Origin of the sequence: Thermotomaculum hydrothermale (assembly GCF_016592575.1) — a bacterium.
Taxonomy (GTDB): domain Bacteria; phylum Acidobacteriota; class Holophagae; order Thermotomaculales; family Thermotomaculaceae; genus Thermotomaculum; species Thermotomaculum hydrothermale.
Genome location: NZ_AP017470.1, coordinates 519,043 through 576,713, shown reverse-complemented (window position 1 = coordinate 576,713; position 57,671 = coordinate 519,043). Strand labels below are relative to the sequence as shown.

Sequence of the window (57,671 nt, the reverse complement as noted above, 5' to 3'; positions counted from 1 at the left end):
TACAACAGGGCTTCTTATGGAAAACTTAACCTTCAAGGTGATGTTTTAGGATGGTATCAGGCACCTTACAATAGAGACCAGATTCAAAAAAATAATACAGGAAGGGAGAACTTTATAAAAGAAGTTTTCCAGTATTATGATGAGCAGGGTGTTGACTTTTCAAAGTATGACAATGACGGAGATGGGAAAATAGACTACTTTGCAATAATCTGGGCAGGACCCCATGAAGGCTGGTCTGATTTCTGGTGGGGATATATGACTACCTTTCAGGATACAGATTTCAAAGTTGACGGGGTTAGTTTAGGCGGATATTCCTGGCAGTGGGAAAACTATTATTACCCTGATCCTTACGACCCTAACGCTACAGATATTGAGTATACTCCACATGTTTTAATTCATGAAACAGGCCATGCTTTAGGATTGCCAGATTATTATGATTACGATGACTCTGTTGGTCCAAAAGGTGGTGTTGGCGGGCTCGATATGATGGATCACAACTGGGGAGACCACAACTGTTTCTCAAAGTATGTGCTTGACTGGATTGAGCCAACAATCATTGTTGAAGGCGACCAGGAGATCACCTTAAATCCATCAGAAGAAAACCCGGATGTTGTCCTTGTTATGCCAAATTATTCTGAAAACTCTCCCTTTGGCGAGTTTTATATGATTCAATACAGGAAAAGAATAGAAAACGATGTAACCTATCCAAATGACGGGTTGTTAATCTGGCATGTGGACGCAAGGTTAAACCAATATGGTTATGACTACCTCTACGACAACTCATACACCGAGCACAAACTTTTAAGACTAATGGAAGCTGATGGACTGGAACAAATTGAACAGAATATGAGTGCTGATGCCGGCGATTATTACACTCAGGGAGATATTTTTTCTCCTACAAGCAGCCCAAATAGCAATGCTTACAATGGGGATAGAACAGGCATCACAGTCTCAGAAATAGGGGAAGCGAAAGATACAATAAAATTTACCCTTGCAATTAAGGGCAATGTTTCCTACCTTGCACACTACGATATAAGAAATGGATTGTGGGAATCAAGGTTAACTCTTGGATGCGGAGGAGAAATAGGAGAAAAAGTTCAACTTGCAGTTTACGATAACAACGGCAGTTATTATGGAACAAAAGAGTTTGTCTTGCCTTCAATGGGCGGTATCTCAAAAATGGTGCCGGATATATTCGATTTTTCAATTCCTGACCAGGGATTTATTGAAATTGAATCTAAAACTGAAAATGTAAAGGGAATAATCACCTTTAAATATATTCCAACCGGTGGAGAAACAAGCCTTCCTTTAAAATACCAGACATCAAAACTGCTTATCTTTCCTTTAATTGAACACATTGACAGAAAATCAACTGGAATTGCAATTATTAACACATCAGACAGAACAAATACAGTTACTTTTGAACTATACGATTACTATGGTTTTAAAAAGGCAACAAGAACAGTGGAATTAAGTGGAAAACAAAAATATGTGGATATGCTTGAAAACCTTTTTGGTTCATCCCTTCAACCAAGGGGATTTTTAAAGGTTTCAGCTGAAAGAGATATTACAGGTTTTGCTTTAACCTTTACAGAAGGGAACACAAATATAATAGCAATACCTTCAAACGAGGTAACTACTCAATAAAAATATTTTAAATTTAAAAATAGGCGGCCTAATTTTTAAGGCCGCTTTTTTTATTTATAGGGTATAATTTCTTAAAAGAGTCAAAAGGAGTCATTAATGAAAAAATTCGGTATTATTTTGTTTTTATTTACAGCAATTAACCTTTATTCCCAATGGTATGCAGGGATTACAAACCCCCATGTCTATAAAAGGATAACCCATCCTCCTGAACTTGGATTGCATTTAAAAAGAGTAGCTGTAATACCGGAGGGATACTATACCTCAAATGAACTTGCAGATTACTTAACAACATACTTTGTAAACACAGGATACATTGAAGTTGTTGATAGAGAGCACCTTTATCAAATCCTTAAAGAGCAAAACTTATCTTTAAGCGGTAGGATTGACAAAGCAAACGCAGTAAAACTTGGAAAACTTTTAGGTGCAACTGCTTTGATTACGGTAAATGTTTATACAGAAGAATATAAAAAGGAAATGAAAAAGGAAGAATATAAAACTAAAAAAGGGATTAGAACAAAGTTTATAGCAAGGATTGATGGATACTTAAAGTTCTCAATAAAAACAATTGATTTACAAACAGGGAAGATTTTTTCTGCAAAGATTTACGAGATAAGAGATTACATTGAAAATTCCAGTTATCACGAAAAACCAGAGTACCCTGATTACCACATTTTAAAAACAAGAATGTACAAAAAAGCCATGGATGGGCTTACAAAACTCTTTTTCCCCTGGGAGCAGTCCCTTTCATTTGTGTTTTACAATAACGACAAATGCGGAATGAAACAGGCGTATTATTACATAAAGGCAAAAGATTATAAAAATGCACTTGAAAAATCACTCAATGTTCTTGAATGCATGAAAAATGCAAACTCTTCCTCAAAATACATATCCAGAGCATACTATAATGTTGGAGTTTGTTATTACCTTTTAGGGGACTATCAAAAAGCAATAGATTATTTTGAAAAAGCATACACTATAAAAGATTACTCAACCTATAAAGATGCAATAAATAAGGTTAAATTGACAGAACAAACTGAAAGGGATTATCTGATTTATTTAAAGGAAAGCGAATCTGTTGAGGAAAACCAGAATCAAATCTCTGAACAAATTAACACTCAGAGCAATACTCAAAACAGCAATCAAAATGATGATGAAATAATTGAAAAATTGAGAAAACTAAAGAAACTATACCAGGAAGGTTTAATTACTGAAGAAGAATACAAGCAGAAGAAAAAAGAGATTTTAGAAAAGCTTTAATTATAAAAATCTTACTTGAAATAATTTTAAATCTCAAAAATCTTTACAAAAAAGTATAAATTTCCCTTGTAAAAAATAATTTTTACTTTAAAATAAAGATTATCTAAGGAGGTAATAATGGCCAGACAAAAAGGAATGGTAGTTATTGATACTGAAAATTGCAAAGGTTGCGGGCTATGCATTGCAAATTGCCCAACAAATACTCTTGGATTTTCAAAAGAGATAAATTCAAGCGGTTTCCACTATTCTGAAATGAAACAGGATACATGCACTGCCTGCCAGAGTTGTGCAATGGTTTGCCCTGATGTGGTAATAACCGTTTACAGAATGAAAAAAGAAAAAACAGGTTAGGAGCAAATATGAGCGATTATCAATTGATGAAGGGAAACTATGCCCTTGCAGAAGCGGCAATAAGGGCAAATTGCGAGGGATACTTTGCCTACCCTATCACTCCCCAATCAGAAGTGGGAGAGTATATGTCAATTCACATGAGAAAAAAGGGAAGGGTATTTCTTCAGGCTGAAAGCGAGGTTGCAGCAATAAATATGCTTTACGGCGCCGCAGGGGCAGGATTTAAGGTGATGACTTCATCATCTTCACCGGGAATATCCTTAATGACGGAAGGTATTTCATACATTGCAGGCGCTGAATTACCCTGCGTAATTGTTAATGTTAATAGAGGGGGGCCAGGGCTTGGCACAATTCAGCCATCTCAGGGGGACTACTTTCAGGCAACAAAGGGAGGGGGACACGGCGATTACAGGCTAATTGTTCTTGCACCTTCATCAGTGCAGGAAATAGCAGACCTAACCTATCTTGCATTTGATTTAGCGTGGAAGTATAGAAACCCGTCAATGATTTTAATGGATGGGGCATTAGGGCAGATGATGGAAAAGGTAAAATTTAACCCTTATACTGAACCAGAAAGGGATATATCATGGGCAACAAGGGGTAAAACCCCGGACAGGGATACAAACTTTATTACATCACTCTGGATTAAACCTGAAGAAATGGAGCAGGTAAATTTAAGATTACAGGCAAAGTACAGAGAAATTGAAGAAAACGAAGTAAGATACGACGCTTACAACATAGAAGACGCTGAATTAATCCTCGTTGCTTACGGCTTATCTGCAAGGATAGCTACAAAATCTATGCAACTTTTAAGAAAAAAAGGCTACAAGGTGGGACTAATCAAACCTATCACCCTCTGGCCTTACCCATACAAAATTTTAAGTGAATTAGCATCAAATGATAGAGTTAAAGGCTTCTTTGTAACCGAGTTAAATTCAGGCCAGATGGTTGAAGATGTGAAATTGGGAGTAAACGGTAAAAAAGAGGTTGGATTTTACGGCAGAATGGGAGGAATGATATATTCACCTGAAGAAATAGTTGAAAACATATTGCCATTCTGCGAAAAAATCGGGATAAAGGGAGACTAAAATGGGAATAAATGTATCAACTGAAAATATGGAAAAGGTATTTGAGAGAACCGAAGGGCTTAAAAAGGTTAAAACCCATTACTGCCCTGGTTGTGGGCACGGAGTCGTTCACAGGCTAACAATGGAGACTGTAATGGAATTGGGAATTCAGGACAAAACAATAGGGATTGCACCTGTTGGATGCTCTGTTTTTGCATACTATTACATGAATGTTGACATGCAGCAGGCTGCACACGGAAGGGCATGCGCTGTTGCAACAGGGATAAAGAGAATGCTTCCCAACCACTATGTGTTTACCTATCAGGGAGACGGAGATTTGGCCGCAATAGGCACTGCGGAAACAATACACGCTTGCAGCAGAGGGGAAAACATAACCATAATCTTTATAAACAATGCAATTTACGGAATGACAGGTGGGCAGATGGCACCAACAACAATTGAAGGCCAGAAAACCTCAACCTCACCTGAGGGAAGAGACTATTCAATGGATGGAATGCCAATAAATATGAGTGAGATAGTTGCACTGCTTCCCGGCACTGTTTATGTTGAAAGGCTTGCAGTAAACAACCCGGGAAGAGTGAGAAAAACAAAAAAGGCAATAATGAAGGCATTTAAAGCCCAGGAGTTGAAAAAGGGCACATCATTTATTGAAGTTGTCTCAAACTGCAATACAAACTGGAAGATGACCCCTGTTGAGGCAAACAAATGGATTGACGATGTTTTATTAAAACAGTATCCATTAGGCGTCTTCAAAGATGAAACAGGTATAAAGTAAGGAGAAATTATGACTGAAGAAATAGTATTTGCAGGCTTCGGCGGACAGGGAGTTTTATCCTTGGGGCAAATCATAGCATACTCAGGAATGCTTGAAGGGAAAGAGGTATGCTGGATGCCATCCTATGGCCCTGAAATGAGAGGCGGCACTGCAAACTGCATTGTCTCTGTTTCAGATGAGCCTATATCATCCCCAATTCTTGCAAAATTTGACACAGCAATTGTTTTAAACAGGCCTTCCTTTGAAAAATTTGAGCCAAAGGTAAAAGAGGGGGGAATTTTAATTTACGACTCAACAACAATAAACATAAAGTCAGATAGAAAAGACATTAAAGTAATTGGAATAAAGGCATTTGACGAAGCGATTAAACTTAAAAACAACAAGGTAATGGGAATGATACTTTTAGGCACATATCTAAAACACAAACCAATAGTTAAAACTGATACTGTTGAAAAGGCGCTTGAAAAGGTTTTACCGGAAAGGCATCACCATTTAATTCCATTGAATATTGAAGCAATAAAAACAGGGATGAATCTCGCATAAAAAGTCAAAAAAAATTCGTCTTTAAAAGGGAAACGGGAAAAAGCGTTTCCCTTTTTTATGTTATAATCTGTTGCGAGGTGAATATGAGAAAAATTCTTTTAATTTTGATAGTTATACTCTTACCTGTTTCAGGCTTCACATCGGATACCCCCCGTCTAATACTAAATAAAATGTTCAAATCTGTTGCAAAAAACTGGTTTCCTAATAACTACTACAAATTTAAATCACTTGAACTTTCAGGGGAAATGTCAATAACAGTGCCCTATTCAAGCGTTTCAAGAAGGTTAAAGTATGTGCAGGGGGATTTATCCTTTGCATTTAACTTTGACGGAGTGCTTCAACCATCTGGAGTTTGCAAATTCAACCTTCAGGGAGACTTTGGCAATGTTGTTTACTGTGTTACCCCAACAAAAACAATAACCTACTCTGAAGACTTTAACGCATATTCAATCTCAGATTCAAACACAAGCAATTTGAACAACTTTAAGTCGTACTTTATAAAAAAAATAAACCTATTGAAGGACAACTTCTCCTCTGGCAGGTGGAATTTTCAAATGCAAAGCAACATTGTTTTAGGTGGAGATAAGTGTTACAAAGTAACTGCATTTACCCCGCCTCCAAAAGAGGGTGCAAGGAGAAACAAAAGGTCTAATGTAATAAAATTAAAAGAGTTATTAACCTTTTACAAAAAAGGAAAGGTTGTGTTTTTTATCAGGGCAAAAGACTATCTGCCTTTAAGGATTGAATACTCAAACGATGAGCAAAATATAGACTCAACAATAACTTTCTTTTACGGAAATGGAAAACAACCTGCATCAATGTATGTGGAAGGCACTGCGGCAAATGTAAGCGGCAGGGGAGACGCATCAATAGGATACGGCAACGGAATTTTATCTTACATTCAATTAAGCTTTTCAAATGCATTAAACCAGTCTTACACCTTCAACGCTAACTTTAACTTTAAGCCTTCTGTTGATAAGAGCGAGTTTTTATTCCTTCCCCCGTCAGACGCACAGCTAATGGGAAGGGAAAACTTAAAATTACTCATATTAAGCAATGTTGCAGGAACGCTTTTAAGAATGCAACAGGCGGGAATTAACATAAAAACACTGAAGTTTTAACTATGAAAATAAGCGGTGTAATTATCACGAGAAACGAAGAAAAGCACATATTTGACGCAGTAAAAAACCTTTTTGAGGTTTGCGATGAGGTTGTTGTCGTTGACTCAGGAAGCACAGATAAAACAGAAGAATTGGCAAAAAAGGCAGGGGCAAAGTTTATTTTTAATGAATGGCCTGGCTATGTTGAGCAGAGAAACTTCTGCCACAAAGTTACAGAAAACAACTGGCTTCTTGTTTTAGATGCTGACGAAAGGCTTTCAAAACCGCTGATAAAAGAGATAAAAAAACTAAAAGAAAATGGATTTGATGAAAACATAAGGGGATTTGAATTCTTAAGAAACCTTTACTTTTTAGGAAAACCGTTTAAAAACAACAGGTTTAACTGCGAAAAAAAGATAAGGCTATACCACAAAGATTACGGCAAGTGGGAAGGCGGGAGAGTTCACGAAAACATAAAAATTAATGGCAAGGTTAAAAGGATAAATAAATTCATAGACCATTACCCCTATCCTTCAATTGAATTTGCAGTTGAAAAACTGAATAACTATGCTTACCTTAAAGCCTATGATAAATTTGATAGAGGCAAAAAAACAAACCTTTTAGATTTAAACTTAAAAATATTCTTCACATTTTTGAAAAAATACATACTTGACGGAAAGTTTTTAAAGGGAAGTGCGGGGTTTATTCTTGCAAAGATAGAAACCAATTACACATTTTTAAAGTATGCAAAACTTTACGAATTAAATAAAAACAAGGAGAAGAAAAATGAGTGAATTACACTGGGATACTGAGATTACAAAGATTGAACCTAACAAAATTCAGTTAAGGGGCTATCCAATTGACTATTTAATGGGGAAATACTCCTACCCTGCTGTTGTTTATCTTGCAATCAAAGGGGAATTGCCAGACGAAAAGGTTGCAAAACTTATGGAAACAATGCTTGTATCATCAGTTGACCACGGGGCAACCCCACCCTCCACCCTTGCCGCAAGAACAGTTGCATCAACAGGCGCACCGCTAAATGCAGCAATAGCAGCGGGAATTTTAGCAATAAACAAATTTCACGGCGGAGCAATTGAAAACTGTATGATTTACTTAAAAGAGGTTAAAAAGTACGCAGAAGAAAAAGGAATAAAAATAGAAGATGCGGTAAAAGAAATTGTAAAAGAGAAAAAGGAGAAAAAACAAAAGATTTTTGGATTTGGCCACAGAGTTCACACAAATGACCCGAGAACAAAAAAATTGCTTGAAGAGGCGGAAAAGGCAGAGGTTGCAGGGGATTACATAAAAATCTTAAAAGAAACAGAAAAGGCAATGGAACAAACCCTTGGCAAACACCTCCCAATAAATGTTGACGGTGCAATTGCCGGAATACTCTGCGAATTAGACTTCCCCCATCAACTTGCAAACGCATTCTTTATAATGGCAAGGATACCAGGCCTTGTTGCACACATATACGAAGAACAGACAAAGATGAAACCAATGCGCAAAATCCACCCAACCGACCACGGTTACACAGGCCCCACCGACAGACACCTGAAATAATTTTATTTCCCATAAATTTATTTTCCCCCTTTTCAAAGGGGGATTTTTTTTACAAAAATTTTTCCACAAAAAAAATCCAGCGAACACCACCATTCGTTTACAGGATTTATACTCTAAAACTAAAAGCTATAACTTGTTACAATATACATGGCACATGAAATAAAAAAATATTTATTAAGGAGGATAGATGGATAAAGAAAAGGTTTTAGTGTTACACGGATTTGCGTCCATAGGTAAGCCATTTTACAATGACACAGGAATAGATTATATAACTCCAACATTTGATTATACAGATCTTGAAGGAACTTTGAAAAGAATGAAAGAAATTATTGAGGAAAATAAAATTGATGTGATTGTTGGCAAATCAACAGGCGGTTGGTATGCAATGAAATACTATGACCTTTATAAAAAAGCAGAAGCAATCTTTCTAATAAACCCTCTTTTAACCCCTGAAATTCATTTCAAACCGGGAGTTTACGAAAACTATTACACACAAGAAAAAATCAATATGACAGAAGAAGTAATCAAAGATTATGAAAGATTCAAAATCAATTATCCATTTAATTTTAAAGGAGTTGTTTTTTTAGGGAAAAAAGATGAGGTTTTAGACCATAGAAAAGCCCTTGAAAACTTAAAACCAGAATCTGGATTTGAAATCTTTGAAGACGAAGGCCACAGGTTTTCTAAAAAGGCAGTTGAAAAGGTAAATACCAAAATAAGGGAATATTTGTTTGAATAACCATTGTTTTATGGTTAACCAATATGATTATGACTAAAAAAATTCTAACCCTCAAGAAACACAACAAAAAATGAAACCATATATATTTGCATTGACAAAAAATGAAAAATTTATATTATGAATTTGCTAAAAAAACGGTAAGAAGGAGATTTTATGAGAGAGGAGTTGAAAAAGCTTTTTCCAGAGATTGAAGAAATAAAGGATAGTGATTTAAAAGAAAAGACCTATAAATGCTTTGAAGAGGCAATGAAGTTGGGAGGATGGGAGATAAAGGATTTGTATGAAATGCCATTTACCCTTTTAATTCCAGATTGCCCTGTAAAAATGGTTGACCACATAAAAGGTGTTTTAAAGACTTCCATTGCAATGGCAAAGGCAATGAGCGAGGTTTATGGAGATAAAATGCCAATAAATATGGATTTGCTTATTTCAGGGGCATTTTTGCACGATGTTGGAAAACTCCTTGAATATGAAAGAATTGACGGAAAGTTTGTAAAAAGCAGAAATGGCAAATTGTTAAGGCATCCATTTTCAGGCGCAATTTTGGCAGGAAAGATTGGGCTTCCTGATGAGGTGCTTCACATGATTGCAGTTCACTCTAAAGAGGGAGACCACGGAAAGAGGATTACCGAGGCAATTATAGTTAACAAGGCAGATTTTGCAAACTTTGAGCCTTTACACTAATTTAAATGGGGGGGGATTTATCCCCCCTTCTATGATAAAATTTGAATATGGAAGTTTTTCTTGTTAAAGTAATTATTCTTTTGTTCTTTTCATTTCTCTTTTCAGGAACAGAACCTGCTTTCTTCTCCCTTACACCCTGGAAAATTTTAAAATTAAATGAAGAACAAGACCTCTCTTCAAAACTTATAGTAAAACTTTATAACTATAAAAACCTTATACTTGCCACAATTTTAATTGGCAATGAAACTGTGAATATATTAACTTCTTCACTTTTCGCTAAACTTAAATACTCTCTTTTTCCTCAACCTAATCCAATAATTTCAACAGCATTTGTGTTAAGCGCAACAATAATACTGCTTTTAGGGGGAGAGATTACCCCCAAAATGATTGCCCTGAAAAAACCTGTCTCATTTTTAAAAAAATCTGTTTTTGTGGTCTATCCACTTTCAACCCTTTTAATCCCTCTAAAAAGGTTTTTTAAAAATAATGGTGAAGAACAAATACTTTTCCTGAATGTAATACACATAGCAAGAAAAGAAAAGGCAATTGACGACACTGAGGCATTTTTCTATGAAAATATATTTAAAGCAGCCTCAACCCCATGCCTTTTTGCAGCAACCCCCATAAATAAAATTAATGACAAATCATTGTTAAAAGGCCACCCTTTACCTGAAATAATACCCCTTTCAAGGGCTATTGAAATTATGCAAAAGGAAAAAACAAATATTCTAACAATTGATGAGTCAGGAAGCATATCAGGAGTAATTACAAGAAAAAATTTAATCAATTACTTTACATATACAGGGATAAAAAACTATCTGTATGAAGAAAATACTATAAACGGTGAAATGCCTGTTTCACTTTTTGAATACCACTTTGACACAAGGCTAAATCAAAACAGGTTTAAAACAATAAACGGCTATGTTTTTAACCTTTTTGGAAGGTTGCCAGAAGAAGGGGAAGAGATTTCAGATAATAAGTTCAGATTTAAGGTGCTGGAAATAAAAAACAATTTTATACACAAATTAAAGGTGGAAAAACTCCATGACTGAGTTAATAATTTTCGTAATAGCCATTATTTTTGAAGGCTTTTTCTCAGGAAGCGAGATTGCAATAGTCTCCTCAGACAATGGAAAACTTTTAAACCTTGCATTAAGTGGCAACAAAAGTGCAAAATTGGTACTAAAATTGAAAGAAAACCCAATAAATTTTCTAACAGTGTGCCTTATTGGAACAAACCTTTCTGCCGCAACAGCATCCTTTTCAGGCACTATGTTTATTTTGCAACATATACCAGAGTATAAAAACACAGGTATTTTCTTCATAATACCAATAATGCTAACTTTCGGAGAAATTATCCCTAAAACATTGTACTCAAAGTTTGCAACCCCAATTTCCCTTGCAATATCAAGGATTATAAAATTCTTATCAGTTTTATTAAAACCCGCTGTATTTCTTCTTAATAAATGGAGTGAATTTATATCTTCTTTTTTTAAAAGGGAAGAAAACTTAATAACAAGAGAAGAGTTTTACCACATGCTTAATAGGGAAAAGGATTGCCTGCCTGAGCATTTGCAGGTTATAATTAATAGGTTCAAGGGAAAAAAAGATATTGAATTTGCATTATTTGGAGATAAAAAATGATAAACGAATTTCTAAAAAAAATTGAAGACAAAAGTTTAAAAATAGGAGTTATAGGGTTGGGTTATGTTGGGCTTCCCCTTGCCCTTGCCTTCTTGAAAAAAGGCTTTAAGGTTTACGGGATTGACATAAGTGAAGTTAAGGTTGAAATGCTTAACGACGGTATATCTTATGTGCAGGATGTTTCATCTGATGACATAAAAAAATACATTTCAAACGGGCAATTCAAGGTTTCAACCAATTACTCTGCAATCTCCAAACTTGATGCGGTAAGCATAACTGTACCCACGCCTCTTTCTAAATCAAAAAACCCAGATTTATCATACATTAAGCATGCAGTTGAAAATATATTGAAAAACTTAAAACAAAAGCCATTTTTAATTGTGCTTGAATCAACAACCTATCCAGGCACAACAAGGGAATTTATAGTTGAAGAATTGACAAAAAAGGGGATGAAGGCAGGGGAAGAGATATTTGTTGCATTTTCCCCAGAAAGGGTTGACCCTGGAAACAAACACTATTCAATAGAAAACACCCCAAAGATTTTAGGGGGATACTCTGAAAACTGCCTTAAAGCTGCCTCAACTCTTTACCAGAAAATAATTGAAAAAATTGTAAAGGTTGACACACTTGAAGAGGCAGAGATGGCCAAATTGCTTGAAAACACATTCAGGGCTGTGAACATTGCCCTTGTAAACGAATTAACCTTAATGTGCGACAGAATGGGAATAAATATATGGAATGTAATAAAGGCTGCATCAACAAAACCCTATGGTTTTATGCCGTTTTACCCTGGCCCGGGGATTGGTGGCCATTGCATACCATTAGACCCTGAATACCTATTATGGAAGGGGAAAACAGTCGGCTTTTACAACAGGTTTATTGAACTCGCTGCAGACATAAACGCAAATATGCCAAGGTTTGTGGTTGAGAAAACAATAAGGATACTGAACAATTTCGGTAAACCATTAAACAGGGCAAAAATCCTTATTTTAGGGGTAACATACAAAAAAGATGTAAGCGATTTAAGAGAATCTCCGGCATTTGACATAATAAAACTTTTAAACTCGTACAATGCAATAGTAAATTATTCAGACCCATTCCACTCAAAACTATACTTTGAAGGGGAAATGTACTCTTCAGTTGAGTTAAAGCCTGAAAACCTTGAATTGTTTGACCTTGCTATTATGATAACCAACCACTCTGCATTTAATTTAAAGGAAATTGCGGAAAATTCCAAGGCTATCCTTGACACAAGAAACGCCTTTGACGGAATAAACAAAGAAAACATCTTCAAACTATAGGGAGAAAAAATGAGAAAACTTATAGATTTGCACATGCACTCAACCGCATCAGACGGGACTTTTAAACCTGATGAACTTGTTAAACTTGCAAAAGAAAAAGGATTATCTGCAATAGCATTAACAGACCACGACACAGCAGAAGGCATTGAGGAATTTTTAAAAGAAGGAGAAAAACAGGGAATAGAAACAATTGCAGGAATTGAAATAAGTTCTCTCTTTGAAGGTTACCCTGAAATCCATGTATTAGGATACTTTATAGACCCTGAAAACAGAGAGGTTATGGATAAATTAGCCTATCTCCAGGATGCAAGAAAGGTTAGAAATATAAAATTAATTGCAAAGCTTAAAGAATTGGGAATTGAGTTAAGTTTAGAAGAGCTTGAAAAAGAGGCTAACGGGCAACTAATAGGAAGGCCACACTTTGCAGCTTTAATGGTTAAAAAGGGATTTGTTAAAGATACAAATGAGGCTTTTTCAAAGTATATTGGAAATGACGGCCTTGCATTTGTGCCAAAAGAAAAACTAACAACCCCTGAAGCAGTACAATTCCTTTTTGAAAACGGCATTGTGCCTGTTTTAGCCCACCCAACAAAAATAGGAATGAACACAAATGATTTAATTGATTTTATAATCCTTTTAAAAAAGCACGGTTTGCAGGGGATAGAGGTTATACACTCAGAAATATCAGAAAAGGAAAGCAAAAAACTACTTGAACTTGCATACAGGTTTAACCTGGTGCCAACAGGAGGCTCTGACTTTCACGGAGAGAACAAGCCCTTTGTAAAAATGGGAGTACCAGAAGTGCCTTACGAATTCTTCATAAAACTTAAAGAGAGAAAAAACGATATGTTCTCCATAATGGAAACAAGAAAACTTTAAATTACCTGCACCTTGGTTTTCCTTTATAGCAAAATGTAATACCGTTTATCTTAAAGCAATTATCTTTCATTGCGTAATACTTAACAGTATTGCAGTCTTTCCCCTTATAGCAAAAGGTAATTGTACCGCTTTGTTTATTTCCTCTAATTGCCCATCTTCCGTTTCCTGAATCGGCACTTCCGCTCCCCCAGGCACCTGTCTGATTACCCCCTGCATCAGACATCGTACCAGAATAAGAGGACTCGCTTGAATCATAAAAAACACCGTTTGGACAAAGCATTAACTTTCTTTCTGTGTTTCCTTGATAAGAGTAGTATTCCCCTGCAATCCAGTTCATCAACTCCTGATTATTTTTCCCCGGATCTTTCCCCTTGGTCTGCTCTTCAATCTCTTTTGCGGCATTATAAACAAACCTGTCTGAATGGTGCATAAGACCGTCGGGAGCGGAAAGGTTGAAATCAAGTTTTATGTTTTTCGTTGAAACACTGACCTCTTTGGTAAATTTACCTACCTTCACCACATAAACACCTACGGGGATATTTTTAAATTTGTACTTTGAAAATATGTTTGTTTTAGTTTTTGCAATTAACCTGCCTGTTTTGCTGTCAAATAGCAATACAGGGAAATTCATAGCCCCCCTCTCAAAATCAGCCCAGACAAAACCGTAAATTTTAAAAGAATTTTTATTTTTCTTGCCCCAAAAGGCATCCCCCTGAAAACAAAACAAAAAAATCACCAACAAAAAACACAGACGATAAAGCAAGCCTTTATATTTCATAACATCTCCTTTAAACATTTATTGAAGATTTTGTCCTTCCTGAAAAATATTATTTTTACTATACCAGAAATAAATCAAACTTCAAACTTAATAAAAAACTATTATCAATTAAACAAACTTACCTGCTTTGTTTTTTATCTAATAAGGTCAGTATGTTTATACCTATTTATGGATTTTTTGAATTTTTATCTTGACCGAAAATAATCAATTTGATATAAATATATCTGCCTTTTGAAAGGCTCTTTGATAATTTAAGCGGGTGTAGCTCAGCTGGCTAGAGCGCAACCTTGCCAAGGTTGAAGTCGTGGGTTCGAATCCCATCACCCGCTCCATTTTCTTTTTTTTTATCCGATTTCAAATGAGGCGACGTGGCCAAGTGGTAAGGCAGAGGCCTGCAAAGCCTTTATTCGCCGGTTCGAATCCGGCCGTCGCCTCCATTTTTTTATCCCTGTAAAATTTCCCTCTAAAGAATTGAAAACCTTTTTCTGTAAATATTTAACACCAAACCTATCATTGAAAAGTAGGTTATAGTGCCAGAACCACCATAGGAAAAAAACGGTAAAGGAATTCCTGTTGTAGGGACTAACCCCACAACCATTCCCATTGAAACAATTCCCTGATAAAAGAATATCGCAGCAACCCCAATTGCCATAATCATTCCCTCTTTGTCTAAAGAAACCCTGGCAATGTTTATCAATCTAACTATCATCAGCATATACAGGGCTAAAACCACTGCAACCCCTGAAAAACCAAATTCTTCAGAAAAAACAGCAAAAATAAAATCTGTATGAGGCTCAGGCAAGTATCTTAATTTACTTTGAGTACCTTTTTTAAACCCCTTTCCAAAAATCATACCTGACCCAACAGCAATTTTTGATTGTATTACCTGATACCCAGAACCTAAAGGATCTCTTTCAGGGTTAATTACAGTTAATATTCTGTTTCTCTGGTAAGGCTTAAAAACATATTTCCAGGCAAAAACACCGCCTAACATTGCCAGAATTATGAGAAAAATTATAACCTTTTTGTCAAGCCCAAGAACAAATAGAACAACTGCAAGAAGCACAATGTAAATAGATGCCGTCCCAAAATCAGGCTGTAAAAGAATAAGAACACATAATAATCCAACGAATAATATAATTTTAAATGCCATTTTAAAGGTTAAATAATCTGTTTTTTCTGTCTTTGCTATATAACCTATGGTTAAAATAGCAACAAGTTTTCCAGGTTCTGACGGCTGAAGCATAAAAAAACCTAAGTTTAACCACGATTTTGATCCATGCACCACCTTTCCAATTATCAGTGTTAAAACAAGTAAGATTAAAGTGGCAACATAAATAAAAGGCACAAAATCAAGGAGTTTTCTGTAATCAATCATATAGAAAAAAAAGGCAAGAACAAAGCCAAACACAAGGAAAACAGACTGTTTTTTCAGTATTATATCCCCCCCTTTAACAGTTATAACAGCAGAAGTTAAGGTAATATACCCCAAAAAAGCTAAAAGTAAAACCTCAATAATTAAAAACCAATCAGTCTCTTTTTTCATTTAAATAACTCCCTGTTTTTAGCGTAAAATTCAAAAACCTTTCCTGCTACAGGAACGGCAATGTCAGTACTATGCCCTCCTTTTTCTGCAATAACTGTCACGCATATCTGGGGATTTTCGTATGGAGCAAAACCTGAAAACCACGAGTTATTCTCTTTTCCTTCACCACCTGAAATAGTTTGAGCAGTACCTGTTTTTCCAGCAACTTTTATTTTTAAAAAGGATAACTTAATTGCTGTACCCTGAGTTACAACCTTTCTCATAGCCTTTTTAAGAATAAGAATATGATTTTTATTTATATTCAAATCCTTTACCTCAAACTTTCTCTCAGGAGAAACGAGAAAATGAGGGGTTATCAACTTCCCTCCATTGGCAACCATTGATACAAATCTTGCCACTTCAATGGGGGTAACAAGAAGATAACCCTGCCCTATAGAAAGGTTAATTGTGTCCCCGGGATACCAGGGCTGGCCAATTTTCATTCTCTTCCATTCAGGAGTTGGTAATAGTCCTTTCTTTTCTCCAGGGATATCTATACCTGTTTTCTCACATAATTCAATCTTAAAGCATGTAGAGTCTATATTTTCAACTCCAACCTTTAACCCTAAATTATAAAAATATACATTACAGGAATGTGCAATCCCTCCTATCATATTCAACTTTCCATGCCCAGGTTCAAACCAGCACTTAAATTCAAGGTCTTTGTACTTAAAATATCCGGGACAGAAAAAAGTAGTTTTAGGAGATATCCCCTTTTCTAAAGCAGAAAGGGCAACTGCGACTTTGAAAATAGAACCTGGAGAATATCTGCCCCTTATTGCCCTGTTTAATAGAGGGTTTCCTTTAGCCTTTTTCAAATTTTTCCATTTTTTTCTTTCAAACCTTGAAGAAAAGACATTCGGATCGAAAGATGGGTTTGAATATAAAGCATAAATCTCACCTGTATTAACATTATTGACAATTACACAACCTTTATATTGCCTTAACTGGGTCTTTATTAGTTCTTGCAATGGAATAATTAAAGAAAGAGTGAGTTTTTTCCCATCGACAGGTTTTGTTACAATTTTTTCCTCTTTTAGCCTGTTTCCTGAATCAACAATAAGCCTTTTTATTCCGTTTTTACCTCTTAAAATCTCGTCATACTCCTTCTCTATTCCAGATTTTCCTATAAAGGTATATTCCCCTATTTTTTTTAACTCTTGAACTGTAGGCTCACCAATATATCCTAAAACATGGGCAACCAAATCCCTGTAAGGGTAAAACCTTAAAGGCTCAACATCCACAAACAACTCCGGGTAATCAGCCTTCCTTGCCTCAAAATAAGAAAGAAATTCAATAGAAACATTTTCTTTAATTGCAACAGATATATAGCGAGGGATATTTGAGTATTTTTTAATTCTTTCTCTTAACTCTTTTTCATCTATTTTCAAAAATTCAGCAATTTTTTTTATATGCTTTTTGTTAAACCTATTTCTATCAAGCATTATATTAAAGGCAGGTTTGTATGTTGCTATCTTTTCACCAGACATTGCATAAATCTCTCCCCTTTTTGCAATTAAAGGTAAAACCCTTAAAGTATTTTCTCTGGATGCTTTGTAATAGTATTCCCCCTTTACAACCTGTAGGTACCAGTATCGTACAAACAATAGGGAAAACACAGTTATCACTGTGATGTAAAAAAAGAGAATTCTAAATTTAATTAAAGGGTGCTTTTCACCGTACATTAAACTTTTTCCCTACAATGCAGGTTATTAAAAATGAGTTGATAAATAGCCATATATAATCAGATAAAATGAAACTCAAATCTGAATAATTTAAAAAAGCAAGAAGCAATTTAGTAAAAATAAAAACCATCACCGAATATGTAGCAATTGTTAAACACAACAACCAGCCTTTTAAAACCATTTTTTTAAAAACCAGAAACAAAATGTAGGCTAAAATCAAAGCAGCAAGGGTTTTTAGCCCAATTATCTTTGCAATTGGAAAAACAATCTCATCAATAAAAACTGCAATAAATAAAAAGGGAAAAGCAATTTTGTACTCAATCCTTAAAATATAAAAAGCTGACACTATTAAAAAGAAATCAATTTCATTAGCCCTTCCTGGCATAATATTTAGAAAAACAAATTGCAAAAAAACAATAACAAAAATTATCAATGCATGAAAGGATATTGTTTTTGCTTTATCAATCAATGAATTACTCATTGTCTTTACTCTCCTGCACCATTACAACCAGATTTCTCAAAGCAGACAAACTTGCTGCAAATCTAACTTTAATTTTTAGAAAAAAATCCTTGTCTTTTGATACTTCCTCAACCTTTCCAACAAAAAGATTAGAAGGATAAATTCCATCTGTGCCAGAAGTAAATACAAGGTCTCCCTTTTTAATCTCAACATCTTTGCTTATATACTTTATTTCCCCATAGTAAAGGTTTCCCGTTCCTGTTAAAACCCCACCAACATCTCTTTCTGGGATTACAACACCAACACCACTTGAATTGTCTGAAATAAGTTGCACCTGGCTTTGATTTGGAAACAACTTCCACACCCTTCCAACAATTCCTTTTTCATCAACAACTGCAGAATTTTCTCTAACTCCAGACCTTTTCCCCTTATCTATTGTAATAATGTTAACCCCTGAAAAAGCCATATTGTCTATAACCTTTGTTCCTATAAATTTAAAATTGTATGTGTATTTTATTAAAAGTAATCCTTTTAATTTTTTATTTTCATTTTCAAGCATTCTGCATAGTTGCTGTTTTGCCTTCAATTTTCTCATTTCATTTATCAATTCATGGTATTTTTTTTGCCCGTTTACATTGGCAATATAGGTGTAAAATGAATCAACAACAAAGCTTGAAGTTTTTTTCCCAAATTCAAGAATAGGAAGGGTAATTGAGGCTATAGCCTTTTCTACAACATAGGTACCCTTCTCATCTCTAATTTGAATTGAAATTATTATTAAATTCAGAATTAGCAATATTAAAAATAGAGTTTTCGGTTTAATGTTAATCTCCTTAATTTTTTTCTCCTTTATTTTACAATAAATTTTCCAATATCTTCTTTAACAATTTATAATTAAAGTCGTAAAAACAAAATGACTAACAAAAAGGGGGAGAAATGGCAGGAAAAGCGAAAAAAACAATATTAATCCTTATTATTATTTTTGTGTTTTTTGTAGGGGTTGTTTACTTTATTGGAAAAACACTTGGAAAATTTTACTCTGGAGTACCTACAATATCAAACAACACCCTTGTAGAAGTAAGATTTAAAAATCCAGTACCTGAAAGGGAACCGTTAATTCCATTCAAAAAAACTATACCCTTCCACAAAATAATCAAAGCTCTTTACACAATCCCTGCTGACAGCAGAGTAAATGGAGTGTTAGTGTTCGGCAATGAGTTGCCCTTGGATATTGCTCAACTTGAAGAATTGCGAACCGCCCTGGAAAACATAGTAAAAAGCGGGAAAAAAGTCTATGTTTACTATGACCAGATAGGTATGAATTACTTTTTAGTGCCCAAAGGCGCTAAAGTGGTTATGCATCCAACCCCTGGAAGTTATGTTTCTTTAAGGGGATATTACAGTGCACAACCATTTTTCAGAACCCTCCTTGAAGAAAAATTGGGAATAAAATTCAACGTAATCCACATAGGTAATTACAAGGGAGCAGGAGAACCCTTTGTAAGGGACTCAATGTCAAAATATTTAAGGCAGGAATTAACAGAGCTTTTTGAATCCTTCTGGAATAATATCTGTTCAATGATTTCAGAGTCAAGGGGATTCAACAAAGAAGAATTTCAGAAAAAACTCTATGACGGAAAATACTTCTCTATCTCAAAAGAAGAGGCAAAAAAAGCAGGTCTGGTTGATATGTTTGAGTATAAACAGAATATTGAAGACAAATACGATTCAGTTATTGAAATAAACAAATACGCAAAATCTATATCAGACGGCTTTGGGACAAAACCAATTGCCCTTATTGTGGCAGAAGGTGAAATTGTAATGGGTGAAGAAGAGCCCTCCCTTTTGGGAAACAACAAAAATGTAATTGCCGCTGATACAATGTGCGACATAATAAGAAGAGCTGCAGATAACGATAATGTAAAGGTAATCGTTTTCAGGGTAAATTCACCAGGTGGCTCAGCGCTGGCTTCTGAGTTAATAAACAGGGAATTAAAGCGGGCTGCAAAGAAAAAACCTGTAATAGTTTCAGTTGGCTATATGGCTGCATCAGGGGGATACTATATATCCTGTGGGGGAGATTACATAATTGCTGACAAAAACTCAATTGTCGGCTCAATTGGAGTTGTAAGCCTTATCCCAGAAATTACAGAATTAAGTAAAAAAATAGGAGTGCACTTTGACGAAATAAAAAAAGGAAAATACTCAGACTTTCTATCACCATTTAAAAAGATAACTCCAGATGAAGAGGAATTGTTAAGAAAAGATATGCTTGATATTTACGGCGTGTTTAAACAAAGGGTGGCAGATGCAAGAAAACTCGACTTAAACTATGTTGAATCAATTGCACAGGGAAGGATTTACTCAGGCACAAGGGGATTACAGATAAAGCTTGTTGACAAAATTGGCACACTTCACGATGCATTGCTTGAAGCAAAAAAGAGGGCAAATTTAAAATCAATAGATTACACAGAATTCAGTGCAAAAAAATCCTTATTTGAACTTTTGCAGGAAGATTTTGGGACAAAAACTTCTATCGAAACAATACTAAACAAAAAAATAAAATCCTTGTTTAAATTATGTAAAAAGCCTATGCTCATTGACCCTGCACTAATAGAAACCCTTTCTATCGAGGAGTAAAAAATGAAGAAAAAGAGCTTGTTTCTAATAATATTTACAATACTTTCAGTTAACCTATACGCCGACAAATTGTTAGACAATGTAATCTCTCATTTAAAAGGCTCAAAACCAAGGATGATGGCGTTCAAATGGTCTCCCTCTTCAAATTACATAGGATTTTTATCCGACAAAGACAACAACTTTATCCTTGATTTATGGATTTACGATTTAAAAACAGGAAAAGAGAGAGAATTAATAAATGCATCAAAATTCAAAATAAAGGAAAGTGAGGCGGAAAAACAGCTAAAGGAAAGGATGAGAATAGGAAATAGCGGGATTATCTTCTTTCACTGGTTTCACAATGGTGACAGAATTTTATTCAACCTTTCAGGTAATATTTATACCGTTGAAGTTAAAAGCGGAAAGATTGAAAAACTCCCAATTAATGTCAAACCTGTTTTATTCCCTATAATCTCAAACAACGATACTAAAATTGCATTTGTATCAAAAGGGAATGTATATGTTTACCTGCTAAATTCTAAAAAGACGATTCAAATCACAAAAGATGCTTCAAAAGATAAATACTACGGTATGGCTGAATTTGCAGCATCAGAGGAATTGGATAGATTTTCAGGCTTGTGGTTTTCCCCCGATGGTAAAAAACTCCTTTACACCTTTGTTGATGAAACGAAAATGGATAAGTACCCTATTGTAATTAACACATCTTTAAAACCCAAATACACTCTTCAAAATTACCCATTTGCAGGCGGAAAAAACGCTGTTGTAAAACTCTTTATTGCTGATTTTAACGGAGAAAAGTTTGAATCTAAAGAAATCAAATTTCCATTAAAAAAGGAATATTACCTTGCAAGGGTTTACTTTTACGGTAATAACCCGTTTATTTACATTATCAACAGAAAACAGAACATATTGTACAAGTACCTGTACAAAAAAGACGAGTTATCCCTTTTATCTAAAGAAACATCAAAAGACTGGATAAACCTTGATTCAAATTACTATTACTGGAAAGAAAAAAACGCAATACTATTTACCTCTGAAAAAACACCATCAGCTTACAGACACCTTTTTATATTCAAAAACAACCGCATTGAACAGTTAACAAAGGGGGAGTGGGAGATAAAATCATTCAAAGGATTTGACGGAGAAAAACTTTACTTTACAGCAAACATAACCCACCCAAACAATGTTGATTTTGCTGTTTACAACTTTAAAACAAAGGGGATAAAGGTTTTAACAAAAAAGAAGGGCTATCACATAATTTCAATGTCCCCTGACTGCAAATACTATATAGACACCTATTCAAACAGAAGCACTCCCTTTGAAAAGTATCTTGTTAACTTAAAAACAGGGGAAAAGAAACTTTTTGAAAAAACAGGTATAGAAAAAATTGAGGGGTTAAAACCCTGCAAGGTTGAGGAAGTATCATTTAAAAACAAAGAGGGAATAAGGTTTTTCGGGGTTTTAATGTACCCTGAAAATATTAAAAAAGGGGGAAAAATCCCACTTATTGTTTACACCTACGGAGGTCCTCACGCACAGGTTTGCACAAACTTTTTTAACCCCTGGGATTATTACTGGTTTAGATACTTTACCACAAAAGGCTATGCTGTTTTTAAAATGGATAACAGAGGCTCTGCTGGAAGGGGTCATAAATTTGAATCCCCTATTTACAGAGATATGGGAGATTTAGAGATAAAAGACCAGATTGAAGGGGTTAAATACATTGTAAACAAATTTCCGTTTATTGATATAAACAGGGTTGGAATATGGGGCTGGAGTTACGGTGGATACATGACATTAACTGCTATGACAAAGTTTGCTCCTTTTTTCAAGGTTGGAGTTGCTGTTGCCCCTGTTTCAGACTGGCACCTTTACGACACAGCATACACAGAAAGGTATATGGACTTACCCCAAAACAACAAGGAAGGGTATGAGAAGTCTTCCCCTTTAAACTATGTTGAAAAATTACAGGGCAAACTCTTAATACTTCACGGTGTTTCAGACGATAATGTGCACTTTCAAAACACTGAATTATTCTTAAAAAAGGCAATTGAAAACGGCAAAAAGGTTGATTTAATGGTATTTCCAGGTAAAAAACACAGCATAAGGGGGAGAAAAACGAGAGAATACCTTTTTAAAAGGATAACAGAATACTTTTTGAATAATCTTTAAATTTCAGGGGGCTAAATGCCCCCTTTTTTAGGTGAAAAATGAATGATACTGTACTTATTGGGGGTAGCTGGACAATTGGGGAATGGCATTGGGGAAAGGTTAAAGAAAAAGACGCAATTGAAACAATAGAAGTTTTTTTAGATAAATATAAATTTATAGATACAGCCCCTATTTACGGCTTTGGAAGAAGTGAAAAACTAATAGGAGAGTCTTTAAAAAACTTTAAAAGACAAAATATCACAATAATGACAAAATTCGGTTTAAACACCGAAGGCGGAGAATTTTTCTTTGAAACTTCTTACAGGGGAAAACCTGTTAGAGTATATAAAAATGCAAATCCCGACACCATTTTTAAAGAATGTGAAAAATCATTAAAAAGGTTAAATACAGATTACATTGATATTTACCTCTTGCACTTTAAACCTGAAAACCCCTCTTTAATTAAAATTGCAGAGACACTTGAATTGTTAAAAGAGAAAAAACTTATTAAAAAATGGGGGGTTTGCAATTTAAACACAGGAGATTTACACTCACTAATTTCAAACAAATTTAAACCTTACTGCCTGCAATTTAAGTACAACCCACTCTTCACAAAACCGGAAAAATCGGTTATTCCCTATTGCAAAAAATACAAGATTAAATTTTTTGGATACTCCCCCTTTGAAAGGGGATTGCTTACAGGAAAGTATTTAGAAAACAAATTTGACAGAGAAGACGAAAGAAGGTTTATAAAAAATGAAAAATTACAAAAATTTTCACAACTTGCCAATACCCTGAAGAAAATATCGGCAAATTACAACCTGACAATCCCGCAATTAATTCTTAACTATTTAAAAACAAAAAACATAAACGGCATAATTGCCGGAGCAAGAACACCCAAACAGGCAAAGGAAAACATTGAAAAATTCAATATTGAACTTAATATTAAAGATATCAAACTACTAAACGAAGTCTTTGAAAGTATTAAAATCTAACAAAAAGCTAATTTTTATTCAAAACCAATATCTTTATTTTTATTGTCTCTTTCCTTTTATTCAACACTATTTTTAAAATAATCACTTGTAACTTTAACAATCACTCCAGAAAGACCCAATAGTCCTATAAGGTTTGGAATTGCCATTAAACCGTTAAAAATATCTGCTAAAGTCCACACAACATCAATCTTTAATATACTCCCAATTAAAACAAGAATAACAAAGGCAACCCTGTATGGCTTTATTGCCTTAACCCCTAAAAGGTATTCAATAGCCTTCTCACCGTAATAAGACCATCCTAAAATTGTTGAGTATGCAAAAAGAATTAAGCCTAAGGCAACAACAAAACTTCCAGCGTGCTTGCCTAAAGCGTTTGAAAAAGCAACTGAGGTTAAGCTTGCCCCGTTTACCCCTTTCAACTTCCAGGAACCTGTTACAAGGATTACAAACCCTGTCATTGAGCAAACAACAATTGTGTCAATAAAGGTTTGAGTCATTGAAACAAGCGCCTGAGTTACAGGGTGTTTTGTCTTTGCAGCAGCAGCGGCAATTGGAGAGCTTCCCAACCCGGATTCGTTTGAAAATATCCCCCTTGCAACACCAAACCTTAAGGCTTCTCTAACAGTAGCCCCTGCAAATCCTCCAACTGCTGCATGGCCAGAAAAAGCCGACTTAATTATCAAATTAAAGATATAAGGGACTTTGTCAATCTCCATAATTATTACAATTATTGCCGCACCCATATAAACCACAATCATAAATGGAACAAGAAAAGAGGTTACCCTTCCAATTGATTTAATCCCACCAAGAATAACAATTGCTGTGGCAACGGCAAGGATTATTCCTGTAATGTAAACAGGCACTCCAAATGAAGATTTAACAGCATCGGCAACAGAGTTTGATTGAACCATATTGCCTATTCCAAAAGCAGCAATACTTGTAAAAAGGGCAAACAAGAATGCAAGAAAAGGGGATTTTAACCCATCTCTTAAGTAATACATAGGGCCACCTGCCATCTGGCCATTTTCATCTGTAACCCTGTAATGCACTGCAAGAACAGCCTCTGAAAACTTTGTTGCCATTCCGAATAACCCTGTAATCCACATCCAGAACAATGCACCAGGCCCTCCTGCAATTATTGCAGTTGCAACACCAGCAATGTTTCCTGTTCCAACAGTTGCTGAAAGGGCTGTCATAAGTGCCTCAAAATGGCTTATGTCCCCCTCTGCATCACCTTTTTCTTTCCTCTTAATAAAGGCAAGGTAAAGTGAATGCAAAAGTTTTGTAAACTGAATCCCCTTTAAGCGAATTGTAAGGTAAATTCCTGTGCCTAAAAGAAGAATAATTAAAGGCAAACCCCATACAAGCGAATCAATCTTTCCCAACAACCCTTCCATACCCACTCCTTAACCGTTAAAGTTGAAAATTGCAGCTTTCAAAACTGTCATATCCTCAATTGCAAACCTTGCCCCCTCTCTTCCAAGACCGCTTCCCTTGTTTCCACCATAAGGCATGTGGTCAACCCTGAATGAAGGAATATCGTTTATCATTACTCCGCCAACATTTATATTTTTAAAAGCGTACATTGCTCTGTTAACATTCTTTGTAAATACCCCTGCCTGCAAACCGTACTCTGAATTATCTGCCCTTTCAACCCCCTCTTCAAATGAATCAACAGGCATAATAACAACAGCGGGAGCAAACAACTCATCTTTCACAATCCGCATTGAATCGTTTGCATTGGTTATAACAGTTGGAAGGTAAATAACCCCGTCTCTCTTACCGCCTGTTAAAATCTCTGCTCCATTTTCCTTTGCTTCATTAATCCACGATTCAACCCTAATTGCTTCAGCCTCTGAAATCATTGGCCCAACATCTGTTTTTTCGTCTAATGGATTGCCTATAACCTGCTTCCTTGTCTCTTCAACAAATTTAACAAGAAAATCTTTAAAAATATCCTTATGCACATAAATCCTCTGCACTGAAATACAAACCTGCCCCTGATTATAGTATGCACCTAACACACACCTTTTTACCGCATAGTCAATATCATAGATTTCATTATCAACAACAACAGCAGAGTTAGAGCCTAACTCCATTGTCACCTTTTTCAACCCTGCCGTTTTAGTGATATGCTCACCAACCTCTCTGCTTCCTGTAAAACTTATTTTTGACACCCTTTTGTCTCTAATTAGCATTTCACCAACAGTTGAACCGCTTCCAGCAAGCACTGAGACGCTTCCCTCAGGCACACTTGCTTCAACAAAAGCCTTTATTAACTCAATACCGCTTAAAGGGGTAAGCCCGGCAGGCTTTAAAATAACAGGGCATCCCGCCGCAATTGCAGGCCCAACTTTATGCGCTGCAAGGTTTAATGGGAAATTAAACGGTGAGATAGCAACAACAACCCCGATAGGGAAGCGCTCAAAAAAACCGTATCTATTTTCTCCAGCCTTTGAAGCATCAACGGGGAAGGTCTCGCCATGAATCCTTTTAGCCTCTTCCCCTGCATAAGTTAAATTTTCAATACACCTATCAACTTCACCTAAAGCATACTTAATCGGTTTCCCCGCTTCCCTTGCTATAAGTTTGCCTATGTATTCTCTTTTTGATTTTATTATGTCAACCGCTTTAAATATAAACTCAGCCCTTTTATGAGCAGGGATTTCAGCAAGAGTTTTCCTTGTTTTATATGCCTTATCAAGCGCCTCTTCAACCTCTTTTTCTCCTGCAATTGAAACACTTGCAATTGCTTCTCTGCTATATTTATCAAAAACAGTTTGCTTCTTTTCTGTAAAAATCTCTCTTCCTGCAACAATTATTGGATAATCCATAACCCCTCCCTATTCAATTACTTCAAAATCGTTGCTTAAATAACTTTTTGTTACCCTTGAATAATTCCCTAAAATACGCTCCATCTCCTTTAAATCACTATCTTTCACTTCCCTAATAACCCTTGCAGGAATCCCCGCAACAACAGAATTAGGGGGGACCTTTGTGTGGGGAATTACAACAGCGCCTGCCGCCACAATAGAATTTTCACCAATTACAACATCATCCATAACAATGGCACCCATACCAATAAGTGCCCTATTTTTAATCTCGCATCCGTGTAAAATACAACCGTGTCCAACAATAACATTGTCCCCAACAATAGTGGGATACTTACCACCTGTAACATGTATAACGGTGTTATCCTGAATTGAAGAGTTTTTCCCAATCCTTATTTTATCAATATCACCCCTTAATACAGCACCAAACCATATAGACGCACCCTCTTCAACAACAACATCTCCAATTATTGTTGCTGTTGGAGCAACAAATGCTTTATCTGATATTTGAGGAATGAAACCTTTATACCTGCAAATCATACTCACCTCGCATCATTTTTTTTAATTATAACTTAAAACAAACTCTTACACAAAAAAAGGCGGCCTTTTTCAGGCCGCCTGAATTATGCAAGTTAATTACTTTACTCTCTTCCAACGAGGGAGAACATAAATGTTCTATCTAAATCTCCACTAACCGATATCGCAATTACTGATGTTGTTGATTTGTAATAGATATAGTCAGTTGATTCAATTTCAACATCTGCAAATAAGTCTTTTACAACTGACTTATACCTTGCCATTGATTGTAATTCAATCTGTTTTGTGTCTTTTACAACACCATCCTTGCTTATTAGACTTATATCAACAGTTGCTGTTTCATTGGATGGATTGGTTATTGCTATCCCGTTCCAGTAATTGTCTCCAGTTATAAGTTCAGGTAAGTACCCTTCTGTTGTTGCAAGGGATGGCAATGCAAAGCCGCATATTCCGTTTGCAACTGTACCATATATTTCCATTCCAATTATGTCTTTGTCTGAACGGATTATTCCCCATTCTGCACTACCATTGGCATCTCCAAATAAATCACTTGCCAATGCTTTAAGTTTTGTCTTTGCCTCAATTGTCATTGGGATTGATGAAACCTTTTCTCCATCTTTGCTGTACAAATCAATAACAATATTTGCAGCTTCATCGTTTGGATTTACTATAGCAAAGCCTGTCCAGAAAATATCTGTTTCCTCAGGTATATGGGGGATAAACAATGTGGTGCTTCCTGACGATTGCAGTTCTATTGCCGCACCATCTGTTTCATTGTGCTGGAATACCTCAAATCCACCTAATGTTTGAACACCGCCAAATGGATTGCTCTGAATAGATTCAACTGTACCCCAGGTTGCTGCCTCATTTACCTCATCTCCCAGCAAGTCTTCAAGGTTTATTAGTTGTGAAAAGAGAGAGATACTATATGTGTTCTCATTGTCTTCAACCTTAACTTTAACATCTGTTGCATCAAGGGATGATATAAACATAGAGGTATCCCAGTAATCTGTCTCTTCAGCAACATGCGGGATAAATAATTTTTCACTTGTCTGTGGCAACAAATAGGATGCCATCTGGCCTGTTGCTGTCATAACCTTTGAATAGGCAATACAGTAGTTATTGCTTTCAATTATAGCCTGGTCAAAGTCAGTTTCTCCGTTAGAGTATGGATTAAAAGAGAATTTCCCACCTGGTGCAACAGTGTAATCAGTGGTTAATACATTATTTCCATTGGCATCAAAGTACTTAACAGTAATGTGAGATTCCTCTTTTGCAAGGTTTACAATACCTGTTATAGCATTCTGGATTACAATACCTTCTGAAGACTTGGTAGATGTTCCCGTAGTTACTATAGGTAATGGTATAACAAGATTAAAGTGATGCGGCCTTACCACAACTATGGTTGCGTCATTGTTAGATAAATCTTTCAGCACAGTCGAAGCCGATTCTCCCTCATCATCAATTACAGTTACAGAAATATGGTAAGTACCGGGCTTTACAAACATATAATTGCAAAATCCATCAAAAGTTACAACTGTGTCTGAAAAATCATCCCCATCAATATGCCAGATATATCTAACGATAGGTCCACCATCGGGATCGTATGCATCACAGGTGAAGGTCACTCTCAATGGTAATTGGCCTGTAACACTTTGAGTTCTTGCACTTGTAATAACTGGTGGCAGTGAATCAGTAAACACAGCATTAATTGTGTGGTCAGAATTTACATTATAGAAAGTATAGGTTTGAACTCTACCAACAGAGTGTCCATCAACTGTTACATCTTCAATAAAATAGCCATTATCAGGTGTAATTGCAAAAGTAATATCATCACCAGGATTTACACTTACGCTGCCGCTTGGGTCTATGCTGCCACCTGTTCCTGCAGATGCTGTTATGGTGAACGTGTCTGCCTCGAATTGCGCTTCTATTGTGTGATCCGATGTTACGTTGTTAAAGGTGTAACTGGATACCGCTCCTACACTTGTTCCATCCACCAACACGTCTTTGATGTGGTAACCAGTGGCTGCACTTATGGTGAACGTCTGGCTACCTCCGTAACTTACACTTACGCTGCCGCTTGGGTCTATGCTGCCACCTGTTCCTGCAGATGCTGTTATGGTGAACGTGTCTGCCTCGAATTGCGCTTCTATTGTGTGATCCGATGTTACGTTGTTAAAGGTGTAACTGGATACCGCTCCTACACTTGTTCCATCCACCAACACGTCTTTGATGTGGTAACCAGTGGCTGCACTTATGGTGAACGTCTGGCTACCTCCGTAACTTACACTTACGCTGCCGCTTGGGTCTATGCTGCCACCTGTTCCTGCAGATGCTGTTATGGTGAACGTGTCTGCCTCGAATTGCGCTTCTATTGTGTGATCCGATGTTACGTTGTTAAAGGTGTAACTGGATACCGCTCCTACACTTGTTCCATCCACCAACACGTCTTTGATGTGGTAACCAGTGGCTGCACTTATGGTGAACGTCTGGCTACCTCCGTAACTTACACTTACGCTGCCGCTTGGGTCTATGCTGCCACCTGTTCCTGCAGATGCTGTTATGGTGAACGTGTCTGCCTCGAATTGCGCTTCTATTGTGTGATCCGATGTTACGTTGTTAAAGGTGTAACTGGATACCGCTCCTACACTTGTTCCATCCACCAACACGTCTTTGATGTGGTAACCAGTGGCTGCACTTATGGTGAACGTCTGGCTACCTCCGTAACTTACACTTACGCTGCCGCTTGGGTCTATGCTGCCACCTGTTCCTGCAGATGCTGTTATGGTGAACGTGTCTGCCTCGAATTGCGCTTCTATTGTGTGATCCGATGTTACGTTGTTAAAGGTGTAACTGGATACCGCTCCTACACTTGTTCCATCCACCAACACGTCTTTGATGTGGTAACCAGTGGCTGCACTTATGGTGAACGTCTGGCTACCTCCGTAACTTACACTTACGCTGCCGCTTGGGTCTATGCTGCCACCTGTTCCTGCAGATGCTGTTATGGTGAACGTGTCTGCCTCGAATTGCGCTTCTATTGTGTGATCCGATGTTACGTTGTTAAAGGTGTAACTGGATACCGCTCCTACACTTGTTCCATCCACCAACACGTCTTTGATGTGGTAACCAGTGGCTGCACTTATGGTGAACGTCTGGCTACCTCCGTAACTTACACTTACGCTGCCGCTTGGGTCTATGCTGCCACCTGTTCCTGCAGATGCTGTTATGGTGAACGTGTCTGCCTCGAATTGCGCTTCTATTGTGTGATCCGATGTTACGTTGTTAAAGGTGTAACTGGATACCGCTCCTACACTTGTTCCATCCACCAACACGTCTTTGATGTGGTAACCAGTGGCTGCACTTATGGTGAACGTCTGGCTACCTCCGTAACTTACACTTACGCTGCCGCTTGGGTCTATGCTGCCACCTGTTCCTGCAGATGCTGTTATGGTGAACGTGTCTGCCTCGAATTGCGCTTCTATTGTGTGATCCGATGTTACGTTGTTAAAGGTGTAACTGGATACCGCTCCTACACTTGTTCCATCCACCAACACGTCTTTGATGTGGTAACCAGTGGCTGCACTTATGGTGAACGTCTGGCTACCTCCGTAACTTACACTTACGCTGCCGCTTGGGTCTATGCTGCCACCTGTTCCTGCAGATGCTGTTATGGTGAACGTGTCTGCCTCGAATTGCGCTTCTATTGTGTGATCCGATGTTACGTTGTTAAAGGTGTAACTGGATACCGCTCCTACACTTGTTCCATCCACCAACACGTCTTTGATGTGGTAACCAGTGGCTGCACTTATGGTGAAGGTTATATCGTCCCCATCATTTACGGTTACGTTTCCACTTGGATTTATTGTGCCACCACTACCAGCAGAAGCAGTAATTGTGTGCGTAGTTGTAACAGGAGTAGGTGATTGAGTTGTACAGGAATTAGCAGTTACCTGGACATCATCTATATACCACCCTTGTGAACTCTGAGAACTATCGCACGCAATTCTAAAGCGAACAATTACATTGTTCCCTACATAAGGAGTAAGATCAACAATTACCTGGGTCATTGCCCCAAGAGTTCCCCCTGTCCAGGCACTTCTTCCAGCAATAGGGGAATTATAACTTGTTGAAATAGTTCCGTTGTAACCTCCCTGAGTTATATTCCCACCAAGGTCTGAAAAATTTGAACCTCCATCTGTGGATATTTCAATTACACAGCCGTCATAACCCTGTTCCATTTGATAGGTATGCCAGAAGGTTAAAGTTGCTGCAGTTGCATTTGTTAAATCAATAGGGACTGTATCAAGATAATCGTCTTTGATATTAGCCTCATCAGGACTAAACCATGAATTGCTCCCTGAATGGGTGTATGAAGAGCTTAACGCCCAATCTGTATTTCCCTGAGCAAGTGTTGTATTCCAGTTCCCCACTCCACTTTCCATATCATCTGAAAAGGGTGTTGAATTGGCAGGGGTATTATTGGTCGCAAATGTGTAAACATCAGATTCGGACATATTTGATGAAGAATCAGTTGAAGAAACTTTAAAATAATAAGTTGTGTTTGCCGACAGGCCTGTAATGGTTATGCTGTGATGAGTAACAAGACTTGAATCACTAACAGTAGTAGATGGAGGATTTGTGGTTCCATAAGTTACTACTGAATCAGATGGCTCATCAGTATCCCATGATACTATGCATTGATCAGATGAAACGCACAATGAGATATTTGATATTACTGGAGGAGTTGTATCATGGTAAACCTGCAGAGTTGATGTGCCATGAGCCACAAGGGCGTAAGGTTGTGGACCTTGGGGGACATTGTAAGCTATAACCTTTATTACATATTCCCCACTTTCAGGGTTTTCAATATCTATGGTTTCAGTATTGTTAAGCCTGTCAGGCTGTGTTTTATGGTTGGGATATAAGACTGTTCCTGAGGGAGAGGTTATCTTTAAGTCAAGGTCGTTCACTAGTTCAACACTTGCAGAAGTGGCTCCTGGATAATCAGTCCATGTTAAGGTCACCCTTATAGGAGCTGAAGTATCTGTTACATTGTACGAATAAGTGTCAACTTCTCCTGTGTTTAATCCAGTCTGTTCGTCAATATAGGAAAACTGAACTGGAGCAGCAGGCATTAAAGTGTTTCCTATGTCTATTCTTCCCCAGCCTTCAACATTGTTTGGCCTTTTTTCAGGAATCTCCTGAGTTGTCCCCGTACCGTATTGCCCAGGATAAATATCATAGGCACCATTCATTAAAGTTGCTTTTATTAAGGCAGCAGATGGTGTTATCCCTTCATGGTCAACAAAAAATTGCCTGGTAACAACTGATGCACCGGAGGTAATGGGAGTAGCCATTGAGGTACCTCCCTCATATATGTACCAATCATCGTATGCACCCCACCCTGTTCCGGCATTGGGATCCTGCGAGCGAACTGAAATTATAAATGTGCCTGGTGCACAAACATCAGGTTTTATCCTTCCATCAGGTGCCGGGCCCCTTGATGAAAAAGCAGCCATTCCGTTCCTATTTTCTCCAATTGTATCACTGTTTATTGGGTCAGCTGGGTAATCACTACTCCAGGCCTGACCATATGTTGTACTTGAAACATTTATGTCACTTTCAGTAGCACCAACTGTTATACAGTTTTTTGCAGTTCCTGGAGCAGTAACTGATTGAAGGTCTACCACACCATTTGAATCTGCGTCTGTTCCATCGTTTCCAGCAGCAAAAAGGATTAAAAAATCCTTATGATTCCACATAAACTGGTCAACCTGCTGTGCCTCACTGTCGTAAACATATCCACCACTTGATAAAGGTAATCCCCAAGAATTTGAATGGACCCTTGCACCGTCATCATAAGCAGGCTGAAACAAATCATTTAAATCAGAAGGTATACCACCAAGACCACCCTGGTTATCCAGCACTGATTGAAAGACAAGCCTTGCTTCATATGCCATACCTTTAAAGTTGCCATTTGAATGGCTTCCATCACCTAAAACAGAGCCTGTTACATGAGTACCATGTCCCTCATCATCTGACCAATCGTTAGTTCTCCCTAAAGCATATGTGCTTACTATTCTTGTGGTTGCTGTCGAAGAATTATCATCATCATCAAAATCTGCGTGAATGTCTGTTAAACTACCCTTATCAAGTCCCGTGTCGCACACTCCTGCAATTTGCCCGTTTCCTGTATATCCCGCACTCCATAGAGGACTAATGTTGATAATATCTGCAGCCTGCTGATTTTTTGTTTGAGAACCCTTTTTCACTTTAAAAGCAACAGAGGGTGTTTTAGAAAATACTACAGGAGTGGTGTACTTTTCAACCCATTTTAAAGCAGGTAAATCTTTTAAAGATGAAAGATATTTTTTGTCAATTGTTATTATTGCCGAGTATTGCCATTTTGTTTCATTCCACTTTTCAATAGTGGCACCTAAATCTTTTAAATAAAAATAACAGAAATTAGAGGGTAAGACAGGATAAAACAAAACCTTTAATTTAATAGAAGAACCCTTCTGAGAGTCTCCCTTTTTTTTAGGAGGAGTAAAAAGAAAAGGTGATACTCTAAAAGAAGGGTGGTAGTATCCTTTCCACCTTAACCCTTTTATTTTCAAAGAGTTAATATTTTTTGCTGTTGAATACACCACATAAGCGTAATCAGGGATATAGTCAACTATTTTTAAACCTCTATTTAACAAAGCAGCTTTTTCTTCCCTTGTAATAGGACCATTAAACTGAACAATAAAAAAATTTTCTGCTGTTTTAGAAATAGATTTGATAGATGTTAGAGAGGTAAATTTGCCTCCACTTTTTAATGGGTCAAAAGAACCGTTTTTAAATTTCAATGTTTGTGAAAACAGGGTTGTACTTAACACTAATAGACAAAGTAGAAAAAAACGCCTCATTATAAACACCCCCCTTTTACTTGTTTAATGCTCATTATTTTAACAAAAAATAAAATTTTTGGCTAAAAAATTTTATTCACAAAAAAAAGGCGGCTATTTAGCCGCCTGAATTATTTAAAAATTTTAGAAAATTTATCTTGTTGTTGACAATGCACTCATTACAGTATTGTTATAATCACCGGAAACTTTCACTCCAATAACAGGTCTATCTGAGGAATAGGTAATTGTATCTCCAGTTTCAACTTCTGTATTTTCAAACATGTCGTTTACAACTGCTTTGTATTTGCCCAATGGGGGTATTATTATAGTTGCTGTTGCTTTTACATTTCCCTGTGAATCTCTTAATTTAAAAGTAACATTTGCTTCCTCAGTATTTACATTAACCATTCCAATTCCAGTCCAGTAGGTACTATCAGATTTAATATCTGGAATTACTCCCCATGTAGTTGGTTTTTCATTCAAAGAATACCCACAAATAGCATCTCCATAGGTACCAAATAGTTCAAGTCCAACAAGTTTTCTATCCGAAATAATTTTTGCCCAACAAACAGTATTAGCAGAATCAGGGATTATGTCTTTAATCAGGGTTTTATATTTAGAACCTGCTTTAAGAGTCAAGTTATACAACCCTTCATAATGTCCTTCAGCATCGTAAAACATGATATTAACATTAGCGTCCTTATTTTCCACATTGTCAAGAACCAATCCTGTCCAGAAGTGGTATGTTTCTTCAGGAATATGAGATAGAAACAGCTCTTTAGATGGAAGATTGTTCATCTCAACTGCCCCACCGTCTTTGCCGTCTTTTACAAAAACTTCAAACCCAGAAAGAACATTTGTTGAGGAGAATGGGTTATCCGTTTGAACACTTATAGTCCCCCAATTTGTCAGAACATCAGTCACAGATGGTGCAAGATTTTCAAAATCAATAATTGTTGATTGAGCATTCCCAAGCTCAAAATCCTGTCCTGCAATTGTTCCTTCAATATTATAAGAATAAGGGTTAGAAATATAACCAAATGTACTCCAGTAATCAACTTCTTCCGCAATATGAGAGATATACAAAGTATCTTTTAAGTTTGTTGAAAGGTAGCTTGTTGTCTCAAAATTTTCGCCTTTTGTTTCAACTACAAGAACAACATACTTATCAGCATAGGCTTTGAGTTTTGTAAAATCTCCATCAAAAATACCAGGGGTAACAACAAAGTTTCCGTATGGCGGGATATTAACCTCTTTTTCCTCTAAAAGAGAACCTTCTGTATCATATGTATCAAAAGTTACGGTAACACTCTCATTAAAGATATTAACTATGGTTGTTGTGACATCAGTAACATCATTTTTATAGGCAGTCAACCCATTCAAGGTAGGCAAAGGTATAAGTACTGCCGCTGGGTTAGATACATTAATTTCTATGGTATCTGAGGTTGTTGATTCTCCTTCATCGTCGTAAACTGTTACGCTGAGATAAAAATCTCCTGCAATAGGCAAGGTATAATTTAAAGTTGGCATTGAAGAAATTATTTGTTCACTTTTCTTACCGCTTATGTTCCACTGATATCTGACAATATTGCCTCCATCAGGGTCATATGCATCAACATTTGCCATTAGTTCAAAAGGAGCATGGCCTGCATGTGAAGGAACTGAGAAGCTGTTAATTACAGGTGGGTGATTTTCAGCAAATGTAACAGAGATTGTGTGGTCAGAAGTTACATTACGGAAAAGATAAAAATGTTTTGCGTTTACCAATGCACCATCTACAGTAACAGTATCCACATGGTAACCTTCATCAGGGATAAATGAAAATCCCTGGTCACTTCCTTCAATCACCTGAATTGTACCTTCAGGTGAAATCCTCCCGTGAGAACCGGATGTTGCTACAATAGTATGATAAATTGCTTCAAATGTAGCACTAACAGAAATATTTCTATTTAAAGTTACTTGAATTGTCTGCTGGTTTGAAACAACATCTCCACTCCACCCTGTAAATGTATATCCCACTGTAGGCTGTGCAGAAACATTAACAACACTGCCATAAAGATAATTATTTGCTCCAGATGGACTAACTGTACCCTGACCGGATGCAATTGATACCGTTAAAGTATAGTAACCAGAACCAGTTCCAATATCGTCAAAGTTGTTTTGAGAATACGCATCCCATTCAATCGATGGGTCAAAGGCATCTGTTGGGTCTGTGTCTCCCTGGTGGATATACGGCTTTCTCCTTAATGTCATGTCCTTAGTTGATGCCCCATTGTTGCTCCATGCTGAACCTGGGTCTTCTCCAACTCTTCCTATTGAATCGATTACCACTCCATGGTCTTTCAAAACTATAGCATCATCCCCGTTAAAGGATAGTTCTGAACTTGTTATGTTGGCATTGTTTACCAAACCTGCATCTGCATTAGGGTCACAGATTACAAAGGTTGAGCCGTCTGCCAAGGTGCCACTTAAATTAATTGTGTGATTAGGAGAGTTTGCACCATTGTTGTATATCTCTATGATGTAATTGCTTAAGTCTATGTCTGCTCCAGTTTCATTGAATATTTCTATTGCCTTGTTCATTCCTGAACCTTCAATATATTCACTGAAGTAGAGATTCTTTCCATTGTTTCCTAACTCTGCAAAGTGTGCGTTTATTGTGTAATCATTGTCCATTACAACAGTTAGCGGGTTATCACTGCTTACTATGTCTCCATCCCAGCCTGAGAATGCATAGCCGCTGTTAGGGGTTGCACTTACCTGCACACCTGTTCCATACTGGTAATCGTTTGTACCGGAGGGTGTTGTTGTTCCATTGCCGTCTGGGGTATTTACCGTTAATGTATACAGGGATGTATGCTGACCAATATCGTCAAAGTTATCCTGCGGATATGCATCCCATTCAATCGATGGATCAAAAGCATCTGTTGGGTCTGTGTCTCCCTGGTGTATGTGCGATTTTCTCCTTAATGTCATGTCTTTAGTTGATACACCGTTATTGTTCCATGAAGAACCTGGGTCTTCTCCAACTCTTCCTATTGAGTCGATTACCACTCCATGGTCTTTCAAAACTACAGCATCATCCCCGTTAAAGGATAGTTCTGAACTTGTTATGTTGGCATTGTTTACCAAACCTGCATCTGCATTAGGGTCACAGATTACAAAGGTTGAGCCGTCTGCCAAGGTGCCACTTAAATTAATTGTGTGATTAGGAGAGTTTGCACCATTGTTGTATATCTCTATGATGTAATTGCTTAAGTCTATGTCTGCTCCAGTTTCGTTGAATATTTCTATTGCCTTGTTCATTCCTGAACCTTCAATATATTCACTGAAGTAGAGATTCTTTCCATTGTTTCCTAACTCTGTAAAGTGTGCGTTTATTGTGTAATCATTGTCCATTACAACAGTTAGCGGGTTATCACTGCTTACTATGTCTCCATCCCAGCCTGAGAATGCATAGCCGCTGTTAGGGGTTGCACTTACCTGCACACCTGTTCCATACTGGTAATCGTTTGTACCGGAGGGTGTTGTTGTTCCATTGCCGTCTGGGGTATTTACCGTTAATGTATACAGGGATGTATGCTGACCAATATCGTCAAAGTTATCCTGCGGATATGCATCCCATTCAATCGATGGATCAAAAGCATCTGTTGGGTCTGTGTCTCCCTGGTGTATGTGCGATTTTCTCCTTAATGTCATGTCTTTAGTTGATACACCGTTATTGTTCCATGAAGATCCCGGATCTTCTCCTATCCTCCCTATTGAGTCAACAACATTGCCATTATGAAGAAGAACTATAGTATCATCCCCATTAAAAGAGAGAGCACCTGTGGTCATATCAGCTGCACTTGTAAGGGTTGAGGATGCACTACTATATGCAATGAAGTAAGTATCTGCGTCTGCAAGTGTTCCAGAGAGGTTAATAGTGTGGTTCGGTGAATTTGCACCATTGTTGTATATCTCAATTGTATATTCACTTAAGTCAACTGAATTACCTGTTTCGTTAAATATTTCAATTGCCTTATTGTTGCTTGAACCTTCTATATACTCACTAAAATATAAGTCTTTTTGACTTGATGAGCCAGCAACAAAAACAGCGTTAACCGTTGTATCTCTCCTTATTGTCACACTTACAGGGTTATCTGTTGAGCTAATATCCCCTTCCCAGTAATCAAAAACATAGCCTGCATCAGGGGTCGCTGAGATTTGAACACCTGTTGCATACTGTTGCTCTGTAACACCTGTTGGATTTGTTGTACCGTTTCCTGAAGCAACGCCAACCGTCAGGTAATATAAGCATGAGTGTTGATTAATATCATCAAAGTTATCCTGAGGATATGCATCCCATTCAACTGACGGGTCAAAGGCATCTGTTGGGTCTGTGTCTCCCTGGTGGATGTGTGGCTTTCTCCTTAATGTCATATCTTTGGTTGATACTCCATTACTGCTCCACGCTGAACCTGGGTCTTCTCCAACTCTGCCTATTGAATCAACAACATTGCCATTGTGAAGAAGAACTATTGCATCGTCTCCATTGAAGGAAAGTTCACCTGTTACAAGGTCTGCTGCATTTGTCAGAGTTGAAGATGCACTATTATAAGCAATAAAATAGGTATCTGCATCTAAAAGTGTTCCAGAAAGATTAATTGTGTGATTAGGCGTATTTGCTCCATTGTTATAAATTTCAATTGTATATTCGCTTAAATCAACTGAATTACCTGTTTCATTAAATATTTCAATAGCTTTATTATTGCTTGAGCCCTCAATATACTCGCTGAAGTATAAATCTTTCTGATTTCCTCCACTATTAGCAACAAAGTGTGCCTGCAATGAAATATCTTCATTCATAACAACCTGAACTGGATTGTCTGTTGAATTTAGATATCCAGTCCATGAATCAAAGGAATAACCGTTATCCGGTGTTGCAGAAACCGTTACTGCTGTATTATACTGGTAATCATTGTCACCAGAAGGATTGGTTGTTCCATTCCCTGATGCAACCTCAACATGAAGGGTGTATAAACAGGTTTGTGAACCTACATCAGAAAAGTCATCCTGATTGTAAGCATCCCATTCGACTGATGGGTCAAAGGCATCATCAATAACTGTGTCACCGTGGTGTATGTGCGGTTTTCTCCTTAATGTCATGTTCTCAGTTGATACTCCATTGTTGCTCCATGCAGACCCCGGGTCTTCACCAACTCTACCTATTGAGTCAACAACATTTCCGTTGTGAACAAGAACTATTGCATCGTCTCCATTAAAAGATAGAGAGCCTGATGTCATCTGACAGAGATTCTGTAATGTAGAAGATGCACTTGAATGGCAGATTGCAAATGTATCACCATCATTCAATGTACCAGAGAGAGTAATTGTTGTAGAAGGAGTGGTATTTCCGTTTACATACATTTGAATTTCATACTCGCTTAAATCAACTGCAGAGCCTGTTTCATTGAATATTTCAAGGGCTTTGTTGTAGCTTGAGCCTTCAATGTATTCTGAAAAGTAAAGATCTTTTCCAGTTGGGGTTCCGCCAGAAGTTATAAAATCCTCCTGAGACCTTGGCATTAATTGATAACCGCTTGTATATGGGGAAGAGCTATCATACTGGCTAATAATACCAATTACGTCAAAATCTCCTGTTGGGGTATCCATTCCGTCAATATCTGTATCCTTGTCAACAAAAATTGTTGCCTGTCCTGTTGAATCTTCAATTGTTAAACTTCCTGAGCTTCCACTTGCAGGGATGGTACCGCTTACAACATGAACATTATTAATTCTTACAAGTTTACCTTCATAATCTTCACCTAATTGAGAGCAGGTAATTACCTGGGGTGCAGGCGGTGTATCGGTACCTAAAACAGTCATTGAACCAGATGAAATATCAAGTTCAAGTTTACCTTTGTATTGAGTAAGTTTTCCGCTAACCTCAACAACATCTCCGATATTTACCTGAGGCTGGTCTGATGTCCCGTTATAAACATTTATTCCGCAACCTGATGAATCCTGAATGTAGATATCTGTTTTTCCTGCACTACCAAAACCACCGACTGTTGGCACTGTAACAATACCCTGTAATGTTACATTCAGGTTGTTGTACTTATTTACACCGTCAGAATCGTTTGCATTATTCCTTAAATTGCATATTGGAATGTACCCAACCTGATATGAATACACTCCCTTTGATGCAGTATCATTATTGTCATCAGTAGCAACAATCATATACTGAACAATTGTATTTGATTGAGCAGGTATATCACCCTGATAGGTATCTCCACCAGTATTTATCATTGAAACACTGTTAAATGTATCTGTATCAAATGTTTTCCACTGTAACTCAACCCCTGTTATTGTTCCATTTGAATCTGTAACATCAACAGTTATTGTAACAGTATCTCCGTTTTGAGGATTTGACGGATTCATAGAAGGGGTGCCAATTGATATACCAGAATTATTCTGAGAACCGCTTGCAAGCCAAACTGTGAGATTTAAAAATACTTCTCTGTCTGTTACTCCAGATTCATTCCATCCATCATACAATGTATCTCCCGGATCTCCTGTGCCGTCATCACAGGGTGAAGAGTCGCCAACAAAGGCAATCCTTCCATTTCCAAAGCGGCTTGTTGCAACAACAACACTGTTGTTTGAATGAGATGAATCAGCCCATATCTGTGCCCTTGCATTTGGGTTTGCATTTGTATCAACAGTCATTGAAGCACCTGAATGGTAAGCAATGCCTGTTACGGTGCCAAATGGCCCGTTAAAAAGTGCATAATCTTCAGGCTCACTTAAATTGGTTCTAACATCAGTATAACTTCCAGACACACTATCTGAGTTAAAGGTCACACCAAATATATTGGAAATACCACGGGGATTGTTATTAAATAAATCATCCCAAACATCCTGGGCATCCATCCCATCATTATTTCTATCTGCACCAGTGTGGTCTGCAACAGCAAATAAACCACCACCGTTTTCAACAAAAGCAATTATTGCCTCTTTTTCAGAATCAGTAAATTGAACATTTGGTTCAACACTTATAAAAACATCAAAGTTGGATAAATCAAGAGGATTGGAAGAGTCTCCATAGGTAATTGTTGAACCGGCAGGAAGCTGCACTATTTCATAATTTCCAGTTTGCCATAACTCAAATCCCCATGAGGATATTGCTCCCAACCAATCACTTTCAGAAGTTGGATTGGCAGGGTCAGGATAAGGTTCATTATCGTCAATCTTCCAGTCTGCATTCCCTGCAGTTTGAGCTTTAGAGTTGTCAAAGAGAATTCTATAGGTTTGGGAGAATGACAACCCTGCAAAGAGAAAAATAGAAATTAATAAAAATGTGCGCACAAAAATCCTTACTCTTGTTTTCATCAAATGCCCTCCAAAATAATTGTTTTATTTATTGGTAATATCCAGTCATTAAATCTTTTTCACCCTCACCGCTATTAAATTTCTATAATTATGTAAAAAAATATTAAATTTTTAAAGGGAAAATTTAACCAATATTAAAAAAAAATTCTAATTATTTGAAACAAAGGAAGAAAAAAATTATTGTTTCGGAAGGATAATTGAAACCCTATCCCCTGTTTTGAGTTTAAGTTTCTTAATCGTTCCCGCATTCAATTCAATAACAAACCTTGCTTTCATAATAGGCTCATAAACCGGGCAGGGCTCCTGTTTACATGGAGGTGCATTTTCAACAAAATAAACAATCCTTCCTTTAGAATCAAGCCAGATTATATCAAGCGGTATAAAGCAGTTTTTCATCCATATAGCAAAGTAATCGTCTTTAGGGTACACAAAAAGCATCCCGCTATTTTGAGGAAGGCTTTTCCTGAACATTAAGCCCCTTACCCATTGTTCAGGGGTTTTTGCAATTTCCAGGGAAAAAACATACCCTTTAGGGAAAATCACAGTTGCAAACTCCACTCTGGGTAAATTATCATTTTTAGAAAAACAAAGAATAGATATTGATACAAAAACAAACAAAATTCTAATTAAATATTTCATCGCTTTTCTCTATCTGCTCCCTTGTCCCCATTACAAGAAGAACATCGTGTTTTTCAAAAATATAGTCTGAATCCGGATTAAAATACACCTTCCCATCTGGCTTTTTTATTGCAACAATCAATAAGCCTGTCCTTCTTTTTAAGTTTATTTCTGATATGCTCTTCCCTATTATGTGCGAATTTTTTGATATGTCTATCTCTGCGATTTCAAGATAAACATCTCCCTCTGAAAAAATATCAACCATATTTACAAAATGGGGAGAAATAATAAGATTGGCTATTCTCCTTGCTGAAATATCAAACAGGTAAACTACCTCATCAATACCAACAAGTTTCATCTTTTTTACAGAACTTTCTTCCTTTGCCTTTGCAATAACTTTTATTTTTTTATTCAAAGCCTTAGCTGTAATTGAAACAAAAATATTGTCAGCATCAGATGGCAGAGCAGCAACTAAAACAGAAGCTTCCCTAATCCCTGCGGCTTCTAAAATATTATCATCAGTCGCATCTCCAACAATGTGATAGTAATTATCCATTTCATTAATATACTTTGAATCCACAACGACAACATTTCTCTTACTTTTTTTCAGAAGTTCTGCTATTTTTGAGCCATTCTCACCAAAGCCACAGATAATAATGTGATTTTTTAATTTTTTTATAGCTTTTTCCATCTTTCTTCCCTTCATAAACTCTGTTAAACCGCCTTCAACAAAAAAAGCGGAAAAAGATGAGATAGTATATCCTATCAATCCAACGCCCATTAATATCAAAAAAATTGTAAATATCTTGCCTTTTGTATCTAATTCAATAACCTCTCTAAACCCAACAGTTGTTAGTGTTATCACCGTCATATAAAGCGAATCTAAAAAATTAGCTTTTTCAAGCAGAATATAACCAACAGTTCCAACAGTCAGGATTATAAAAAGAACAGTTAAAGGTAGATAAAGAACTGAAAAAAAATTTCTTTTAAAAGTCATAAATTGGCATACTCGCTGAAGGTCTCATGACAAAAATCTTTTTTGTAAAAAGAAAGTCTATTTCAACTTCGTATTCAGCAGAAATTTCTACCTCTCCTCTTCTTATTTTAATTCTAATATCCTGTCTTCTTAAAGGTATTTGTAATTCCCTTGCTTTTTTCAAAATCATATTATACAAAACCTCAGGCCTGTCTTTAAGTTGATAGTAGCTCCTTGCGGCAATATCCAGCTGATCTCTCAACTCTTCTTTGTTGTAAAAAACAGGTGCAACCTGAATCAATAGATAACCAATATACGCAAAAATAACCAGATAAATTAAACATCCTATTTTACTTTCCCCTCTTTTATTCAACATACTCTGCCTCCCCCTTTTCTATTAAAGGCTTACCAATAATCTCCCTTAAATTCATTAAAACTCTATCTCTATCTTCAAGAGTGTAATTATCAGTTTTTACAGGGGGGTGAATTATAACCTCAATTGTTTTTCCAGGGTTGATTAAAACTGCTCCCTTTGGTTGGACATGGTCAGGCCCTATTAATGTTACAGGCAAAATAGGAATTTTATGCTGAATAGCCGTAACAACAGGCCCTTTTTTGAGTTTTACCTTAAAAAAGTCCCTGTTTCTTATCCTTGTACCTGTAATTGCCATAATATACGGATGTCTGTTAAAGTATCTTGCCACATTTTTCAAAGTTTTTTTAGCATTATGAATGTTTTTTCTGTCGATTGGGAATGAATCGTACAATAACAACACCACTCCAAACAAGGGAATATACATAATTTCCTTTTTCATTACCGCTCTAAAAACAGGGTCAATCGCCTGAGCCATTGCATAGATGTCAAAATTGCTGAGATGGTTAAAAGCAATTATAAAAGGAGGGCCATCAGGAAGATTTTCCTTCCCGATAACCACTAACTTGGTTCCTGAAACTTTAAGTAAAGTCCAGCTCCAGATTTTTGCAATAATATTGAAAATTCTATTTCTTGTCTTTGAGGGTAAAAACACTATTAGCAATAGTAAAAGCAAAAAAAACAAAGTCAGGAAAATTAAAACAAAATTAAAAACTATGCTATAAACCAATTTCTTTAAAAACACAAACATACTCATATTTTAGCCTAAGAAATTAAAAAATTCAATTTTATTAAAGAGTTACGACATGAACAAAAATATAATACAAAACAGCCGACAGAATCCCTGTAAAGGGCAAGGTTACCAGCCATGAATAAACTATATCTCTAATTATTTTCACATTTAAACCTGCGATACCTCTTGCAAATCCAACACCTATAACTGCTCCAACAAGGGTGTGCGTGGTTGATATAGGAAGACCTAATTTGGAACAAATCAAAATAGTTGTGGCAGCAGAAAATTCAGCTGAAAACCCCCTTGAAGGAGATATATCTGTAATCTTCTTTCCCACTGTTTCAATAACCTTATATCCATAAGTAGCAACACCAATTGCTATTCCTGCTCCACCTAAAGCTAAAACCCAATCGTAAACAACTGCATGCTGTTTTACAGCACCCTCCTTTAAAACATTCACTATTGCACTTAACGGTCCCACAGCGTTGGCAACATCGTTTGAACCATGGGCAAATGCAACATAACAGGCTGTAATCACCTGCATAAAAGCAAATATCTTTTCCACTCTATTAAGCTTTTGGGGATAATCATACTCAGTATGAGATTTTGCCATTCTTAACAACATATATGAAATAATTGCAATAATTAAAAATACAATAAAGGAAATTTCAATCGCCCTATCTAAAGATATTGACTTAAGTTTAAGCCCTTTATAAATTACACTCATCGTTAAAACAAAACCTAACATACCAATCAAAAAAGGCCCTTTTTTCTTTAATTCTTCAACAGGATTTTCCTTTTGAAGAATTTTTTTACTTACAAACATAAAGATTATGTATGCAAAAATGCCTCCTGCAATAGGGGAAATAATCCAGCTTAATACAATCTTTCCTACCCCTGCCCATTTAACAGCTCTTGTTCCCCCAGCAACAAGCCCAAACCCTATTACAGCACCGACAATTGAGTGGGTGGTTGACACAGGCAACCCATAGTATGTGGCAAGGTGAAGCCAGATAGCAGTTGCAATTAAAGCAGCAAGCATACCTAATACAAAATGAGACGGGATAGAGGAAAAAATTGAAATATCAACCATCCCCTTCCTTATAGTTTGGGTAACATGGGAACCAACAAGGTAAGCCCCTGAAAACTCAAATATTGCTGCAATTAGTACAGCCTGTTTTAAAGTAATAGCCTTTGAGCCAACAGATGTACCCATTGCATTTGCAACATCGTTTGCCCCTACATTCCAGGCCATATAAAAACCAAAAATAATTGCAAGGATATAGATAATTGTATTAAAATCCATCCCTTCCCCCGTATTATTTACTTATCATCATTCTTATTCTGTTACCTACCTTTTCACTTAAATTTGCTATATCCCCAAATTTGTTGAATATTTTAGGCCACAAGAAAATTTCGGAACATTTAAGTTTGTCCTCTATCTCAAACACCTTTTTAGCAAGTTTTCTTTGAACAATATCGCATTCATGTTCTTTTTCTCCTAATTTATCAATCATCTCAAAAATATGCTTAACCTCCGGACCGCCAAACGCACTTTCAAAAGCCACGTCCATTTCACAGACAATATTGTAAAGTTGCTCAAAAGTCTCAATAACCTTGGCCTTAAATTCCGCAAGTAAAGGCTTGAACTCTTCTGGAATTTTTAACTCTTTCAATGTTAAAAGACCTGCAAAATCCTCAGCTGTATCCGCTATTGAATCCTGGCTTGCCAGCACAGTCAAAATAGTTTGCTTGTTAAAGGGAAGGAATACTGTGGTACTTATACCGTTTCTCAATTCATTTTTAATAATATCAACTTCGTGTTCAAGCTTGGAAACTTCTTTAGCATACTCTTCAAGGGTTGAATACTCCGCCCCTGCAATCAACAAATCAACCATTTCAGCAGCTTTGGTTACACATTCCTTAATCTTTTCAATCTGTTGCTTTAAAGGTGAAAAAGGAGATTTACTAAAAATCTCAAAAATAGATACGCTCATTTATCCCTCCTTAAAATATTAACCAAAAAAAAGCCCCTCAAAAAATGAGGGGCAAAATATTAATCAAGTAAGTGAACAATTAAACCACTTCTCAGTTTTGGTTCAAACCAGGTTGATTTTGGTGGCATAACCTGTCCAGCATCCGCAATATTCATTAACTGCTCAACAGTTGTTGGATACATAGAGAATGCCACAGCATAATCTCCTGAATTTACTAATTTTTCAAGCTCTTCTGTTCCTCTAATTCCACCAACAAAGGTAATCCTTTCAGATTTTCTTGGATTCTCTATTCCTAAAATAGGGGCAAGAAGATACTCCTGAAGTATATAAACATCAAGAGATTTAACAGGGTCGTCATCGTTTAAAATATGGCTTTTAGGAGTTATAGTGTACCATTCCCCGTCTAAATACATTGAAATTTCATGTACCTTTGAGGGGCTTTTAACACCTGTTTTTTCAATATTAAAATTCTCTTCAACTTTTTTCAAAAAATTTTCTTTTGATAATCCATTTAAGTCTTTGACAGCCCTGTTGTAAGGCAAAATTTGCAGTTGATTGTGCGGGAAGTAAACAGCCAAAAAGTAATTGTATTCCTCTTCACCTGTGTGATTTGGATTTTCTTTCTTTTTCCATTCCCTTACCTTTGCCCCTGATGCTGAACGGTGATGGCCATCTGCAATGTACACATGTGGAATTTGTTCAAACTTTGACTTTAACTCGTCAATAATCTTTTTATCTCTAATCACCCAGAAAGTATGAATTACACCGTCATCTGAAGTAAAGTGATACTCGGGAGCTTCCTTTGTCACTTCTTCAATAATACTATCAACATCCTGCTGTGCTTTATAGGTAAGGAAAACAGGCCCTGTGTTTGCATTAGTTGTGTAAACATGTTTAATCCTGTCTTTTTCTTTGTCTTCCCTGGTAAATTCGTGCTTTTTTATTCTGTCTTCAAAGTAATCGTCAGCCCACGCACAGGCAACAAGCCCGGTTTGAATGTGATTACCCATTTGCTGTCTGTAAACATAGAGGTATTCTTCCCCATCCTGCACAAGGTAACCCTCTTTAATAAGCTTTTCAAGGTTTTCTTTAGCCTTTTGATAAACCCTTTCATCATAAATGTGAACAGAAGGGTCTAAATCTATTTCAGGTCTTACCACATGCAAAAATGAGAGGGGATTATCCTTAGCTAATTCCCTTGCCTCCTCTGTGTTAACCACATCATAAGGTGGAGAAGCTATTTTATCCACATACTCTTTTTGAGGCCTTACTCCTCTAAACGGCTTTATTCTAACCATCTATGCCTCCGATTTTATTTTATTCTATCTTTAAGCAATTCTTCCAGAGTAGGCATTCCTATTTCCTGAAGTTCATAGTAAACCCTTGTTGAAGGCTTGTTAATGTTTATTACCCTTCTTAAATCAATAGGAGTACCTATTACAACTGCATCGCAATCAGAAGCATTAATTGTCTCTTCTAAATCTTTAATCTGCTGCTCGCTGTATCCCATTGCAGGGAGAAGAATACCGATATCAGGGTATTTTTCAAAAGTTGCTTCAATTTTACCAACTGCCCATGGTCTTGGATCAACAAGTTCAGCTGCACCGAATTTTTCCGCTGCAACTGTCCCTGCACCGTACTCCATTCCGCCATGTGTTAAGGTTGGGCCATCCTCTACAACAAGCACCCTCTTGCCTTCAATCACAGATGGGTCTTCAACAAAAATTGGAGACGCTGCCTCAACAATCCTTGCATCAGGATTCAGCATTCTTATATTCTGCCTAACTTCGTCAATATCAAAGTAATCTGCTGTGTCAACCTTGTTAATTACAACAATATCTGCAAGGTGAACATTTGCCTCGCCTGGATAGTATTCAAGCTCGTGTCCTGGCCTGTGTGGGTCTGCAACTGTAATCATAACATCAGGTTTGTAAAAAGGCATATCGTTGTTTCCACCATCCCATACAATAACATCAGCCTCTTTTTCAGCTTCCCTTAAAATAGCCTCGTAATCAACTCCTGCATAAACAACAATTCCCTTTGCTATGTGTGGTTCATACTCTTCCATTTCTTCAATTGTGCATTTGTGTTTGTGCAAATCTTCTATTGTTTCAAACCTCTGAACCTTCTGTGCTTCCAAATCTCCGTAAGGCATCGGGTGTCTAATAGCAACAACCTTTTTTACCCATCTTCTGTAATATGTCGCATACCCTTCTTGTTGTCTGACTCTTTCCGCAACCTGTTCTAACAGCGCAAACAGCAACAACAGGCTTGCTGGATTTAAGCATTGTCCTGTGTCCGCCCATTACCATGAAATCTGCCCCTGCTGCATTTGCAATAGCGCTTCTGTGCATTACATACTGGTAAGGAACATCTGAGTATGAAAAAACAACAAGTTCAACATTGTATTTTTTTATAAGCTTAGGTAACTCTTCTTCAGCATATATTGGAATTCCATCAGGGTAAAGTTTACCTGCCAATGACGCCGGATAAACCCTGCCCTCAATATCAGGAATCTGGGTTGCTGTAAAAGCTACAACATTATATTCTTCATTATCCCTAAAAAAGCAGTTAAAGTTGTGAAAATCCCTTCCCGCAGCGCCCATAATAATAACATTGGTCTTTTTCATTACTCCTCCTCCTTTGAAAAAATGTTTACCAGAATAGACTGGGAAACATACATTAAATTCTTTGTATATTCGTTAATAACAAGTCTATCTCTAACATCTGAACAAATTTCTTCCCCTATTCGCAAAGGCATAGGATGAAAAATTAAAACATCCTCTTTCCCTGTCTTTTTTACTAACTCAGAGTTTACTGTATAACCTTTAAAATCTTTACGCCTCTTTTCCTTTTCATCTTCCATTCCTATTGAAACCCAGACATCTGTCACAATAACATCTGCCCCCTCAACAGCATTCAAATCGTTTGTTACCTTTAAATTTGCCCCTGATTTTTTACAAAATTCCTTGCAGTTTTCTACAACTTCAGGGTTTGGCTCATAATCCTTTGGTGTGATAACAGTAAGATTAATCCCAATTAATGAGCAAAAAAGCATTAATGAGTGGCAGGTATTATATCCATCTCCAACATAAACAAAGTTTAAATTATCCAGCTCTCCTTTTAATTTTCTAACTGTGTATCCTATATTTAAGGCTACAATTGGAATATACATTCCACTCATACTGTTGATAACAGGGATTGAACCAAAATTTGCAAAATCCTCAACATCCTGATGGGATAATGCCCTTATTACAAGTGCATCAAGATAACAGGATAAAGCCTTTGCTGTATGGAAAATAGATTCGCCACGGGAAAGCTGCAATTCAGATGTTTTAAAATAGATAGCATTTCCACCTAACCTATAGATTCCGCTTTCAAAAGCAAAGCGGCTTCTTGTTGAAACCTTTTGAAAGTATAAGCCAATAACTTTGTTTTTTAAAAAATCTGCGTACTCACCTGAATTTTCAACTAATTTATCAGCAGTATTGTAAATATCAAAGATTTCTTCTCTTTTAACATCTTTAAGGGTTAAAAGATGCTTCACGGCACAATCCTTGTCCCGACTTTTGAAATATCGTCTGTTTTTTCTATTGCTTCAGCTGAGGTGATTAAAACTTCCTTCCCACCGTGTTTAATATATTCAATGGCTGCTTCAATTTTAGGCTTCATACTTCCCGGGGGAAACTGCTCCTCTGCAAGCATCTTTTCAGCCTCTTTCACAGTTATTCTATCCAGTTCTTTTTGAGTAGGTTTACCAAAGTCTTTGTAAACCTTGTCCACCCCTGTAAGGATTATGAATAAATCAGCTTTTAAACTCCTTGCAAGTAAACTTGATGTATAGTCTTTATCAATTACAGCTTCAACACCTAAAAGATAACCAGATAAATCTTTTTTTACAGGGATACCGCCTCCACCACCGGCAATTACTGTATAGCCTGAATCAAGCAAAACCTTAATTGCGTCCAACTGAACAACCTCAAGTGGTTTTGGGGAAGGCACAACCTTTCTCCATCCTCTTCCTGCATCCTCTTTCATATGCCATTTTTTTGTTCTCATTAACTCCTCAGCCCTGAATTCAGGGTAAAAAGGGCCAACAGGTTTTGTAGGATTTTTAAAAGCAGGGTCTTTATCGTCAACAACAACTTCAGTAATAACAGTTGCAACCTTTGGCTCTTCTTTAGCAGCAACAAGCCTGTTTATTAGGGTTCTTTCAATCATGTACCCCATGCTCCCCTCAGTCATTGCTCCGCAAATATCAAGGGTGTAAGGGGGTATTTCACTTATTGCCCTCTCCTGCTGAATAAGAATATTGCCCACCTGAGGACCATTTCCGTGGACAATTAAAAGCTTATATCCGCTTTTTATTACATGAAACATCATCTCTGCTGCTTTTTTTGCATTTTCAAGCTGCTCAGCCTGGGTTCCTTTCTGCCCTGCTTGAATTAGAGCATTTCCACCAAAAGCAATTACCGCTGTTTTTTTCATTATTTAACCTCTTATTTTACCCTGTAACCAGGTTTTGCTCCCTCTTCCGGGGCTAAAAGAAAAGGCTCCCCATCCTCTCCTGATGCAGCAAGAAGCATCCCGTTTGACTCAACTCCCATCAACTTTGCAGGTTTAAGGTTTGCAACAACAACAATCATTCTGCCAACTAAATCCTCAGGTTTGTATTTTTTGCCTATACCTGCAACAATCTGCCTTTTTTCATCTCCTAAATCTATCTGAAGCTTTACAAGTTTGTTTGATTTTTCAATCTTTTCAGCCTCAATTATTTTTGCAACCTTTAATTGAACCTTTGCAAAATCCTCAATTGAAATTCTGTTATCATTTTCCACTTTTTTCTCCTCCTTTTTAGCTTCTTCTTTTGTATCCTTAAAGTATTCCTCAATATCAATCCTCGGGAAAAGGTGTTCTTTTATTGCCTTAACCTTTGTCCCACTTTCAAGCACCCCAAATTTAAGGAAGGAAAGAGGGCTTTCCTCTATATTTCTTTCAAAGCCAAGCCTATCCCATATCTCCTGTGCTTTCTTAGGCATAACAGGGGAAACATAAAGTGCAACAAGCCTTAAAGATTCCGCAAGCAAATACAATACGGTATCAAGCTTTGTTTTCGCCGCCTCATCTTTTACAAGCTTCCAGGGCTCAACAGTAACAATAAATTTGTTCAATTTATTCAGGAAAATCCATACTTCTGCCAATGCTTTATGAAACTGGTATGTGTCAAAGTAGCTTTCCCAGTTCACACCGCAGGTTTTAGTTAGTGATTCAATTTCTTTGTACTCTTCTAATTCTCTATCAGGTTCAGGGATTATTCCACCTCTATATTTGGAAATCATTGAAAGTGTTCTTGAAACAAGGTTTCCCAAATCATTTGCAAGGTCTGAATTAAGTCTGCTCAAAAATGCCTCATCAGAAAAGTTGCAATCATTTCCAAAAACCATTTCCCTCAACAAAAAGTACCTTAGTGCATCTGCCCCAAACTGGTCTAAAAGGTATTGAGGCCTGACTATGTTACCTACAGATTTAGACATCTTACCAGAATCCTTCAACCACCAACCGTGGGCAAAAACAGTTTTCGGTAATGGAAGCCCTGCTGACATTAAAAAGGCAGGCCAGTAAACTGCGTGAAACCTTAATATATCCTTTCCAACAAGGTGTAAATCAGCAGGCCAGAATTTTTTATACAATTCAGTTTCTTCTGGATAGCCTAATGCGGTAATATAGTTTGACAATGCGTCAAGCCAGACATACATTACATGCTTTTCGTCTCCTGGAATTGGAATTCCCCACTTAAAGCTTGTCCTTGAAATTGATAAATCCTTTAATCCACTCTTTACAAATGAAATCACTTCATTTCTTCTATTTTCCGGCTGAATAAAATCAGGATTTTCTTCATAAAATTCAAGTAGTTTTTTTTGATATTTTGAAAGTTTAAAAAAGTAGGATTCTTCCTCAACATCTTCCACAGGCCTTCCGCAATCGGGACATTTGTTGTTTTTTGCCTGAAATTCGGTTAAAACAGCTTCGCAGGATACACAGTATTTACCTTTGTATTTATCAAGGTATATATCCCCGTTTCCCTTCATTTTTTCAAAAAGGGCTATTGCTCCCTTTATGTGCCTCTCCTGTGTCGTCCTTATAAAATCATTGTTTTTAATGTATAATTTAGGCCATAATTTCTTGTAATTTTCAACAACGGAATCGGCAAGTTCAATAGGGGTCATACCCTTTTCTTTTGCTGCTTTTTCAACTTTGAGGCCATGTTCGTCTGTACCTGTTAAAAAATAAACATCATACCCCATTAACTTTTTATACCTTGCCACAACATCAGCCACAACTGTAGTATAAACATGCCCTATATGTGGAAGGTCATTTACATAATATATCGGCGTTGTCACATAAAACTTTTTTGTTTCCATACCCTCTCCTTTATTTTTCTTTCATATGAATTCTAATTTATAAAAACTTTACTTTCAACAAATTTTAATACTTATATCACAAAGTTTTAAATTTAATTTGTAATAAAAAGCAATGAAAAGTAAAATATATTATCATGAAGGTAAGGAAAATAAACAAGTACGAAATTGTAGATGTTATAGGTCAGGGCTCAATGGGGGTGGTTTACAAGTGCATAGATACTGTATTAAACAGGTATGTTGCACTAAAAACTTTAAACCTTCAACTTGCAAACAACCCGGAGATAAAGGAAAGGTTTTATAGAGAAGCAAAGATTTTAGCAAATCTCAATCACACCAACATTGTCCAGGTTTATGAATTAAAAGAGTTTGAAAATTTCTGTTACATTGTTATGGAATACCTTGAAGGTGAAAGTTTGAAAAGCATTATAGACAACAAGAAACCCCTATCAAACCTGTCAAAACTTGAAATTGCAAGGCAGATTGCAAGCGGAATAGCCTATGCCCACTCTAAGGGAGTTATTCACAGGGATTTAAAACCAGCCAACATTTTTCTTAGGGAAGACGGAGTTGTTAAGATACTTGATTTTGGGGTTGCTAAACTTGCCAGCTCACACATGACTCAAAAGGGTATGATATTAGGAACAATTTCATACATGGCACCAGAACAATTAAGAGGAATAGAGATTGATGAGAGGTCAGATATATTTTCAATAGGCGCTATTATGTACGAAATGTTTTCCTATCACAAACCATTTCATGCAACAAGTGTGACTGAAGTAATGAGCAAAATTGTAAACAAAACTCCCGATTATATTCCAAGAGCACCAAAAGATATTAATGAAATCATTTTTAAATGCCTGGCAAAAAATCCTGCTGAAAGGTATTCAAGTGCTGAACAGCTAAGGGAAGCCATAGAGAATATAATTACAAAGCAAAAACAGAAAAAACAAAAAACAAAGAGTTTTATTGACCACACAATTACCTCACAAATTTTAAATGTCAAAGAGCAGATTAAAAAACTTAAAGAAATGAGGAACAAAATAGATGAACATATAGAGAAAGCAAAACAAAATTTAAAAGAAGACAAACTGGAAGATGCAATTTATGAAGCAAAAAAAGTCCTTGAACTTGATAATGCAAATCAGGAAGCAGAAAAAATTATTGAAAAAGCGAAAAGGTTTTTAGAACTAAAAAAAGAGCAGGAAAAACTGAAAGCTAAATGGATTAAAGAAAAGCTTTTTGAAGCAAATGAAGAACATGATAAGGGACATTTAATAAAAGCATGTGAGATATGTGAGAGTATTTTAAAAATTGACCCTACAAATCATGATGCAAAGGTGATAAAATCTCTTTGTATAAAAAAGATTAAGGAATTTCTTGAAAGAATTGAATAAATTAGCAATATTTGATTTAGACGGCACACTGGTTGATTCGTTAGATGACCTTGTTTTATCTGCAAATGAAACCAGAAAACTTTATAAATTACCCCCCCTATCCAAAGATACAATTTCATCATTTGTAGGAGACGGCCTTGTTTTATTTGTAGAAAGGCTTTTTCAAGATTCTAAAGTTGACATTGAGGATGCTATTTCTAATTTTAAAAAGAAGTATTTCATTCATCTAACCGATAATACAAGGTTTTATGAGGGAACAATAGAATGTATAAAAAAACTAAAAGATGCAAACTTTGTCGTTGGTATTCTTTCAAATAAAACAGAAAGATTATCAAAACTCGTAGTTGAACAATTAGGACAAAAAGAATTATTTGACTTTATTTATGGGGGAGATAGTTTTCCCGAAAAAAAGCCTTCTCCATTACCTATTCTAAAAATTCTAAAAAAATTCAATGGTGATAAAGAATCAAGTTTTATGATTGGTGATAGCTGCAATGATATTTTAAGCGGTCAAAAAGCCGGGATAAAAACAATTGCTGTTACCTACGGGTTTAATGGAGTTAAACATTTAAAAAAATGCACAGCAGATTTTGTTGCCCACAATCCAGAAAAAATATGTAACCTAATTTTAAATAAAGAATAACAATTTATTTTAAAAAAAGGATAAAAGCGCCATCTCCCCCGTGAGCTTTTGGAGCTGAACCAAAACTTTTTACAAATGCCTTTCCTTTTGTTTTTAGCCATTTTTCAACAAATGGTTTTAGAGAGGGGCCTCTTTCTGAATGCTTGCCTTTTCCGGTAATAACAAGAACAATCCTTAATTTTTGTGATTTAGCTTCATTTAAAAAATCTAACAATCTTAAAGCTGCTTCATCTTTTTTTAAACCGTGCAAGTCAATTTCATCGTCAATATTTAAAGTTGATTTTTTAGGAATTTTAATTTTTTGAGGAATTAAATCAACAACTTCTTGTTTTTCTACATGCTCAATAGAAAGATTTTCTATATGTTTGATAAACTCTTGATATTCTTTCTCTTCTCTTTCCTTTTTGTTCAGCCCGAATATTTTTTCCCATTCTTCATCACTTATTTTTTTCATTTTTTTCTTAAAACAAGTATCATCCTCCAGGAATCTTTAGAATTATCAAGTGGTTTATCAAACCTGAAAGAACCAAAAGAGTTAACTAACTCAAAGCTTCCAGAACAATCAATGTAATGGAGTATCTCCTGATACAAATATATTCTAAATTTTTCTTCCATGTTAATGATAAATTCCCTGTCTTTATCTTTTACCTTAACAATAGGCTTTGTGGTAACAATATGGGTTAACAGATCAACGGAACTTCTTTCATTATCCCAGTCAACCTCAACCTCAACATCTCCCTTTATCTCAACCCAGCTATTGGTTGTGGAAGGCTCGTTTGTAACAAATTCCCTGGGATGATTCATTTCTATTATATAAAGACCACCTGTATCCAGTACCCTTGCCACTCTCTTTAAATGCTCTTCAACATCCTCATTTCTTAAAAGGTAATTAAATCCCGTAAGAAGGTTTATTGCACAACCAAATGTCCTCTCAACACTAAAAGACACCATATTGTCAACCCATAGATACGCATCAATTCCGTTTTGTTCAGCTTTCTTCTTTGCATATTCAATCATTTTAGGGGAAATATCAAATCCACTGACATCAAACCCTCTTTTCCCCATCTCAATAAGGTGGGAGCCTGTCCCACAGGCTATATCAAGGAGAGAAAAATTATCAGATCTGGAATGCACCGCTATTTGCTTTTCAATAAAATCGCATTCCAGATCTAAATCTCTATAGCCAAAGGCTATATCGTAATATTCAGGATAATTGTAAATACTCATCGGCTAACTATAAACTTTAGCCTTCAAACTCTTCTGATTCTTCTTCACCAGCTAAATCGTTTTCTATTCCAAGCCTTGCACAAGCTCCAGCATAAACCTGCAAAGCTGCTTTTTTGGCTTTTTGTAATTCTGCTAATTTCTGTTTTACTCTTGCTAACTCTTCTTCAATCTGATTATCAATGTCAGCAATTTCATTTTTTACGTGTTTTAAAGTTTCTTCGTAAAACTTTTTTTGTTCATCATTTAATACACCCATGAATACCTCCCGTTAAAATTTAAATAAAAATGTATCATAAACTTTTACTTTTACCCCATTTTTAGTAGCAGGTTCAAACTTCCACTTTTTAAGAGCCTTCATTACCTCTTTGTCAAGACCAAAAGGATGTTTCATTTTTCTTAAAATTCTAACATCAACCACATCTCCATTTTCATCTATAAGCGCCTGAGCAATAATAGTACCATGCACTTTTCTTTTCCTTGCTGCAAGGGTATATCTTGGCTTTACCTTTTTAATAGGAACAGGTTTGACAACATCATCTGTTAAAGGTACCAGATCCCCTTCCTTAACCTGTGGTTGTGCAATTGTTTCCGGTTGAGGCTGCACTTCTGTTTTGGCCTCTTTTGCAGGTTGTTCAGTAGTTTTAGCATTTACATCCTGAGATTGCGTATTAGTTTCAATTGTGGTTTTTTCAGGTTGAGTAATTTCTTTCTTCTGAACTTCCTGTTTGTCTGAAGACTGAATCTTTGTGTTTTCATTAACGGGAGGATTGTTTACAGCCTTATTTTGTTGAGAGCTTGTTGAAGCAGGCTTAACAGGTGTATTTTTAACTATTTCTTTTTTTGTTTTCTGTTTAGGGGCTGTTACTTTTGACGCCTTTTTCTTTTCTTCTGCAAGCTTTCTCTTCTTTTCTTCAATCAACTTTTTCTGGGCTGCCAATTGCGCTTCTAATTTCTTTTTTTGTTCTTCTATCTTCTTTTTGGTTAACTCCTCAATCATCTGTTGCTTTTTCTTTTCTATATCAGTCATTACCTGTGTTTGCTTGTCTGGTGCTGGTTTCATCTCTGACTGTTGAGTTTGTGCTGTCATGTCATTATTGGTTAAATTATCTCCCTCTTGCTGAGATTCTGCAGGCTGATTTTCAGGCTCTACTTTTTGTGCAACTTTTGCCTTTTCTACAGGTTTTTCTGTTTTCTTATTTGAGGAAATAAAATAACCAATAATTGCGATTATAACAATTGCTGCAATTGCACCAATAAAAAGCACTGTTTTATTACTTTTTTCTTCTTTCTCTAACCTTTCCAATTCATCTTTCTCATACTTTTCTAAATCTTCTGGATTTGGAACAACAACAGTGCCGGTGTTTGCCCTCCTGTCAGGAATTTCCTCGAAATCTTCAGACTCTATATCTTCTTCAGAAATAGAAAAATCTTCAGATTCCATTTCTTCTCTGGCTTTATCTTCTTTTTCTTCTACTTTTTCTGGTTTTTCCTTTTTCTCTATCGGCTCAACAACCAATTTTTCAGATAATTCTTTAAGCTTCTTCATATCTTCTTTGTATAGTGCATTAACAAACTCTGCCACCGCCCTTTCGTTCACGGTATATGGCAATGAATTCAACACATCAAGAATATCCTGCTCCATTTCTTTTGCACTTTGGTATCTCTTATCTGCATCCTTTGTTAATGCCTTTTCAATAATTTTTGCTGTCTTCTCAGAGATGTTGGGATTAATTTCCCTTATCGGGATATAATCTACATTTCTTACCTTTTCCAGTATATTTATCT

General features: G+C 36.6%; 44 protein-coding genes, 2 tRNA genes and 1 pseudogene (2 of these 47 only partly in view). 22 read left to right on the top strand and 25 right to left on the bottom strand.

From position 1 onward, the window contains the following. From TTHT_RS02590 to TTHT_RS02520, 15 genes are all read left to right on the top strand, one after another. Window positions 1-1,647 carry the 3' portion of a M6 family metalloprotease domain-containing protein gene (locus TTHT_RS02590; RefSeq protein WP_201328483.1) on the top strand. It extends 426 nt beyond the left edge of the window, so only the last 1,647 of its 2,073 coding nucleotides appear in the window; the start codon falls outside the window, past its left edge; its stop codon occupies window positions 1,645-1,647. A gap of 96 nt (window positions 1,648-1,743) precedes the next feature. Further along, a complete protein-coding gene (locus TTHT_RS02585; RefSeq protein WP_201328482.1) occupies window positions 1,744-2,904 on the top strand; it encodes a tetratricopeptide repeat protein in 1,161 nt (386 codons plus the stop codon). A 117-nt stretch (window positions 2,905-3,021) separates the two neighbouring features. Then, the gene (locus TTHT_RS02580; RefSeq protein ID WP_201328481.1) at window positions 3,022-3,255 is read left to right on the top strand and encodes a 4Fe-4S dicluster domain-containing protein; all 234 of its coding nucleotides are present in this window, start codon (window positions 3,022-3,024) and stop codon (window positions 3,253-3,255) included. Window positions 3,256-3,263: 8 nt separating this feature from the next. After that, window positions 3,264-4,343: a 3-methyl-2-oxobutanoate dehydrogenase subunit VorB gene (locus TTHT_RS02575; protein ID WP_201328480.1), complete on the top strand. Its 1,080-nt coding sequence runs from the start codon at window positions 3,264-3,266 to the stop codon at window positions 4,341-4,343. Window position 4,344: 1 nt separating this feature from the next. Then, a complete protein-coding gene (locus tag TTHT_RS02570) occupies window positions 4,345-5,118 on the top strand; it encodes a thiamine pyrophosphate-dependent enzyme (RefSeq protein WP_201328479.1) in 774 nt (257 codons plus the stop codon). A gap of 9 nt (window positions 5,119-5,127) precedes the next feature. Further along, window positions 5,128-5,661 (top strand): 2-oxoacid:acceptor oxidoreductase family protein, encoded by a 534-nt coding sequence (locus TTHT_RS02565; protein ID WP_201328478.1) that lies wholly within the window; start codon window positions 5,128-5,130, stop codon window positions 5,659-5,661. 83 nt (window positions 5,662-5,744) lie between these two features. Continuing rightward, window positions 5,745-6,782, top strand: coding sequence for a hypothetical protein (locus tag TTHT_RS02560; protein ID WP_201328477.1), 1,038 nt, complete (start codon window positions 5,745-5,747; stop codon window positions 6,780-6,782). 2 nt (window positions 6,783-6,784) lie between these two features. Further along, window positions 6,785-7,555: a glycosyltransferase family 2 protein gene (locus TTHT_RS02555; protein WP_201328476.1), complete on the top strand. Its 771-nt coding sequence runs from the start codon at window positions 6,785-6,787 to the stop codon at window positions 7,553-7,555. Then, complete coding sequence (locus tag TTHT_RS02550; RefSeq protein WP_201328475.1) at window positions 7,548-8,327, top strand: citryl-CoA lyase; 780 nt, start codon at window positions 7,548-7,550, stop codon at window positions 8,325-8,327. The genes TTHT_RS02555 and TTHT_RS02550 overlap by 8 nt, the downstream gene beginning before the upstream one ends. 187 nt (window positions 8,328-8,514) lie before the next feature. Beyond that, window positions 8,515-9,066, top strand: coding sequence for a YqiA/YcfP family alpha/beta fold hydrolase (locus TTHT_RS02545; protein ID WP_201328474.1), 552 nt, complete (start codon window positions 8,515-8,517; stop codon window positions 9,064-9,066). A 153-nt stretch (window positions 9,067-9,219) separates the two neighbouring features. Next, a complete protein-coding gene (locus tag TTHT_RS02540) occupies window positions 9,220-9,750 on the top strand; it encodes an HD domain-containing protein (RefSeq protein ID WP_201328473.1) in 531 nt (176 codons plus the stop codon). A gap of 47 nt (window positions 9,751-9,797) precedes the next feature. Then, entirely contained in the window at window positions 9,798-10,802 is a 1,005-nt protein-coding gene (locus TTHT_RS02535) for a CNNM domain-containing protein (RefSeq protein WP_201328472.1), read from the top strand. Continuing rightward, window positions 10,795-11,394: a CNNM domain-containing protein gene (locus TTHT_RS02530; protein ID WP_201328471.1), complete on the top strand. Its 600-nt coding sequence runs from the start codon at window positions 10,795-10,797 to the stop codon at window positions 11,392-11,394. Before TTHT_RS02535 ends, TTHT_RS02530 begins: the two co-directional genes overlap by 8 nt. Continuing rightward, window positions 11,391-12,695 carry a nucleotide sugar dehydrogenase gene (locus TTHT_RS02525; RefSeq protein WP_201328470.1) on the top strand — a complete coding sequence of 435 codons (1,305 nt, stop codon included), beginning with the start codon at window positions 11,391-11,393 and terminating at the stop codon, window positions 12,693-12,695. Before TTHT_RS02530 ends, TTHT_RS02525 begins: the two co-directional genes overlap by 4 nt. A 9-nt stretch (window positions 12,696-12,704) precedes the next feature. Continuing rightward, window positions 12,705-13,574 carry a PHP domain-containing protein gene (locus tag TTHT_RS02520; protein WP_201328469.1) on the top strand — a complete coding sequence of 290 codons (870 nt, stop codon included), beginning with the start codon at window positions 12,705-12,707 and terminating at the stop codon, window positions 13,572-13,574. 1 nt (window position 13,575) lies between these two features. Here TTHT_RS02520 and TTHT_RS02515 read toward each other — a convergent pair whose 3' ends face one another. Beyond that, window positions 13,576-14,205 carry a hypothetical protein gene (locus TTHT_RS02515; protein WP_201328468.1) on the bottom strand — a complete coding sequence of 210 codons (630 nt, stop codon included), beginning with the start codon at window positions 14,203-14,205 and terminating at the stop codon, window positions 13,576-13,578. A gap of 402 nt (window positions 14,206-14,607) precedes the next feature. Between TTHT_RS02515 and TTHT_RS02510 the strand changes: the two genes are divergently transcribed. Both TTHT_RS02510 and TTHT_RS02505 read left to right on the top strand, forming a co-directional pair. Then, window positions 14,608-14,684: transfer RNA gene (locus tag TTHT_RS02510), tRNA-Gly, on the top strand. Window positions 14,685-14,714: 30 nt separating this feature from the next. Next, window positions 14,715-14,789 (top strand) — tRNA-Cys (locus tag TTHT_RS02505). 26 nt (window positions 14,790-14,815) lie between these two features. Here the strand turns inward: TTHT_RS02505 and rodA are convergent. Genes rodA through mreC form a run of 4 tightly spaced genes read right to left on the bottom strand, consistent with a single transcriptional unit; the run spans window position 14,816 to window position 18,881 of the window. Beyond that, on the bottom strand, window positions 14,816-15,898 hold the full coding sequence (rodA, locus tag TTHT_RS02500; protein ID WP_201328467.1) for a rod shape-determining protein RodA: 1,083 nt from the start codon (window positions 15,896-15,898) through the stop codon (window positions 14,816-14,818). Then, window positions 15,895-17,622, bottom strand: coding sequence for a penicillin-binding protein 2 (mrdA, locus tag TTHT_RS02495; RefSeq protein ID WP_201328466.1), 1,728 nt, complete (start codon window positions 17,620-17,622; stop codon window positions 15,895-15,897). The genes rodA and mrdA overlap by 4 nt, the downstream gene beginning before the upstream one ends. Next, on the bottom strand, window positions 17,612-18,103 hold the full coding sequence (locus tag TTHT_RS02490) for a hypothetical protein (RefSeq protein ID WP_201328465.1): 492 nt from the start codon (window positions 18,101-18,103) through the stop codon (window positions 17,612-17,614). Before TTHT_RS02490 ends, mrdA begins: the two co-directional genes overlap by 11 nt. Further along, entirely contained in the window at window positions 18,096-18,881 is a 786-nt protein-coding gene (mreC, locus tag TTHT_RS02485; protein ID WP_269089406.1) for a rod shape-determining protein MreC, read from the bottom strand. The genes TTHT_RS02490 and mreC overlap by 8 nt, the downstream gene beginning before the upstream one ends. Window positions 18,882-19,018: 137 nt before the next feature. On the opposite strand from mreC, the gene sppA reads away from it, so the two are divergent. The 3 genes from sppA to TTHT_RS02470 are packed head-to-tail and all read left to right on the top strand — an operon-like array spanning window position 19,019 to window position 23,868. Further along, the gene (sppA, locus tag TTHT_RS02480; RefSeq protein ID WP_201328463.1) at window positions 19,019-20,722 is read left to right on the top strand and encodes a signal peptide peptidase SppA; all 1,704 of its coding nucleotides are present in this window, start codon (window positions 19,019-19,021) and stop codon (window positions 20,720-20,722) included. A 3-nt stretch (window positions 20,723-20,725) separates the two neighbouring features. After that, window positions 20,726-22,894 carry a S9 family peptidase gene (locus TTHT_RS02475; RefSeq protein WP_201328462.1) on the top strand — a complete coding sequence of 723 codons (2,169 nt, stop codon included), beginning with the start codon at window positions 20,726-20,728 and terminating at the stop codon, window positions 22,892-22,894. Window positions 22,895-22,932: 38 nt separating this feature from the next. Next, a complete protein-coding gene (locus TTHT_RS02470; RefSeq protein ID WP_201328461.1) occupies window positions 22,933-23,868 on the top strand; it encodes an aldo/keto reductase in 936 nt (311 codons plus the stop codon). Between the two features lie 56 nt (window positions 23,869-23,924). Here TTHT_RS02470 and TTHT_RS02465 read toward each other — a convergent pair whose 3' ends face one another. The 16 genes and pseudogenes from TTHT_RS02465 to metG all read right to left on the bottom strand — a co-directional run bounded on the left by TTHT_RS02465 (window position 23,925) and on the right by metG (window position 52,622). Then, window positions 23,925-25,265: an alanine/glycine:cation symporter family protein gene (locus TTHT_RS02465; protein WP_201328460.1), complete on the bottom strand. Its 1,341-nt coding sequence runs from the start codon at window positions 25,263-25,265 to the stop codon at window positions 23,925-23,927. 9 nt (window positions 25,266-25,274) lie between these two features. Further along, the gene (locus TTHT_RS02460) at window positions 25,275-26,702 is read right to left on the bottom strand and encodes an aldehyde dehydrogenase family protein (RefSeq protein WP_201328459.1); all 1,428 of its coding nucleotides are present in this window, start codon (window positions 26,700-26,702) and stop codon (window positions 25,275-25,277) included. Window positions 26,703-26,711: 9 nt separating this feature from the next. Further along, window positions 26,712-27,239: a gamma carbonic anhydrase family protein gene (locus tag TTHT_RS02455; protein WP_201328458.1), complete on the bottom strand. Its 528-nt coding sequence runs from the start codon at window positions 27,237-27,239 to the stop codon at window positions 26,712-26,714. Between the two features lie 101 nt (window positions 27,240-27,340). Further along, window positions 27,341-34,150 (bottom strand): S8 family serine peptidase, encoded by a 6,810-nt coding sequence (locus TTHT_RS02450; RefSeq protein ID WP_201328457.1) that lies wholly within the window; start codon window positions 34,148-34,150, stop codon window positions 27,341-27,343. Between the two features lie 132 nt (window positions 34,151-34,282). After that, window positions 34,283-41,503: a lamin tail domain-containing protein gene (locus tag TTHT_RS02445; protein ID WP_201328456.1), complete on the bottom strand. Its 7,221-nt coding sequence runs from the start codon at window positions 41,501-41,503 to the stop codon at window positions 34,283-34,285. Window positions 41,504-41,680: 177 nt separating this feature from the next. Beyond that, window positions 41,681-42,142 carry a DUF192 domain-containing protein gene (locus TTHT_RS02440; RefSeq protein WP_201328455.1) on the bottom strand — a complete coding sequence of 154 codons (462 nt, stop codon included), beginning with the start codon at window positions 42,140-42,142 and terminating at the stop codon, window positions 41,681-41,683. After that, a complete protein-coding gene (locus TTHT_RS02435; RefSeq protein ID WP_201328454.1) occupies window positions 42,126-43,118 on the bottom strand; it encodes a potassium channel family protein in 993 nt (330 codons plus the stop codon). The genes TTHT_RS02440 and TTHT_RS02435 overlap by 17 nt, the downstream gene beginning before the upstream one ends. Further along, window positions 43,108-43,473, bottom strand: coding sequence for a hypothetical protein (locus TTHT_RS02430; RefSeq protein ID WP_201328453.1), 366 nt, complete (start codon window positions 43,471-43,473; stop codon window positions 43,108-43,110). Before TTHT_RS02430 ends, TTHT_RS02435 begins: the two co-directional genes overlap by 11 nt. Continuing rightward, complete coding sequence (locus TTHT_RS02425; protein WP_201328452.1) at window positions 43,463-44,221, bottom strand: lysophospholipid acyltransferase family protein; 759 nt, start codon at window positions 44,219-44,221, stop codon at window positions 43,463-43,465. The genes TTHT_RS02430 and TTHT_RS02425 overlap by 11 nt, the downstream gene beginning before the upstream one ends. Window positions 44,222-44,261: 40 nt before the next feature. Continuing rightward, window positions 44,262-45,509 carry an inorganic phosphate transporter gene (locus TTHT_RS02420; RefSeq protein ID WP_201328451.1) on the bottom strand — a complete coding sequence of 416 codons (1,248 nt, stop codon included), beginning with the start codon at window positions 45,507-45,509 and terminating at the stop codon, window positions 44,262-44,264. Between the two features lie 13 nt (window positions 45,510-45,522). Next, window positions 45,523-46,200, bottom strand: a complete 678-nt coding sequence (locus TTHT_RS02415) for a TIGR00153 family protein (protein WP_201328450.1) — start codon at window positions 46,198-46,200, stop codon at window positions 45,523-45,525. Between the two features lie 59 nt (window positions 46,201-46,259). After that, on the bottom strand, window positions 46,260-47,498 hold the full coding sequence (locus TTHT_RS02410) for a DUF1015 domain-containing protein (RefSeq protein ID WP_201328449.1): 1,239 nt from the start codon (window positions 47,496-47,498) through the stop codon (window positions 46,260-46,262). 14 nt (window positions 47,499-47,512) lie between these two features. Next, window positions 47,513-48,830, bottom strand: a pseudogene (locus tag TTHT_RS02405) (cyclic 2,3-diphosphoglycerate synthase). Then, the gene (argF, locus tag TTHT_RS02395; RefSeq protein WP_201328446.1) at window positions 48,830-49,747 is read right to left on the bottom strand and encodes an ornithine carbamoyltransferase; all 918 of its coding nucleotides are present in this window, start codon (window positions 49,745-49,747) and stop codon (window positions 48,830-48,832) included. Before argF ends, TTHT_RS02405 begins: the two are co-directional and overlap by 1 nt. Next, window positions 49,744-50,688: a carbamate kinase gene (arcC, locus tag TTHT_RS02390; RefSeq protein ID WP_201328445.1), complete on the bottom strand. Its 945-nt coding sequence runs from the start codon at window positions 50,686-50,688 to the stop codon at window positions 49,744-49,746. Before arcC ends, argF begins: the two co-directional genes overlap by 4 nt. An 11-nt stretch (window positions 50,689-50,699) precedes the next feature. Beyond that, window positions 50,700-52,622, bottom strand: coding sequence for a methionine--tRNA ligase (gene metG, locus TTHT_RS02385; protein WP_201328444.1), 1,923 nt, complete (start codon window positions 52,620-52,622; stop codon window positions 50,700-50,702). Window positions 52,623-52,756: 134 nt separating this feature from the next. On the opposite strand from metG, the gene TTHT_RS02380 reads away from it, so the two are divergent. Together TTHT_RS02380 and TTHT_RS02375 are read left to right on the top strand one after the other, a co-directional pair. Further along, window positions 52,757-54,016, top strand: coding sequence for a serine/threonine-protein kinase (locus tag TTHT_RS02380; protein WP_201328443.1), 1,260 nt, complete (start codon window positions 52,757-52,759; stop codon window positions 54,014-54,016). Further along, a complete protein-coding gene (locus TTHT_RS02375; protein WP_201328442.1) occupies window positions 54,000-54,659 on the top strand; it encodes an HAD family hydrolase in 660 nt (219 codons plus the stop codon). The genes TTHT_RS02380 and TTHT_RS02375 overlap by 17 nt, the downstream gene beginning before the upstream one ends. Before the next feature lie 4 nt (window positions 54,660-54,663). On the opposite strand, the gene TTHT_RS02370 is transcribed toward TTHT_RS02375, so the two are convergent. The 4 genes in view from TTHT_RS02370 to TTHT_RS02355 are tightly spaced (at most 16 nt apart) and all read right to left on the bottom strand, a layout consistent with a single transcriptional unit that may run on beyond the window. Continuing rightward, on the bottom strand, window positions 54,664-55,113 hold the full coding sequence (locus TTHT_RS02370) for a Smr/MutS family protein (RefSeq protein ID WP_201328441.1): 450 nt from the start codon (window positions 55,111-55,113) through the stop codon (window positions 54,664-54,666). Next, a complete protein-coding gene (locus TTHT_RS02365) occupies window positions 55,110-55,886 on the bottom strand; it encodes a class I SAM-dependent DNA methyltransferase (protein WP_201328440.1) in 777 nt (258 codons plus the stop codon). Before TTHT_RS02365 ends, TTHT_RS02370 begins: the two co-directional genes overlap by 4 nt. A gap of 16 nt (window positions 55,887-55,902) precedes the next feature. Next, the gene (locus TTHT_RS02360) at window positions 55,903-56,142 is read right to left on the bottom strand and encodes a hypothetical protein (RefSeq protein ID WP_201328439.1); all 240 of its coding nucleotides are present in this window, start codon (window positions 56,140-56,142) and stop codon (window positions 55,903-55,905) included. A 12-nt stretch (window positions 56,143-56,154) separates the two neighbouring features. After that, window positions 56,155-57,671 carry the 3' portion of a TonB family protein gene (locus TTHT_RS02355; protein ID WP_201328438.1) on the bottom strand. Its footprint extends 625 nt past the window's final position, so 1,517 of the gene's 2,142 nt are visible here — the last part of the coding sequence; its start codon lies off the right edge, out of view; its stop codon occupies window positions 56,155-56,157.

Excerpts from the sequence above, each read along its gene's own strand:
- TTHT_RS02585 (WP_201328482.1), top strand. The coding sequence starts at position 1,744 with ATGAAAAAATTCGGTATTATTTTGTTTTTATTTACAGCAATTAACCTT.
- TTHT_RS02580 (WP_201328481.1), top strand. The coding sequence starts at position 3,022 with ATGGCCAGACAAAAAGGAATGGTAGTTATTGATACTGAAAATTGCAAA.
- TTHT_RS02575 (WP_201328480.1), top strand. The coding sequence starts at position 3,264 with ATGAGCGATTATCAATTGATGAAGGGAAACTATGCCCTTGCAGAAGCG.
- TTHT_RS02570 (WP_201328479.1), top strand. The coding sequence starts at position 4,345 with ATGGGAATAAATGTATCAACTGAAAATATGGAAAAGGTATTTGAGAGA.
- TTHT_RS02565 (WP_201328478.1), top strand. The coding sequence starts at position 5,128 with ATGACTGAAGAAATAGTATTTGCAGGCTTCGGCGGACAGGGAGTTTTA.
- TTHT_RS02560 (WP_201328477.1), top strand. The coding sequence starts at position 5,745 with ATGAGAAAAATTCTTTTAATTTTGATAGTTATACTCTTACCTGTTTCA.
- TTHT_RS02555 (WP_201328476.1), top strand. The coding sequence starts at position 6,785 with ATGAAAATAAGCGGTGTAATTATCACGAGAAACGAAGAAAAGCACATA.
- TTHT_RS02550 (WP_201328475.1), top strand. The coding sequence starts at position 7,548 with ATGAGTGAATTACACTGGGATACTGAGATTACAAAGATTGAACCTAAC.
- TTHT_RS02545 (WP_201328474.1), top strand. The coding sequence starts at position 8,515 with ATGGATAAAGAAAAGGTTTTAGTGTTACACGGATTTGCGTCCATAGGT.
- TTHT_RS02540 (WP_201328473.1), top strand. The coding sequence starts at position 9,220 with ATGAGAGAGGAGTTGAAAAAGCTTTTTCCAGAGATTGAAGAAATAAAG.
- TTHT_RS02535 (WP_201328472.1), top strand. The coding sequence starts at position 9,798 with ATGGAAGTTTTTCTTGTTAAAGTAATTATTCTTTTGTTCTTTTCATTT.
- TTHT_RS02530 (WP_201328471.1), top strand. The coding sequence starts at position 10,795 with ATGACTGAGTTAATAATTTTCGTAATAGCCATTATTTTTGAAGGCTTT.
- TTHT_RS02525 (WP_201328470.1), top strand. The coding sequence starts at position 11,391 with ATGATAAACGAATTTCTAAAAAAAATTGAAGACAAAAGTTTAAAAATA.
- TTHT_RS02520 (WP_201328469.1), top strand. The coding sequence starts at position 12,705 with ATGAGAAAACTTATAGATTTGCACATGCACTCAACCGCATCAGACGGG.
- TTHT_RS02515 (WP_201328468.1), bottom strand. The coding sequence starts at position 14,205 with ATGAATTTCCCTGTATTGCTATTTGACAGCAAAACAGGCAGGTTAATT.
- rodA (WP_201328467.1), bottom strand. The coding sequence starts at position 15,898 with ATGAAAAAAGAGACTGATTGGTTTTTAATTATTGAGGTTTTACTTTTA.
- mrdA (WP_201328466.1), bottom strand. The coding sequence starts at position 17,622 with ATGTACGGTGAAAAGCACCCTTTAATTAAATTTAGAATTCTCTTTTTT.
- TTHT_RS02490 (WP_201328465.1), bottom strand. The coding sequence starts at position 18,103 with ATGAGTAATTCATTGATTGATAAAGCAAAAACAATATCCTTTCATGCA.
- sppA (WP_201328463.1), top strand. The coding sequence starts at position 19,019 with ATGGCAGGAAAAGCGAAAAAAACAATATTAATCCTTATTATTATTTTT.
- TTHT_RS02475 (WP_201328462.1), top strand. The coding sequence starts at position 20,726 with ATGAAGAAAAAGAGCTTGTTTCTAATAATATTTACAATACTTTCAGTT.
- TTHT_RS02470 (WP_201328461.1), top strand. The coding sequence starts at position 22,933 with ATGAATGATACTGTACTTATTGGGGGTAGCTGGACAATTGGGGAATGG.
- TTHT_RS02465 (WP_201328460.1), bottom strand. The coding sequence starts at position 25,265 with ATGGAAGGGTTGTTGGGAAAGATTGATTCGCTTGTATGGGGTTTGCCT.
- TTHT_RS02460 (WP_201328459.1), bottom strand. The coding sequence starts at position 26,702 with ATGGATTATCCAATAATTGTTGCAGGAAGAGAGATTTTTACAGAAAAG.
- TTHT_RS02455 (WP_201328458.1), bottom strand. The coding sequence starts at position 27,239 with ATGATTTGCAGGTATAAAGGTTTCATTCCTCAAATATCAGATAAAGCA.
- TTHT_RS02450 (WP_201328457.1), bottom strand. The coding sequence starts at position 34,150 with ATGAGGCGTTTTTTTCTACTTTGTCTATTAGTGTTAAGTACAACCCTG.
- TTHT_RS02445 (WP_201328456.1), bottom strand. The coding sequence starts at position 41,503 with ATGAAAACAAGAGTAAGGATTTTTGTGCGCACATTTTTATTAATTTCT.
- TTHT_RS02440 (WP_201328455.1), bottom strand. The coding sequence starts at position 42,142 with ATGAAATATTTAATTAGAATTTTGTTTGTTTTTGTATCAATATCTATT.
- TTHT_RS02435 (WP_201328454.1), bottom strand. The coding sequence starts at position 43,118 with ATGACTTTTAAAAGAAATTTTTTTTCAGTTCTTTATCTACCTTTAACT.
- TTHT_RS02430 (WP_201328453.1), bottom strand. The coding sequence starts at position 43,473 with ATGTTGAATAAAAGAGGGGAAAGTAAAATAGGATGTTTAATTTATCTG.
- TTHT_RS02425 (WP_201328452.1), bottom strand. The coding sequence starts at position 44,221 with ATGTTTGTGTTTTTAAAGAAATTGGTTTATAGCATAGTTTTTAATTTT.
- TTHT_RS02420 (WP_201328451.1), bottom strand. The coding sequence starts at position 45,509 with ATGGATTTTAATACAATTATCTATATCCTTGCAATTATTTTTGGTTTT.
- TTHT_RS02415 (WP_201328450.1), bottom strand. The coding sequence starts at position 46,200 with ATGAGCGTATCTATTTTTGAGATTTTTAGTAAATCTCCTTTTTCACCT.
- TTHT_RS02410 (WP_201328449.1), bottom strand. The coding sequence starts at position 47,498 with ATGGTTAGAATAAAGCCGTTTAGAGGAGTAAGGCCTCAAAAAGAGTAT.
- arcC (WP_201328445.1), bottom strand. The coding sequence starts at position 50,688 with ATGAAAAAAACAGCGGTAATTGCTTTTGGTGGAAATGCTCTAATTCAA.
- metG (WP_201328444.1), bottom strand. The coding sequence starts at position 52,622 with ATGGAAACAAAAAAGTTTTATGTGACAACGCCGATATATTATGTAAAT.
- TTHT_RS02380 (WP_201328443.1), top strand. The coding sequence starts at position 52,757 with ATGAAGGTAAGGAAAATAAACAAGTACGAAATTGTAGATGTTATAGGT.
- TTHT_RS02370 (WP_201328441.1), bottom strand. The coding sequence starts at position 55,113 with ATGAAAAAAATAAGTGATGAAGAATGGGAAAAAATATTCGGGCTGAAC.
- TTHT_RS02365 (WP_201328440.1), bottom strand. The coding sequence starts at position 55,886 with ATGAGTATTTACAATTATCCTGAATATTACGATATAGCCTTTGGCTAT.
- TTHT_RS02360 (WP_201328439.1), bottom strand. The coding sequence starts at position 56,142 with ATGGGTGTATTAAATGATGAACAAAAAAAGTTTTACGAAGAAACTTTA.